Origin of the sequence: Pseudomonas sp. Irchel s3h14, assembly GCF_900187425.1 — a bacterium.
Lineage (GTDB): Bacteria > Pseudomonadota > Gammaproteobacteria > Pseudomonadales > Pseudomonadaceae > Aquipseudomonas.
In genome coordinates this window covers 221,905-277,963 of sequence record NZ_FYDJ01000005.1, presented here as the reverse complement: position 1 = coordinate 277,963, position 56,059 = coordinate 221,905, and the positions used below count along the sequence as shown (strand labels likewise).

Sequence of the window (56,059 nt, the reverse complement as noted above, 5' to 3'; positions counted from 1 at the left end):
AGTCGAAGACGTGATCTGGGGCTGCGTAAACCAGACCCTGGAGCAGGGTTGGAACATCGCCCGCATGGCGTCCCTGATGACTCAGATCCCGCACACCGCTGCCGGCCAGACCGTCAGCCGTCTGTGTGGTTCGTCGATGAGCGCTCTGCACACTGCTGCGCAAGCGATCATGACCGGCAACGGTGACGTGTTCGTGGTTGGCGGCGTCGAGCATATGGGGCACGTGAGCATGATGCACGGTGTCGATCCGAACCCGCACATGTCCCTGTACGCGGCGAAAGCCTCGGGCATGATGGGTTTGACCGCTGAAATGCTGGGTAAAATGCACGGCATCAGTCGCGAACAACAGGACGCTTTCGGCGTGCGCTCCCACCAGCTCGCTCACAAGGCGACCCTGGAAGGCAAGTTCAAAGACGAAATCATCCCGATGCAGGGCTACGACGAGAACGGTTTCCTGAAACTGTTCGACTACGACGAAACCATTCGTCCGGAAACTACCCTGGAAAGCCTGGCGGCTCTGAAGCCAGCGTTCAACCCTAAGGGCGGCACCGTGACAGCCGGTACTTCGTCGCAAATCACCGATGGTGCTTCGTGCATGATCGTGATGTCGGCGCAGCGTGCACAGGACCTGGGCATTCAGCCTATGGCGGTGATTCGTTCGATGGCAGTGGCAGGTGTGGACCCGGCAATCATGGGCTATGGTCCAGTACCGGCCACACAAAAAGCACTGAAACGCGCGGGTCTTGGCATTAACGATATCGACTTCTTCGAGCTCAACGAAGCTTTCGCCGCACAGGCCCTGCCAGTGCTGAAAGATTTGAAAGTACTCGACAAGATGAACGAGAAGGTTAACCTGCACGGCGGTGCGATTGCCCTGGGTCACCCATTTGGTTGCTCCGGTGCGCGTATCTCCGGCACTCTGCTGAACGTGATGAAGCAAAATGGCGGCACCTTCGGGGTAGCTACCATGTGCATTGGTCTCGGCCAAGGCATCTCCACCGTCTTCGAACGCGTTTAAGCGTTTCGTTGAAGGAAGCCGGGGCCAAGTGCCCCGGTTTTTGTTTTTCTGAATTTATTTTTGTTTTTATTTTGAAAAGATTTGAGCGAGGGCCAAACCATGCCGATACAACCTGGGCTCTACCAACATTACAAAGGTCCGCAGTACCGCGTATTCAGTGTTGCGCGGCATTCGGAAACCGAAGAAGAAGTGGTCTTCTACCAAGCCCTGTATGGCGATTACGGCTTTTGGGTGCGTCCCTTGAGCATGTTCCTGGAGTCGGTCGAGGTTGACGGCGAACAGGTGCCACGCTTTGCTTTGGTGCAAGCCGAACCGAGCCTTTTTTCCAAGCCATAAGCTGAGTGCGCGCAATACCCTGCGCTTGACCTCACCTTGTAGCCACTATATATAGCGGTGCCGCGTCAGGCGCCAACCGCCTTTCACTTCTAGAATTCAGGAATTTTCTGATCCATGGGCAAATCGCTGGTCATTGTGGAATCCCCGGCTAAGGCCAAGACCATCAACAAGTATCTGGGTAACCAATACGTGGTGAAGTCGAGTATCGGCCATATCCGAGACCTGCCCACCAGCGGTTCGGCTAGCGCCAGCAAAGAGCCAGCCGCCAAGCGCGGCAAGGCCGCTGCGGGTGAAGGTCCGGTGCTCACGCCAAAAGAGAAGGCGCGCAAGCAGCTGGTCTCGCGCATGGGTGTCGATCCCGATCATGGCTGGAAAGCCAAGTACGAGATCCTCCCGGGCAAGGAAAAGGTCATCGAAGAGCTGCGCCGGCTCGCCAAAGATGCTGACACCATCTATCTCGCAACCGACTTGGATCGCGAGGGGGAAGCCATTGCCTGGCACCTGCGCGAAGCCATCGGTGGTGACGACAGCCGCTACAAGCGCGTGGTGTTCAACGAAATCACCAAGAAGGCGATTCAGGAAGCCTTCTCCAAGCCGGGCGAGCTGGACATCGATCGTGTAAACGCACAACAAGCGCGTCGTTTCCTCGACCGCGTGGTGGGTTACATGGTTTCGCCACTGCTGTGGGCCAAGGTCGCTCGTGGCCTGTCCGCCGGTCGTGTGCAATCGGTTGCCGTGAAGCTGGTCGTCGAGCGTGAGCGTGAAATCCGCGCGTTCAACCCGGAAGAGTACTGGGAAGTTCACGCCGACCTCGGCACCGCCAAGGGCGCAACCGTGCGCTTTGACGTAGCTCGCGAGAAAGGCGAAGCGTTCAAGCCGCTCAACGAAGCTCAGGCCATGGCCGCGCTGGAGAAGCTCAAGGCTTCCAGCTACAGCATCGTCAAGCGTGAAGACAAACCGACCAGCAGCAAGCCGTCGGCACCGTTCATCACCTCCACCCTGCAACAGGCCGCAAGTAACCGCCTGGGCTTCGGTGTGAAGAAAACCATGATGATGGCCCAGCGTCTGTACGAAGCCGGTTACATCACTTACATGCGAACCGACTCCACCAACCTCTCGGCCGATGCCGTGACGATGGCGCGTACTTATATTGAAGGTGAATTCGGCAAGAAATACCTGCCGGAAAACCCGAATGTCTACAGCAGCAAGGAAGGCGCACAAGAGGCTCACGAAGCGATTCGTCCGTCCGATGCCAATACCGAGCCAAGCAAGCTGTCGGGCATGGAGCGTGATGCTGAGCGGCTCTACGAGCTGATCTGGCGCCAGTTCCTCGCTTGCCAGATGCTGCCGGCCCAATACCTGTCGACCACGGTCACCGTCGGTGCCGGTGACTTCGAGTTGCGCGCCAAAGGCCGCATCCTGAAGTTCGACGGTTACACCCGCGTTATGCCGCAAATTGCCAAGCCTGGCGATGACGACGTGCTGCCGGATATGGCTCAGGGCGACGCGATGAAGCTGATCAAGCTTGATCCGACCCAGCACTTCACCAAGCCGCCGGCGCGTTACTCGGAAGCGAGCCTGGTTAAAGAAATGGAAAAACGCGGCATTGGTCGTCCTTCGACCTACGCGGCGATCATTTCGACCATCCAGGACCGCGGCTACGTAGCGCTGCACAACCGTCGTTTCTACTCGGAAAAGATGGGCGACATCGTTACCGAACGTCTGGCCGAGAGCTTCTCCAATCTCATGGACTACGGCTTCACCGCCGGCATGGAAGAGAACCTCGATGACGTGGCCCAGGGTGAACGCGACTGGAAGAACGTACTCGACGAGTTCTACGGCGACTTCAAGAAGAAACTCGAAGTAGCCGAAAGCGCCGAAGGTGGCATGCGCGCCAACCAGCCGGTGATGACTGACATTCCGTGCGTGTTGTGCGGTCGTCCGATGCAGATTCGTACCGCATCGACTGGCGTGTTCCTCGGTTGCTCGGGCTACAGCCTGCCGCCGAAAGAACGCTGCAAGGCCACCGTCAACCTGGTGCCGGGCGACGAAATCGCGGCGGACGACGAGGGTGAATCGGAATCGCTGGTGCTGCGTGGCAAGCACCGCTGCCCGATTTGCAGCACGGCGATGGACGCTTACCTGTTGGATGAGAAGCGCAAGCTGCACATCTGCGGTAACAACCCGGATTGCTCTGGCTACGAAATCGAAGAGGGCACTTATCGCATCAAAGGCTACGAAGGTCCGAGCCTGGAATGCGACAAGTGCGGCAGCGAGATGCAGCTCAAGACCGGCCGTTTCGGCAAGTTCTTCGGTTGCACCAATGCGACGTGCAAGAACACCCGCAAACTGCTGAAAAGCGGTGATGCAGCACCGCCGAAGATGGATCCGGTGAAGATGCCTGAGCTGAAATGCGAAAAGGTCAACGACACCTATATTCTGCGCGACGGTGCTTCCGGCCTGTTCCTGGCGGCCAGTCAATTCCCGAAAAACCGCGAGACGCGTGCTCCGCTGGTCATGGAAATCGTGCCGCACAAGGATGAGATCGATCCGAAGTACCACTTCCTCTGCGAAGCGCCGAAGAAAGATCCGGACGGCCTGCCTGCTGTGATCCGTTACAGCCGTAAAACCAAAGAGCAGTACGTACAGACTGAAGTCGAGGGTAAGCCGACTGGCTGGAAAGCGTACTACGACGGCGGCAAGTGGACGGTTGAAGACAAGCGCCCGGCGAAGACCGCCAAGGCTTAACAGGTGCTGTACTGAAAAGGCCGCATGACAACCCTCGGGTTTTCATGCGGCCTTTTTGTTTTGTGCTTGCGGGAAGCGGAGCTGATCCACGACACTGTCTGACCTGCGTGAAGCAATTATTTCGTTGTGGAGGCTGCCGTCATGGCCCACGAACTCTATACCCGTACCAACCAGAAGATTTACTTCGCCGGCCTGTCGCTGGAAGCGCTCGCCAGAGCCGAAGAGGGGCGGGCGATGAACTCCCTGGCGCTGATTCAAGCCGGGCGCGAGTCAGCCTTGTTTCACCTGTACGGTGCGTTGCTGGGGCTGTGCCATGAAATCGCCGGTTTCTATCGCTTGCCTCAGGCCAATGCGCCTCGGGCCGAGTTGCTGCTGACTCGCGAAGTGCTTGAAGCCATCGCGATTCCGGAAATGGCCGAGATGGTCGAGTTGGCCAATAATTCGGAAACCTGGCTGGCCAAACTGCTTGCGGCCCACGCTGCGCTGTTTCAGCCGCCACGGGCGCCGCACAAGCCTAAGGGTGACGTGACGCAGCCGCTGATCCTGGCCGTTAACCTGGATGAAGAAGCTCCACAAGAGCTGAGCCGGGAAGAGCTGGAGAGCTGGCGTCAGAACCTCAAGGGGCTGGCGATTCGGTTTCGCGAAGGCCTGAACGAGTGCTGAAGGATTGAGCTGAATAATGGATGGCCCGGAGGGTTGTCCGTTCAGGGATGAGAACTGTCGGACCTTTCTCTTTGTAATGGCATCTGGTCAAGATCCCGAGCGAAGCCTGGCCGATGCCTATATAATCCCCGCCTTTCGTGGAGAACAGACCTTTATGCCAACGTCCTTTCTAGAAATTGTCGAGTTACCAGACGGCCGTATTGAGCTGCGCAGGGCTGAGGACGAGGGTTCTCTGGTTACTTTGGATTTCTCCGAGGATGCCAAAGCATTCCTGCAGGGCCAGCACGTGGAAGTCGCCAAGGCGATGTTGAGCGTCGGCGTTCAGATGGCCGGACGTTTGGTTGAAGGCGATTTCAATTCGGACGAGGGGTCTCGGGTTCTTCATTGATCCCGCCTGTCGGTTTTTTGCTGATATCGCTACAGGTTGGCTTCTCTATCCTTGGAGAAGCCCCGCGTTGTTCAACGCGCGCTTTGTTTGTCAGTTAACCCAATCGAATATTCAGGCTTTGTGCGTCCCCGATCCGGGCGGCGCTGATCAACTGTTGCCGTGAAGTTGTGCTCAATGGGTTGAGCCAGCTGACCACTGTGTGGCTGCGGCCCAGGCGCAAGGCCTCGCAGGTCAACTGCTGAGCGCTCTGAGTGCCGCGCGGTTGCAGCAGCAGGATGCGTTCGCGGTTAAGGCCGGCGTCCCGCAACCAGGCCTGGGTCAGGCTGGCGGGTGGAGCGATCAGCGTCAGCCAGCGCGCGTCCTGGTCCTGACTCAGTTCCCTGAGAATCGGCGCAAGAAGGTTCAGGCAGTTCCCGGCTGCACCACGCAGCGACAGCTCACTAAAGACTTCGGGCTCGGCGCTCCAGGGGGACTCGACCACGTCTTTCAGGATCGGCGCCAATGGCTGCACCATGAAAGCCTCGAACAACGGCAGTTGGGCTTGCTGTGATGTGTGTGGGAACTGCATAAAGCCTCCTTTAGCGGCGAATGACGCCGACACTCAAGCCTTCGATCACCAGTTCCTGATCTTTCAGGTTTACTTCGATAGGGGCGAATTCAGGGTTTTCGGCAATCAACCAGACCTTGCTGCCATCGCGCTTGAAGCGCTTGACGGTCACTTCGTCGCCGATCCGCGCTACTACGATCTGGCCGTTGCGGGCTTCGCGGGTGGTGTGCACTGCCAGCAGGTCACCGTCGAAAATACCCACATCCTTCATGCTCATGCCATGGACCCGCAGTAGATAGTCGGCGCGAGGATGGAAGAATGACGGGTTGATATTGCAGGACTCTTCGATGTGCTGCTGGGCGAGGATCGGAGCACCGGCAGCCACTCGGCCAATGATCGGCAGGGTGGATTCGTCGGCCTTGGCTTCGAAGCCGGGAATGCGAATGCCACGGGAAGCACCGGGCGTCATCTCGATCGCGCCCTTGCGGGCCAGCGCCTTGAGGTGTTCTTCCGCCGCATTGGGCGACTTGAAACCCAGTTCCTGAGCGATTTCCGCGCGGGTGGGCGGGTAGCCGTTGTCTTCGAGGCAGCGTTTGATGAAGGCCAGAATCTCTGCTTGGCGTGGCGTCAGCTTTAGCATATTGATCGCTCTGTCTTTTTATACAGTGACTGGGATTATATACAGTGAAACTGTCTTGGCAATGCCCCTTTTTTTGCCGGCCGCCAGACGGTCGATAAGCCTGCTGATTCACGCTTGCGAGTTGTATGGTTAAATAGATGACTGACCATTCCCAAAACGAACCGTCAGGCTTGACAAGGCCTGGGCTGAAACGTATGTTTCAAACAAGTGTTTGTCAGGCGGAGTAGCCATGGCCCAGTCGGAAACCGTTGAACGCATTCTTGATGCTGCCGAGCAATTGTTCGCGGAAAAAGGTTTTGCTGAAACCTCATTGCGTCTGATCACCAGCAAGGCTGGTGTCAATCTGGCGGCGGTGAACTATCACTTCGGTTCGAAGAAGGCGCTGATCCAGGCAGTTTTCTCGCGCTTTCTTGGGCCGTTCTGCTTAAGCCTTGATAAAGAGCTGGAGCGGCGTCAGGCCAAGCCGGAAAACAAACCGACGCTCGAAGAGCTGCTGGAAATCCTCGTCGAGCAAGCCCTGGTGGTGCAACCACGCAGCGGCAACGACCTGTCGATTTTCATGCGTTTGCTGGGTCTGGCTTTCAGTCAGAGCCAAGGGCACTTGCGACGTTATCTGGAAGACATGTACGGCAAGGTGTTCCGCCGCTACATGATGTTGGTCAACGAAGCTGCACCGCGTATTCCGCCGATTGAGCTGTTCTGGCGTGTGCACTTCATGCTCGGCGCCGCCGCGTTCAGCATGTCCGGTATCAAGGCTCTGCGCGCAATTGCCGAGACCGACTTCGGCGTCAACACCTCCATTGAGCAAGTCATGCGTCTGATGGTGCCGTTCCTGGCAGCGGGCATGCGCGCCGAAACCGGCGTGACCGATACGGCCATGGCCACTGCGCAGTTGCGTCCGCGCAGCAAATCAACCCCGGTTGCCGCCAAGGTTTAACCGCGCACGGGTGGGCGCGGCAGCTGACATCCGCTAAGCTAGCCGCCCATGCCGACTCTCGTTCTGAACCCGCTCCCCATTTGTATCGCCGACCTGCCGGGCATTGCCCATGGCGGCGATTACGTGCGAGCCGGGTTTATCGTTATCAAGGAATCTCTATGACTGCTGGCCTGCAAGGCTCGTTGATGGTGGACGTCGCCGGTACCTGGCTGACGGCTGAAGATCGCCAATTGTTGCGCCAACCCGAAGTGGGCGGCCTGATCATTTTCGCCCGCAATATCGAACACCCCCGCCAGGTGCGCGAGTTGAGCGCGTCAATCCGCGCCATTCGCCCCGATCTGCTGCTGGCAGTCGACCAGGAGGGCGGCCGGGTTCAGCGTTTGCGTCAGGGCTTCGTGCGACTGCCAGCCATGCGCGCCATCGCTGACAACCCGAATGCCGAGTACCTCGCCGAACAGTGCGGCTGGATCATGGCGACTGAAGTGCTGGCCGTCGGCCTCGATCTGAGTTTCGCTCCGGTGCTGGACCTCGACTTCCAGCGCAGCGCCGTGGTCGGCACCCGTTCATTTGAAGGTGATCCCGAGCGTGCAGCGTTGCTGGCGGGAGCCTTTATTCGCGGCATGAACAGCGCCGGCATGGCCGCCACCGGCAAGCACTTTCCCGGTCACGGCTGGGCCGAGGCCGATTCCCACGTTGCGATCCCTGTTGATGAGCGCAGCCTCGACGAAATCCGCGCCAATGACTTGGTGCCGTTCACCCGACTGAGCAAGCAATTGGCTGCGGTCATGCCGGCCCACGTTATCTATCCGCAAGTCGATGCCCAACCCGCCGGCTTCTCCCGTCGCTGGTTGCAGGACATCCTGCGTGGCGAGCTGCAATTCGACGGCGTGATCTTCAGCGATGACCTGTCCATGGCCGGCGCCCACGTGGTCGGCGATGCTGCCAGCCGTATCGAAGCGGCGCTGACTGCCGGTTGCGACATGGGCCTGGTGTGCAACGATCGCGCGGCCGCTGAATTGGCCCTGAGCGCCGCCCAGCGTCTGAAGGTCAAGCCGTCCGAGCGCATCGCGCGGATGCGCGGCCAGTCGTACGCCAGCACTGAATACCGTCAAGACCCGCGCTGGCTGGCAGCCGTGGGCGCGCTCAAAGAAGCTCAACTGATTGATTGAGGACTTTTCGTTATGGCGGTTTACGCGATTATCGGTGGAACCGGCCTGACTCAACTCGAAGGCCTGAGCATTCGTCAGTCGCTGGCGGTGGACACGCCGTACGGCGCGCCTTCGGCTGAAGTGCAGATCGGCGAGTACGCCGGCAAGGAAGTGCTGTTTCTTGCGCGCCACGGTCATCCTCACCGTTTTCCGCCGCATCAGGTGAACTACCGCGCCAACCTCTGGGCGCTGAAACAGGCTGGTGCCGAAGCGATTCTCGCGGTCAACGCCGTGGGTGGGATTCATTCCGCGATGGGGACCGGGCATTTCTGCGTGCCGCATCAGCTGATCGACTACACCAGCGGGCGCGAACACACCTATTTCGCCGATGATCTGCAGCAGGTCACACACATCGACTTCAGCTACCCGTACAGCGAGCCACTGCGTCAGCAGTTGATCGCGGCACTGGCGGCCGAAGGTGTTGGCTACAGCAGTCATGGCGTGTATGCCTGCACTCAAGGGCCGCGACTGGAAACCGTCGCTGAAATCGCCAGACTGGAGCGCGACGGATGCGACATCGTCGGCATGACCGGAATGCCGGAAGCGGCATTGGCTCGTGAGCTGGAACTGGATTACGCCTGTCTGGCGCTGGTAGTAAACCCGGCAGCGGGCAAGTCGACGGCAGTGATCACCATGGCCGAGATCGAGAAAGCGTTGCATGACGGGATGGGCAAGGTGAAGTCGACGTTGGCTCGGGTGCTTAAAGGCTGAGTCTTGATACCTGCGAACTACAATCACTTTCAGAAGCGTTGATTTTATGCCGGCAATTATTGAGCAACTTCATGAGCTGTCGTGGGCGGAAGAGTTCAGTCATCGCACTCTGGATAAGGCTCGCAGATACGCTGTAGAAAACCGGGTACAAATCCGCGAAATCGAGGACGCTCTCGTTCTCGCCATCTGCAAAGGTTCCCAAGGGAATATCTACGAACAAGCCATTGAACTCATTGAAGACCCGAATGGTGATTTTGAGCTGGTTTGCTCTTGTTCGTGTCCAGTGGTGATCAATTGCAAACACTGCGCAACCGTGCTTTTTAACCTGCAAGAACTCCCCGTGGACTCGTTCAAAAGCACTGCCTCAGTCCAAATGAATCGCGAATTGGAGCGCTGGCTCAATGATATTCCTCGCGACGTTCCGGATCGCGAAGGAGCTGCGCAGAGCACCGGCACGTGCTGGGTCTACAAACTCAAAGCAACGTCCACTACAGGCAAGTGGTTGCTGGAAATTTACAAGGCTCGTCAGCTCAAGGATGGCCGCCTGCAGGACATCAAATCGGTGTACTCGCCGTCAGACGCACTGATGCGAGAGCCTGGCTATCTGTCCGAGCTTGATCTGCGAATCGCAAGATTGCTGGTCGCCGTCCACTCCCAGCATTCGTTTTACAGCGGCTATCCCCTGCAAGGCAGCAGTGGTGCCGAAGTTCTTCAATTGGCATTGAAAACCTCGCGCCTGTACCTCGACTTCGAACAATTGCAGCCGGTGATAGCTGGAAAGAGCAGGGCTGCGCAGTTTGACTGGACCGAGCAAGCCAGCGGCAGCTTCCGTCCTCAGTGGTGTAGTGAGGAAGCGCCTGAAGAAACAATTCTTGCGCTGGAGCCTTTGTACTACCTGGATCGCGAACGGATGGAGGTTGGGCTACTGCTAAGCGAGCTGGACGAAAAGCTGGCCTGCCATCTGTCATTGGTCCCTGACATTCCCGCACGTCAGGCGATGCAGTTCAGCCATCGGATGAGTGCTGTGACTCGAGTCGTGCCTCCACCGCATGCCCTGACCGAGCGGGTCGTCGATGACGTCGAACCCCAAGCCCACCTGACTCTTGCGAGCTATTTGCAGAGAAATAAACGCTGGCAGTACGAGCCCGAGCATCGCGCAGCATTGGCATTTACCTACAACGGCCACATGGCGGCGGACAAAAAATCCTCAGAAGTACTGATACTGTCCGGCACCGAAACCCAGCGCATTCAACGCAAACCCGTGGCTGAAAAAGTCTTGCGCCAAGCCTTGCAAAAACATGGCTTCAAAAAGGCCACCCGTAAAAGTGATGCGCTACCCGATAGTGCAGGCGAAATGTTCGATTTGCCGGATGACTCGGCTTGGCTGACTTTTGTGCAATCCGGGGTCCCGGCGCTCAGAGAGGCAAATTGGCAGGTCCGTATCAACGAGGGCTTTCATTTCAATTTGCAGCCTATAGATGAATGGTATGCCGATGTCGAGGAATCTCCGGGACGCGAGTGGTTCGATCTGCAGTTGGGTATCGTGGTCAATGGGGAGCGCCACAGTTTACTGCCCATCCTGCTGCAATTGTTGCGCAGACAGCCGCAACTGTTGAACCCGGCAGAGCTGGCCATGCGTGACGATGACGATCACGTGCTGATCGATCTCAACAGTGGGCAGTTGGGTGCCAGGCCAGGCATAAAAGTTGCGTTGTCCCTGGGGCGGATCAAGCCATTAATGGCAACGCTCGGCGAGTTGTATTTGGGCGTGAGCAGCAGTGCCTCGTTACGCTTGAGTGCCCCTGATGCCGCGCGATTGAGTGAGTTGGAGGGGTTGCCGCTGGTCTGGCAGGGCGGCGAGCGTTTGCGCAGTTTCGCGAAACGCTTGCGTGAGTCGACTCATAGGAACGTTGCTGTTCCGGAAGGCCTCAACGCCACATTGCGGCCTTATCAGCATGAAGGTCTGAACTGGATGCAGACCCTTCGTGAGCTTGAGGTCGGCGGTATCCTTGGCGACGACATGGGCCTGGGCAAGACCTTGCAAACACTGGCTCATTTACTAGTGGAGAAGCAGGCAGGTCGGCTCGATCTTCCGGCACTCGCGGTGATGCCGACCAGCCTCATTCCCAACTGGCTCGACGAAGCGGCACGCTTCACCCCGCAGCTGAAAGTCTTGGCGCTGCATGGCGCCACTCGGCAAAAGGACTTCATCAACCTTGCCGAATACGATTTGGTGCTGACCACATATGCGTTATTTCCGCGTGATCTTGAGGTTTTGCAACCACAGGTCTGGAGCGTGCTGATTCTCGATGAAGCGCAGAACATCAAAAATCCGCTCAGCAAAGCCGCTCAGGCTGCCCGTGGTCTGGAGGCCCGGCAGCGTTTATGCCTGTCCGGCACGCCGTTGGAAAATCATCTCGGCGAGCTATGGTCACTGTTTCACTTCCTGTTGCCCGGCTGGCTTGGCGACAGTAAAGCCTTCAATCGCGACTACCGCACCCCGATCGAGAAACACGGCAATAGCGAACGGATGCAGCACCTGACAGCCCGGATAAAGCCCTTTCTGCTACGCCGCAAGAAAGAACAGGTCGCCACCGAGTTGCCGCAAAAAACCGAGATCGTGCATTGGATCGAACTCAGCGATGGGCAGCGTGATGTTTATGAAACCGTGCGCGTGGCGATGGACAAGAAGGTGCGTGACGAAATTGCCCGCAGCGGCGTTGCGCGTAGCCAGATCATCATCCTCGACGCTTTGCTGAAGTTGCGTCAGGTGTGCTGCGATCTGCGGCTGGTCAAAATGTCCCTGACGGCGAAAGCTCTGCGTGCGGGCAGCGGCAAGTTGATCGGCTTGATGGAGATGCTGGAGGAGTTGCTCAGTGAAGGACGCAAGATTTTGCTGTTTTCGCAGTTCACTTCGATGCTTGCATTGATTGAGGAAGAATTGCTGCATCGTGGTGTTGGCTATGCGTTATTGACTGGCGAAACGACTGATCGGCGCACGCCAGTCAAAGACTTCCAGAGCGGCAAGGTGCCGTTGTTCCTGATCAGTCTGAAGGCGGGTGGTACGGGGCTTAATCTGACCGCGGCCGACACGGTGATTCACTTCGATCCGTGGTGGAACCCTGCTGTTGAAAATCAGGCCACCGATCGTGCTTACAGGATCGGTCAGGACAAACCGGTGTTCGTTTACAAGATGATTGCCCGGGGCACGGTGGAGGAGAAAATACAGGCACTGCAACAGGAGAAGGCGGCGTTGGCCGGGGCTGTGCTTGAAGGTGGGACGACTGGGGGGTGGAAGCTTGAGCAGAGCGACATTGAAGCGCTGTTTTCGCCGTTGCCTGATCCCAGGTCCTGATATCCGGTCTTTTCAGGAAATCCGAGGTGACTCCATCGCGGGCAAGCCTTGCTCCTACAGGTTTAAGGTTGACCAACAATATTGCGATCGACTCAAATCTCGTAGGAGCAAGGCTTGCCCGCGATGACGATTTAATAATCGCCGCTATTTTTCAAACTTGTCCGGCAACGGCGCAAACAACGCTTCAATATCATCACTCTGCAACTTCCAGTCCCCGGTCTTGCGTCCATCCAGCACACCAGCCGCCAAGTCGGATTTTTCCTTCTGCAGATGCTGAATCTTCTCTTCCACCGTGCCCCGGGCAATCATCTTGTAGACGAACACCGGTTTCTCCTGGCCAATGCGATACGCCCGGTCAGTCGCCTGATTTTCCGTCGCCGGGTTCCACCACGGATCGTAGTGAATCACCGTGTCGGCTTCGGTCAGGTTCAGGCCGACGCCACCCGCCTTCAGGCTGATCAGAAAGATCTGACGCTTGCCGCTCTGGAAGTCTTTGACCGGGGCGCGCCGGTCGCGGGTCTGTCCGGTCAGTAGCGCATAATCGACTCCGCGTTTTTTCAGCTCATCTTCAATCAACGACAGCATCGAAGTGAACTGCGAGAACAGCAGAATCCGCCGACCTTCATCGAACAATTCCTCAAGCATTTCCATCAGGCTGTCGAGCTTGCCCGACGTGCTGCCGCGAGTGGGCAGGGTGGCATCGTTGACCAGCCGAAGATCGCAGCAGACTTGGCGCAGTTTCAGCAGCGCCTCAAGAATGATGATCTGGCTGCGCGCCACGCCCTTGCGGGTGATCTCGTCGCGGACTTTCTTGTCCATCGCCAGGCGCATGGTTTCGTACACGTCGCGCTGGGCTTCGTTGAGCTCGACCCAATGGATGATTTCGGTTTTCGGCGGCAACTCGGTCGCCACTTGTTCCTTGGTTCGACGCAGCAGGAACGGTTTTATCCGGCCGTTGAGGTGCTGAAGTCGTACTTCGCTGGCGCGCTTTTCGATCGGCACGCGGTAATCGCGGTTGAAGCTTTTCACGTCACCCAGCCAGCCGGGCAGCAGGAAGTGAAACAGCGACCACAGTTCACCCAAGTGGTTTTCCAGCGGCGTGCCGCTCAGGCACAGACGCTGACGGGCATTCAACTCGCGGGCAGCATGGGCGGCCTTGCTGTTGGGATTCTTGATGTATTGCGCCTCATCCAGAACCAGTACGTGCAGTGGCTGCGCGGCCAAGCGTTCGACGTCCTTGGGCAGCAACGCATAGGTGGTCAGGATCAGGTCGTAATCGGCCAGCGTGTCGAAATGCTTTTTGCGACTGGCGCCGTACAGTGCCAGCACTTTGAGTTGCGGCGTGAAGTGCGCCGCTTCATCCAGCCAGTTGGGGATCAGGCTGGTGGGCATCACCACCATGCACGGCCGATCGAGGCGTCCGGCGTTCTTCTCGCAGAGAATGTGCGCCAGGGTCTGTAGGGTTTTGCCCAGACCCATGTCGTCCGCGAGAATCCCGCCGACTTCCAGTTGTCGCAACGACTGCATCCAGCTCAGGCCTTCCAGCTGATAGGGGCGCAAGGTCGCGTTCAAGCCTTCCGGTGCGGTCGCGGTGAAGTCCTTGATGTCCCGCAGCCGTTGGGCAAAGGTGCGAATTTGCTCGCCGCCCTCCCAAAGCAACGGCAGGTCTTCCAGCGGATTCAGGCGCGTGGCATCGGCCTTGCTCAAGCGCAGCGTCGTTTCGCCGGGGCCTTGCAGGTAGAACTCGCCGAGGGTCGCCAGCACCGGTTTCAATCGGCCGAAGGGCAGGGCGACTTGCAGCGGGCCGTACTCAGAGTTCGGGCGATTGGGAATGTTCACCAGGATCAACTCGTCGTCGCGACGTCGGGCGAGGCGTTCCGGATTGAGGATCTCGGTGTGAGAGCGCATCAGGTTGAGCAGGATCGGTAGCAGACTCAGTCGCTCGCCGTTGACGATGATTCCCAGTTCCAGATCGAACCAGTCGCGCTCCGGTGCCTGTTCAACGGTGGCGTACCAATCGTCCACGGTAGTCAGGTCGAAACCGAAGTCTTCGTCGATCTGCAACTCCCAGCCCTGAGTGCGCAGCTTCGGCAGTTCATTGAGGGTGAAGGTCAGCCAGGCGCTGTCGTTGACCATCTCGAACAGTTCGCCCGCACTTTCCGGCAAGGCCTTGCTTTGCCGGGTGGCAACTTTGAAACCGAGGATTCGCAGCTGTTCCCTGTAGGTCTGTTCGACTTCCGGGTGGCGTTTTATCCTTAATGTTTGCGTCTCCTGACGAATCAGGATGTCAGCGTTCTTCTGCCCGGAAACGTATTCATCCAGATAGCTGAAAGACAGCGCCGCGCGATGCTGAATATAACGCTGCATCTTGCCGTTGCGCGGTTCGAAGGCGCTGAACTCGATGCTTGCCAGCCACAGGCGCGGCACCGGTTGCACGTTATCCACCAGCACTTGTGGCGGCGCCTTCGGGCTGCGGTTTTCCAGTACGGCTTGAAGTTTCTCGAGTAGTTCGGCGTCTTGCGCGGCAGCGGGATAAGCCAGGGTTTCCTGCACTTTCAGCAGCACTGCCGCGCAGTGCTTGCAGTTGCTGTGGACCGGGCAGGTGCAAGTGGCATCGATCATCAGCAACGTGGCTTTGGCTGACTCGCGCAAGCGAATGGTCTGACGGTAAACGTTACCGCCAGAGCCCTCGCAAGCGGCAATGATCGTGGCGTCGCCGGCCTCGACGATCCTGACGCGGTTCTCCAAAGCGTAGCGGCGGCCACGCTCCAGGCTCTGTTCCTTGAATCGGCTGACCCAGGAAGGTGCCAGGGGTTTGCTCAGGGGCGGGGGCATAAGGACTTCAATCAGTCCGGAATTTCATCGGGGACTGGCCGAGGCGCAGGGGAAGTCAGCGAGGTGATCTTGATCAGCAGGCCGAGATGGCCGTTGTCGAGGAAGTTCAGCTGGCCGTTCTTGGTGTGGCTTTCCTGTTTCATGCGTTCGCTGGCGGTGACCATGCCGTTGGCGTCGATCTGGTTGACCCAGAAGTCGGCGTCGACGTCGGTGAAGCGTCCCAGTTTCATGCTCAGCGTGCCCTCGATCGGGAACTGGCCGAACTGTTCTTTGCCCTCGCTGATCGCAACTTTGCTGGCCTCTTCGCCAAGGTTCTGTTGCCAGGCCTTGTGCAGCAATACCGTGTATTGATTGCTGGCGGTGAGTTTTTCCACTTCAGCATTGAGGCTCGGTGTACGCAGGCTGTCGGGGTTGATGGATTGAGCTCCGGCAGCCCAGTCTTCGGGTGCGGCGCGGCTGACGATCGCCGGCACCGCGTTTTGGCGGACCAGAATCATTTCTATCTGATACAGGTCATCGGCAAACGTCGTTGGCGCAACCAGGGTCATCAACAGGATCAGTGAGCGAAACAGGCGCATGCGGCGTCCTTCAAGCAGTTTTTGGAATGAGGTGCTCAAACAGCGCCTCTACAGTATTAAAGCGCTCTTCCGGGCGCTCCATTGGCACCTGGAATTTAAACATCGTGGCGCCTTCGAATTTGTAGCGTTTGGGCTGGCTCTGGATCAGTTTGATCAGCGTCAGCGGGTCAACCGGGGTTTGCGTCGCGAACTCGATTCGGCCACCTTGCGGGCCGCCGTCGACTTTCTTGATGCCCAGTAGCTCGGCCTGCAATTTCAGCGCGGTAATGCGCATCAGGTTCTTGGTCGGTTCCGGCAACAGGCCGAAACGATCGATCATCTCCACCTGCAAGTCCTTGAGGCCTTCCTCGTCGGTGGCCGAGGCGATGCGTTTGTAGAGAATCAGTCGGGCGTGTACGTCTGGCAGATAGTCCTCGGGAATCAACGCCGGTACTCGCAGATTGACTTCCGGACCACCGCCGAGCGGCTGGTCGAGGTTTGGTTGTTCGCCCTTGCGGATCGACTTCACCGCGCGCTCGAGCATCTCCATGTACAGCGTGAAACCGACTGCCTGAATCTGCCCGCTCTGCCCGTCGCCGAGCAATTCGCCGGCGCCACGGATTTCCAGGTCGTTGGTGGCGAGCACGAAGCCCGCGCCGAGGTCCTGGGTATTGGCGATCGCTTCGAGCCGCTTTTCCGCGTCGGGAGTGATCTGTTGGCGCGGCGGTGTCAGCAGGTAAGCATACGCCTGGTGGTGACTGCGACCGACCCGGCCGCGCAACTGGTGCAACTGCGCCAGGCCGAACTTGTCGGCACGCTCGATGATGATGGTGTTGGCGCTCGGCACGTCAATGCCGGTCTCGATGATGGTCGAGGCGATCAGCACGTTGAAGCGCTTGTGGTAGAAGTCGCTCATCACTTGTTCGAGATCGCGTTCACGCATCTGCCCGTGGCCGATGCCGATCCGTGCTTCCGGCACCAGTTCGGCGAGGTCGGCGGCGCATTTCTCGATGGTCTTCACGTCGTTGTGCAGGTAATAGACCTGACCGCCACGCAACAGCTCACGAAGCAAGGCCTCTTTGACCGTGCTCTTGTTCTGCTCCATGACGAACGTCCGTACCGACAGGCGACGGGCCGGCGGCGTGGCGATGATCGACAGGTCACGCATGCCCGACACCGCCATGTTCAACGTTCGCGGAATCGGCGTGGCGGTCAGGGTGAGGATGTCGACTTCACTGCGCAGGGCCTTGAGCTGTTCCTTCTGACGGACACCGAAACGGTGCTCTTCGTCGATGATCACGAGCCCCAGGTTTTTGATTTTCACGTCGTCCTGCAGCAGTTTGTGCGTGCCGATGACGATGTCGATCTTGCCTTCGGCCAGGTCCGCGACCGCAGCGTTTACTTCCTTGGTCGATTTGAAGCGACTCATCACTTCCACGCTCACCGGCCAGTCGGCGAAGCGGTCGCGGAAGCTGTTGTAGTGTTGCTGGGCGAGCAGGGTGGTCGGCACCAGAATCGCCACTTGACGACCGCCATGCACCGCGATGAACGCTGCACGCATCGCCACTTCGGTCTTGCCGAAACCGACGTCGCCGCAGACCAGACGGTCCATCGGTTTCGGCGCGAGCATGTCGGTGCGCACGGCTTCGATGGTGGTTTGCTGGTCCGGGGTTTCTTCGAACGGGAAGCCGGCGCTGAAGGTCGCGTAATCGGCTTTCGGGTCGGCGAACGCATAACCTTCGCGAGCGGCGCGACGGGCATAAATGTCGAGCAGCTCGGCGGCCACGTCGCGCACCTGTTCGGCGGCTTTGCGTTTGGCTTTCTGCCAGGTCTCGGAGCCGAGACGGTGCAGCGGGGCCAGGGCATCGTCGCTGCCGGTGTATCGGGCGATCAGGTGCAGGTTGGCAACCGGCACGTAAAGCTTGGCGTTTTCGGCGTATTCGAGGGTCAGGAATTCGGCGGCCTGACTATCGATTTCCAGAATCGTCAGCCCGAGATAGCGACCGACGCCGTGATCAATGTGCACCACCGGCGCACCTTCGCGCAGCTCGGTGAGGTTCTTGATGACGGCATCGTTGTTGGCATCAGCGCGTTTCTCGCGGCGACGGCGCTGCATCACGCGCTGACCGAACAACGGGCTTTCGGCGACCAGGGCCAGGGCCGGGTCGTCAAGCACCAGACCTTCGTCGAGCGGCGCAATGGTGATCGCCAGGCGCTCCTTGCTCGCGACAAAGTCCGGCCAGCTGTCGACGGTTTTCGGTCGCAGCTTCAAGCGTTCCAGCAACTCCAGCAACACTTCTCGACGGCCCGCGGACTCGGCGGTAAACAGCACGCGACCGGGAAACTCGTCGAGGAAACCCGCCAGCGCCGCCAACGGTTGGGTGGCCTTGGCTTCGATGGCCAGGTTCGGCAGCTCCCGAGCGGGGAAGCGCTCGCGACCGACGCCGGTTTCCACGTCCTGTTGACTGGCGACCACGCGCGGCCAGTTTTTCAGGCGAGCGAAGCAATCTTCCACCGGCAGGAACAACTCGGCCGGCGGCAATAAAGGACGGGCCGGATCGACGCGACGTTCTTCATAGCGATTGCGCACGTCGTTCCAGAAGTTTTCCGCCGCCTGCTCGATGCCGGGCAGGGAAAACACTTGCGTGTCCTGCGGCAGGTAATCGAACAGCGTGGAGGTTTCGTCGAAGAACAGCGGCAGGTAGTACTCGATACCGGCCGGGGTAATCCCGCTGCTCAAGTCCTGGAAGATCGGGCAGCGACGGAAGTCGACATCGAAACGCTCGCGGAAGCGCGCCTTGAAGCGGGTGACCGCATCCTTTTGCAGCGGAAACTCTCTCGCTGGCAGGAGGCGTACCGTTTCTACCTTGTCGATGGAGCGCTGGTTTTCCGGATCGAAGGTACGAAGGGTCTCGATTTCGTCGTCGAACAGGTCAATTCGGAAAGGCAGTTTGCTGCCCATCGGGAACAGGTCGATCAACGAGCCGCGCACGGTGAATTCGCCATGCTCGTAGACGGTATCGACGTAGCGATAGCCGCTGGCCTCAAGCCGGGTGCGCATTTGCTCGACATCGAGCTTCTGGCCGATGTCCAGCACCAGGCTGCTGCCGAGCAGGAATTTGGTCGGTGCCAGGCGATGCAGGGCCGTCGTGATCGGCACGACCAAAACGCCATGACTCAGCTCCGGCAATCGATACAACGCGGAGATTCGCTGGGAAATAATGTCCTGGTGCGGCGAAAACAGATCGTAGGGCAGGGTTTCCCAGTCCGGGAAATGCAGCACCGGCAAATCCGGGGCGAAGAAACTCAGCTCCTGTTCCAGCCGTTCGGCACTTTGGCTGTCGGCGGTCAGTAGCAGGGTAAAGCGCTTGGCAGCGCTGGCGGCCTCGGCAATGGCCAGGCTCAGGGCGGCACCGGGCAGGTTGCCCCAGTGCTGTTTACCTGCCGCGGCAGGGAGAAGCGGTAGACGCAGAACGGGCACGGAAGGTTGAGCTCCAAGCGTTGCGACAAAGTCGGTAATTGTAGCGGTCCCGGGTGCCGCCTGTCAGTTGCAGATGTGTCTATTACGCAGGTTGGGCGAAATGTAGTGGTAAAGACAAAATCGGCCCGTTTTTTAGTAAAAAAGACTGAATATGTAGTGGCAAAACGACTGAGTGTTACGGAGGGTTACAGACAAGACAGCGTTATCTCCCAAAAAATGACTGCGCTGCAGGCCACGGTTTTATTGGGCTTGAGCCGTGCGTCATTTTTTTGAAGCGGATTTTGTTACTGACCGTGCGACAGGCGCGCATTGCTACGGGAGGCACTCGGCGGCATAATGTAGCCCCTTTTTTCTGCCCCTACATGTGGAAGGTTCCCGTGACTCAGAAGCCCGACCAGTGTCTTGGTGAATGGATCGACCGTGAAGCACTCGCAGAAGCGATGATTCCGCTTATCGGTCAGCTCTACCGCAATAACAACGTGGTGAGCTCGATCTATGGCCGCAGTCTGATCAACCAGTCTGTCATCGCGATTCTCAAAGCTCACCGCTTTGCTCGCCATCGCCAGTCCGATGACAGCGAATTGTCCGTCCACGAAACATTCCCGCTGCTCAAGGCAATGAGCGAGCTCAAGCTCGGCGCTGCTTCGGTAGACCTGGGCAAGCTAGCAGTCAAATTCAAGGCTGAAGGCAATGGCCGTACCGCCGAAGCGTTCGTCCGTGACGAACTGGTCGATGTGGTCGGCAAGCAGAATGGTTCCGGCCGTACCGGCACCGACGTTGTCCTGTATGGCTTCGGTCGTATCGGTCGTCTGCTGGCGCGCATCCTGATCGAGAAAACCGGTGGTGGCGACGGCCTGCGTCTGCGCGCCATCGTTGTCCGCAAGGGCGCCGAGAACGATCTGGTCAAACGTGCCAGCCTGCTGCGTCGCGACTCGGTGCACGGTTCGTTCAATGGCACCATCACCATTGATGAAGCCAACAACACCATCACCGCCAACGGCAACCTGATCCAGGTTATCTACGCGAAGAACCCGACTGAAGTGGACTACACCCAGTACGGCATCAAAAATGCGCTGCTGGTGGACAACACCGGTGTATGGCGTGACGCCGACGGCTTGGGCCAGCACCTGGCCTGCCCGGGTATCGACCGCGTTGTTCTGACCGCGCCTGGCAAAGGCAAGCTGAAGAACATCGTTCACGGTATCAACCACGGTGAAATCACCGCTGATGACAAGATCGTGTCCGCCGCTTCCTGCACCACCAACGCCATCGTGCCGGTGCTGAAAGCTGTGAATGACAAGTTCGGCATCATCAACGGTCACGTCGAAACCGTTCACTCGTACACCAACGACCAGAACCTGATCGACAACTTCCACAAAGGCGATCGCCGTGGCCGTAGCGCCGCGTTGAACATGGTGATCACCGAGACCGGTGCTGCCACCGCTGCTGCCAAGGCTTTGCCTGAACTGGCCGGCAAGCTGACCGGTAACGCGATCCGCGTTCCGACGCCAAACGTGTCGATGGCCATTCTCAACCTGAACCTTGAGAAAGCCGCCACCCGTGAAGAGATGAACGAGTACCTGCGCTACATGGCGCTGCACTCCGATCTGCATAAGCAAATCGACTACGTCAATTCGCAGGAAGTGGTTTCCACCGACTTTGTTGGTTCGCGCCACGCAGGCGTTGTGGACGCTGAAGCGACCATCGTTCAGGACAACCGCGTTGTTCTGTACGTCTGGTACGACAACGAGTTCGGTTACAGCTGCCAGGTAGTCCGCGTGATGGAAGACATGGCCGGTGTAAACCCGCCTGCATTCCCGCGCTAAGCGTTAGCTGCACATGAGAACGCCCCGACTTTGGTCGGGGCGTTTTTGTTTGGTGCGGTTTGGTCAGTTGCAGGTGTGTTGTCGGTGTTGGCCTCTTCGCGAGCAAGCCCGCTCCCACATTTGATCGAGTTGTCCCGGCGGACGCGGTCAAATGTGGGAGCGGGCTTGCTCGCGAAGGCGATGGATCAGGCGCCGCCGACTACTGCCGCTTGCGCAGTCCGCAACTCATGACGATTGCCCCGGAACAACACCAGCGTCGCAATCAACCCCAGCACCGCCGCACCACTGAGCCATATCCCTGGCGCAGCCTTGTTATCCAGCACATGAATCAAGTACGTACAGGCCGCCGGCGTAAACCCGCCGAAGGTCGCGGTTGCCAGGCTGTAGGCCAAAGAGAATCCAGTCGTACGAACTTCCACCGGCATTATCTCGGTCAGCGCCACGACCATGGCGCCGTTATAGGAGCCATACAGGAACGACAGCCACAACTCGACGATCAGCAAGTGGCTGAAGCTCGGGTTTGCTACCAGCCACGACAGGGCGGGGTAGGCGGTGAGGATCGCCAGAATCGTCGCCGCCAACAGCAAGGGTTTGCGTCCGATCCTGTCGGACACAGCACCCATGACCGGCAGCCAGAAGAAGTTCGACAGACCAATGCACACCGTCACCAGCAGCGCGTCCAGGTCCGACAAATGCAGTTCGGCTTTGCCGAAGGTCGGGGTGTAAGCGGTGATCAGGTAGAACGACACCGTGGTCATCACCACCAACGCCATGCCGGCGAGGACGATGCCGAAGTTCTGACCAATCGAGCGGACGATGTCTTGCAGGGTAGGGCGGTGCTTACGCGCCTGGAATTCCGGGGTTTCTTCCAGCGAGCGTCGAATCACGAAGATCACCGGCACGATCATGCACCCGATCAGAAACGGCACGCGCCAGCCCCAGTCGCCCATTTGTTCCGGGCTGAGCCAGTGGTTCAAACCCACACCGAGCAGGCCGGCGAATACCACCGCCGCTTGCTGACTGGCGGACTGCCAACTGACAAAGAAGCCTTTGCGGCCCGGGGTGGAAATCTCGGCGAGGTAGACCGACACACCACCCAGTTCCACGCCGGCCGAGAAACCTTGCAGCAGGCGACCGAACAGCACGATCAGCGGCGCCGCTACACCCAGCGTGGCGTAACCCGGCACGCAGGCAATCAGGACCGTGCCGGCGGCCATCATCGCGAGGGTGATGATCAGGCCTTTCCGTCGACCATGGCGATCGATATAGGCACCGAGGAAAATCGCCCCCAATGGGCGCATCAGGAAGCCGGCACCGAAGGTGGCCAGCGATAACATCAGGGAAGCGAAAGCGCTGTCGGCGGGGAAGAAGGTTTTAGCAATGGCCGTGGCGTAAAAGCCGTAGACCATAAAGTCGAACATCTCGAGAAAGTTACCGCTGACAACGCGAAAAATCGCTTTGCCTTTGCTCGTATTGGAAGACATTTGTAGGTACTCACGCTGGTAAATCTTGTTTGAAACTGACGGGCACAGGCAGCCCTCGCTCCCATGCACTCTGAGGCCCATAATGGCGGGCGCGGTTTTGAGGGGGGATGAAGAATTGTTAACTGGACGGTGGAGTGGACTTCTGGTGCTGGCTGGCATTTTGTCCGGTTGTGGCAACGGCGACAGCCTGGAACGCTTCGACGGCCCGACCATGGGCAGTCGTTATTCCATTCAATACGTAAGACATTCCTCCACGCTCGGGCCGAAAGCGGTGCAGGTCGAAGTAGAAAATATCCTCGCCGAAGTGGATCGACAATTCTCGACCTATCGCAGCGACTCGGACACCGTACGCTTCAATGCACTGCCGGCCGGTCGCTGTCAGGTCATGCCTGGCCCTGTGCTCGAATTGATCCGTGTGGGCGAGCAATTGTCATCCCAAAGCGACGGCTCCTTCGACTTGACGGTGGAGCCGCTGCTCAACCTGTGGGGATTCGGGCCCCAGTCCCGGGAAGAAAAAGTGCCGACCGCCGACGCCTTGGCCCTGACGCGACAGCGCGTTGGATATGGTCACTTACGCATCGACGGCGATCAGTTGTGTAAAGATGCCGCGGTGGAAGTCGATTTCAACAGTCTCGCCGCTGGCTATGCTGTCGACCGGATCGCCGGGAGGCTCGAGGCCTTGGGCATCGACAGTTACCTCGCCGAAGCCACCGGCGAACTCAAGGCCGCCGGCAAGAAACTCGACGGTTCACCGTGGCGCATCGCCCTGGAAGAACCCCGTAACGATCAGCAAGTGGCCGAGCGCATTATCGCTGTCGACGGCTACGGTGTTTCCACTTCCGGCGATTACCGCAACTATTTCGAGCAGGACGGTCGGCGTTATTCCCACACCTTCGATGCCCGCACCGGGGCACCGGTCCTACACACCCTGGCGTCAGTCACAGTAATTCATCCTTCAGCGTTGATGGCCGATGGACTATCGACGCTGTTGCTGATTCTGGGTCCTGAAAGGGGTTGGGACTATGCCGAAACGCATGACATCGGTGCATTCTTTGTGATTCGTGCCGATACAGGATTCGTCACACGAACCACGCAGGCTTTTGAACGCCTGAGTGGCGGAAAAACCGAGTGATCACGGCGATTCAAGCAGCAAAGACTGGCGTTGTAGTGCAGGCAAAACTAGCCTACGACGCGACCAAGGGTTAATGTGCGCGGCGTTGACGCTTATATAGACTGTGTCCGGGTTCTACACTGGCCCCAAATTGTTCCTTCACGCCGCAGATCGGCGTGATTTAGCCGCAGGTGCCGAGGGCGCCGCGGCCTGTTCTGAGGAGTATGCATGGCTGTCTACAACTACGACGTGGTGGTGTTGGGTTCCGGCCCGGCGGGAGAAGGCGCGGCAATGAACGCCGCCAAAGCAGGGCGCAAGGTGGCGATGGTTGATAGCCGTCGCCAGGTCGGCGGCAACTGCACCCACCTGGGCACCATCCCGTCCAAGGCACTGCGTCACTCGGTCCGGCAGATCATGCAGTTCAACACCAACCCGATGTTCCGGGCCATTGGTGAGCCACGCTGGTTCTCGTTCCCGGACGTGTTGAAAAGCGCTGAAAAAGTCATCTCCAAACAAGTCGCATCGCGCACTGGCTACTACGCCCGTAACCGCGTCGACGTGTTCTTCGGCACCGGCAGCTTCGCTGACGAGCAAACCATTGAAGTGGTCTGCGCCAACGGCGTGGTCGAAAAACTGGTGGCCAAGCACATCATCATCGCCACCGGCTCGCGCCCTTATCGTCCGGCGGACATCGATTTCCACCACCCGCGTATCTACGATAGTGACACCATCCTCAGCCTAGGCCACACCCCGCGCAAACTCATCGTTTACGGCGCTGGCGTGATTGGTTGTGAGTACGCTTCGATCTTCAGCGGTCTGGGTGTATTGGTTGAACTGGTGGATAACCGCGGTCAGTTGCTGAGCTTCCTCGACTCGGAAATTTCCCAGGCCCTGAGCTACCACTTCAGCAACAACAACATCACGGTTCGCCACAACGAAGACTACGACCGCGTCGAAGGCGTGGACAACGGCGTGATCCTGCACCTCAAGTCCGGCAAGAAGATCAAGGCCGACGCCTTGCTCTGGTGCAACGGTCGTACCGGCAACACCGATCAGTTGGGCCTGGAAAACGTCGGCGTGAAGGTCAACAGCCGTGGCCAGATCGAAGTCGACGAGGCCTACCGTACCTGCAAGCCGAATATCTACGGCGCCGGTGACGTGATTGGTTGGCCGAGCCTGGCCAGTGCTGCTCACGACCAGGGTCGTTCGGCCGCTGGCAGCATCGTTGACAACAATAGCTGGCGCTTCGTCAACGACGTGCCGACCGGCATCTACACCATTCCGGAGATCAGCTCGATCGGCAAGAACGAGCAGGAGCTGACTCAGGCCAAGGTGCCGTACGAAGTGGGCAAGGCGTTCTTCAAGGGCATGGCGCGTGCACAGATCGCCGGTGAGCCTCAGGGCATGCTGAAGATTCTGTTCCACCGCGAAACCCTGGAAGTGCTGGGCGTTCACTGCTTCGGTTATCAGGCGTCGGAGATCGTTCACATCGGTCAGGCGATCATGAACCAGCCGGGCGAACTGAACACGCTGAAGTACTTCGTCAACACGACGTTCAACTACCCGACCATGGCCGAAGCCTATCGGGTAGCGGCGTACGATGGCCTCAACCGGCTTTTTTGAGCGGCTCCGGCCGGTGGCCTGAGCCGGCCGGGGAGACCGATTTCAGCAATTCTCGAGCGTGGCGCTGGCCAAACCGGGAAAGTCTGTAATCAGGCTGTCAACGCCGAAGTCGGCGAGTCTGCGCATTAGCGCGGGCTCGTTGACTGTCCATACCGACACATGCAGCCCCTGACGCTGCGCCTTCTGCAGGCGTTCCGGCGTACACAGGGTCCAGTTCAGCGCCAGAATCTCACAGCCATAGCTTTGCGCGACCTTCAACGGGTCGAGCCAGGCGTATTCGGCCACCAATCCGCGGGACACATCCGGCACGAAGTCCAGGGCAGCTTTCAATACTTCCCGCGAACTCGAGGTGATCGTGACCTTGTCGAGCAAGCCGAAACGCTGAGCCATTTCGCGAATCGCCAGCACGGTAGTCGCAGCGCGGGTGCGTGAAGCGCTTTTGACTTCCAGTTGCCAGTGCTCGAAATCGCATTTCTCGAACAGTTCTTCCAGTGTTGGAATCGGGCACGGTTTGATCCAGCCCGGTCCGCTAGTGCGCGCGTCGTAGGTCACCAACTCGGCCGCCGTGTGTTCGACGACTTTGCCGCGACGGTCGGTGGTGCGCTTGAGCGTCGGGTCGTGGATGACCATCAACTCGCCGTCCATGGACAGGTGCAAGTCCAGTTCGCAGCGGCGCACGCCGTGCTTGAGGCATTGCTGAAAACTGGTCAGCGTATTTTCCGGTGCTTCGCCCTTGGCGCCGCGATGGCCGTAGATGAGAGTCACGGTTCTTCCTTAAATTAAATGCCTGATTCGTTTTGTTCGCGGGCCAGGCGTCGATCCTGGGCCTGCTTCTGCAAAATGTAGCGGGCCAGCAATTGGCGCTGGGCATCGGTCGGGTACTCGAACTCGGTGCCGACGTCGTAGCCGTCGCCTTTGCGATCGCAATGGGTGACCCGGGCTCGTAACAGGAGTCCGAGGGCTTGCGGCATCAGCACCAGTTTGACCGACAGGTGTGCGTCCTCGGCAATGGGCGTCGGATGCTGAAATTCGATTCCGCCTTCGGAAATGATCACCGGCTGCGGCTCGCCGATCTGCCCGAGTACGGTGATTGCGATCACCTGGCTGAGCAAATCGATGCGTTTATTCTGGGATTTCAGGAACGCCGCGAGATTCCGGTCGCGCTCACTGATCTGGCGCAGCAGGTGCTGTGACTCGAATTCGCTCAGGTGCAGTTCGCTGAGCAAGTTGAACAGAGGGGAAGCATCCTGCAACACTTCCTGGCCTGCGGCTTCGGGAGCGGACAGGGGCCGAATTTCCAGTGCGATCGTGTCCTCGATACGGTAGTATTCGCGGCGATCTTCTTCATCTAATGTCGACATGGCGAACCCATGGTAGCGGCGGTGGTCTGAGTGTAAAGCTGGTTATCGACCCCCGCCACAAGGACGTTCCTTTTCCCTCCGAACAAGCCCCGACATGTTCAGACCTCTCTTCGTATTTATTGGCACGCGTTATACCCGTGCAAAGCGTCGCAATCATTTTGTGTCATTCATTTCCCTGACCTCGATGATCGGACTCGCCCTTGGCGTGGTCGTGATGATCGTGGTGCTGTCGGTCATGAATGGCTTCGATCATGAGATGCGCACCCGCGTGCTGGGCATGGTGCCCCACGCGACCATCGAGTCCGGTGAACCGATCAACGACTGGCAAAGCCTGGCCGCCAAGGTCAAGCAGAACCCGCAGGTGACGGCCGTGGCGCCGTTTACCCAGATGCAGGGGTTGCTGACCAACAACGGCAAGGTGTCCAAAGTCCTGCTCAATGCCATCGACCCTGCGCTGGAACGGCAGGTCTCGATCATTGATAACTTCATGCAGCAGGGCAAACTCGATGACCTGGCGCCGGGCAGTTTCGGCATCGTCATTGGTGACAAGGCCGCGGCCAAGTTGGGTGCGGCGATCGGTGACAAGCTGACGTTTGTGGCGCCGGAAGTCACCGTGACCCCGGCCGGGATGTTCCCGCGCATGAAACGCTTTACCGTGGTCGGCATCTTCCATGTCGGCGCCGGTGAGCTGGACGGTTATCTGGGCATCACCAATCTGCAGGATCTGGCCAAGCTGCATCGCTGGAAACCGGATCAGGTCCAGGGCATCCGCCTGAAGTTCGACGACCTGTTCCAGGCGCCACGCGTGGCGTGGAGCATCGCCCAGCAACTTGGCGAAGACCATTTCTATGCCCGCGACTGGACACGTACCCACGGCAATCTGTATCAGGCGATCCGCATGGAAAAAGCCATGATTGGTTTGCTGTTGCTGCTGATCGTCGCTGTTGCCGCGTTCAATATCATTTCCACGCTGGTGATGGTGGTGAACGACAAGAAGGGCGACATCGCGATTCTGCGCACCCTTGGCGCCACGCCGGGTTCGATCATGGCGATCTTCATGGTGCAGGGCACCGTCATTGGTGTGGTCGGGACGCTGATCGGCGCCGTGGTCGGGATCTTCGCCGCGCTGAACGTCAGCGCCGCGATCTCGGCCCTCGAAGGTCTGATCGGGCACAAATTCCTCAACGCCGACGTGTACTTCATCGATTACCTGCCGTCGCAAGTGCAGAGCCAGGATGTGTTGATGGTCTGCGCCGCCGCGTTGGTCCTGAGTTTCCTCGCCACCCTGTATCCAGCCTGGCGTGCCGCGCGCACCCAGCCTGCGGAGGCGCTACGTTATGAGTGAGTTGGGCATGAGTGATAAAGCAATCTTGAGCTGCCGCGACCTGGGCAAATCCTACGAGGAAGGCCCGGAGTCGGTAGAGGTTCTGGCTGGCCTGCAACTGGAGCTGCATCCGGGTGAGCGCGTGGCGATTGTCGGCACGTCGGGCTCGGGCAAAAGTACCTTGCTCAACCTGCTGGGCGGCCTTGATACACCAACCAAGGGCAGCGTCTGGCTGGCCGGCGAAGAGCTGTCGGCGCTGAACGAAAAGGCTCGCGGTTTGCTGCGCAATCGGTCGCTGGGTTTCGTTTACCAGTTCCACCACTTGCTGCCGGAGTTCACCGCGCTGGAAAACGTCTGCATGCCGCTGCTGATCGGTAAGACGGCTATTCCGGAAGCGCGTCAGCGGGCGACGGCATTGCTGGAGCGGGTAGGGCTGGGCCATCGCCTGGAACACAAACCGGCCGAATTGTCCGGTGGTGAACGTCAGCGCGTGGCCATCGCCCGCGCCCTGGTGAACAAACCAGGCCTGGTGATGCTCGACGAGCCGACCGGCAACCTCGACTCCCACACCGCCCAGGGCATTCAGGATTTGATGCTGGAGCTCAGCACCTCGATGCGCACGGCGTTCCTGGTGGTGACTCACGACATGAACCTGGCCCGCCAGATGGATCGCGTCCTGCATCTGCAGGAAGGTTACCTGACGCCCATCTGATTGACCGAAACCCGACGTACTGAACAGTACGTCGGGTCTTTTATTTTTATACGGTGCCCAGCGAATGTTCAGACCGTTATCGATCTTTATCGGCGCGCGCTATACCCGCGCCAAGCGCCGCAATCGCTTTGTTTCCTTCATCTCGATGACCTCGATGATCGGCCTCGCCCTGGGCGTGCTGGCGATGATCGTGGTGCTGTCGGTCATGAACGGCTTCCAGCGCGAAATGAGCTCGCGCATCCTCGGCATGGTGCCTCACGCGACTATCGTCGGCGTCAATCCGATCGATGATTGGCAGCCCGTCGCCGCTGCGGCCATGAAGAATCCTGAAGTGACAGCCGCCGTGCCGTTCACCGAGATGGAAGGCATGCTGTCCTACAAGGGGACGATGCAGCCGATCCAGGTCAGTGGCGTTGATCCGGCGCTGGAAGGCAAGGTGTCGATCGTTGCCCAGCACATTGTTCAGGGCCGTCTCGATGCCTTGAAGCCGGGTGAGTTTGGTGTGGTGATCGGCGAGATCACGGCACGTCGCTTCCGCTTGAACGTCGGCGACAAGATCACTCTGATCGTGCCGGAAGTCAGCACTGCGCCGGGCGGCATCACCCCGCGCATGCAGCGGTTGAACGTGGTCGGCGTGTTCAAGGTCGGTGCCGAGCTGGACGGTTCCATGGCGCTGATCCACGTGGCCGATGCCGCGCAGATGCAGCACTGGGCGCCGAATCAGGTACAGAGCGTGCGCCTGGCGGTAAAGGATTTGTACGCTGCGCCGAAGGTTTCCAGCGATATTGCTGGCGGGCTGGGCACCGCTTACAAGGCTGACGACTGGACTCACACACAGGGCAGTCTGTTCAGTGCGATGAAGATGGAAAAAACCATGATCGGTCTGCTGTTGTTGATGATCGTCGCCGTGGCGGCGTTCAACATCATCGCAACCCTGATCATGGTGGTGAACGACAAAGGTGCGGACATCGCGATCCTGCGCACCATCGGCGCCACGCCGCGGCAGATCATGGCGATCTTCATGGTGCAGGGCACCGTGATCGGGGTTGTCGGTACGTTGATTGGTGGTGTGCTTGGCGTGATTGCGGCGCTGAACGTCAGTGAACTGGTGGGCTGGATGGAGCGGGTCAGCGGGCAGCACATCTTCAGTTCAGACGTGTACTTCGTCAGCAACTTGCCGTCCGAACTGCAGGGGGCGGATGTGGTGCTGATTTGCTCCGCCGGGTTCATTCTGAGCTTCCTCGCCACCGTTTACCCGGCATGGCGTGCGGCGAAAGTCGAGCCGGCTACCGCGTTGCGGTATTCGTAAGCCACCCATGATCGTTCCCACGCTCTGCGTGGGAATGCCTCAACGGACGCTCCGCGTTCGGCTTTGGATGGGACGCAGAGCGTCCCGGGCTGCATTCCCACGCAGAGCGTGGGAACGATCAAGTTCGCGGCAACTCAATCACAAACCTGGTCCACCCGTTATCCGATTCGCAACGAATCTGCCCGCCATGGGCGCGGATGATTGACTGAGTGATCGCCAACCCCAGTCCCGCATGTTCACTGCTGCCTTCCTGGCGCGCCGGATCAGCCCGGTAGAAGCGATCAAATAAACGCGGCAGCAACGCCCCGTCAATTCCATCGCCGCTGTTCTCGACGGTCAGGCTCAACCCCTTAGGCTGATCAACAATCCGCACCCGAACCTCGCCTTCGACCGGTGTAAACCGCAGCGCATTGTCCAGCAAATTGGACAGCGCCCGACGCAACATGCTGCGATCGCCCTCCAGGCGCGCACTGCCTTCACGACTCAACCTGACCTGAGCGTCCTCCGCCAACGGCGCAAAAAATTCCAGCAACAGATCCGCTTCTTCCGCCAGCTCCAGCGGTTCGCGCTTGGGCATCAACAACCCGTGGTCAGCCTTGGCCAGGTACAACATGTCGTTGACCAGTTGCGCCATCCATTGCAGCTCTTCGAGATTGCTATGCAGTGCTTCGCGATAATCCTCGATGGGACGTGGGCGGGTGAGGGTGACCTGGGTGTGAGTCAGCAGGTTCGACAATGGCGTGCGCAATTCATGGGCGATGTCGGCGGAGAAGGCCGAGAGCCGCTGAAAAGAGTCGTCGAGGCGTCCGAGCATGGCGTTGAAGTTGTGGGCCATTTCCGCGAGTTCTGGCGGCATGTTTTCTTCGGGCAAGCGTGCATTGAGCGACTGCGCTGAAACGCCGCTGGCAACCGCACTCATGCGCCGTAACGGCCGCAACCCACTGCGTGCGGCCCAGGCGCCGAGCAGGGCGGTGGCCAGCGCCGACAAACCGACTGTCAGCCAGATCAGGTGCTGCATGCGTTGCAGAAAGTGCTGGTGATGGGTGATGTCCAGCAGCAAGGTCAACTGCGGCGAGTCAGGTTTGTCGAGGTACAACGGAGCGTTGAGGACGCGGTAGTCGGTCCCTTCGCTGCTCACCGTGGACAAACCCGGTTGGGTCGGCAATGCCTGGGGCAGGTGCGTCGAGCTGTCATACCAGTGCTTGCCGTCGCTGCCAGTGATCCGCAGCGACAGATCAGCCTGTCGGCTCAATTCATCGGCCAGTTTGACTTCGCTTTCACTCGACTGAATGTCATGAAGTGCCCTACGCAACCCAATCAACTTGCCGTCCAGCAATTGCTGATCGAGTTCAACGAAATGCGCTTCACTGGCCCGGCTGAACAACACCCCGGCAAACAGCGACACCACGGCGGTGCACGCCGCAAACAGCAGCGCCAGGCGACTGCTTAACGAAAGTCGGCGCATCAGGCGGGGCGCTCTTCAAGGACGTAACCCATGCCGCGCACGGTGTGAATCAACTTGTTGGGGAATTCATCGTCGATCTTCAGGCGCAAACGACGGATCGCCACTTCGATGACGTTGGTGTCACTGTCGAAATTCATGTCCCAGACCTGGGACGCGATCAACGACTTGGGTAGGACTTCGCCTTGCCTGCGCAGGAGCATTTCCAGCAGGGCGAATTCCTTGGCCGTCAGGTCGATGCGCTGACCGCTGCGTTCGACCCGGCGGCGGATCAGGTCCAGACGCAAGTCCGCCAGTTGCAGGCTGGTTTCCTGAGGTGTGGCGTTGCCACGGCGCAACAGGCTGCGGACCCGGGCCAGCAGTTCGGAGAAGGCGAACGGTTTGACCAGGTAATCGTCGGCGCCCAGTTCGAGGCCGTGGACCCTGTCCTCCACCGCGTCGCGCGCTGTCAGAAACAGTACCGGCGTGTCGAGGCCGGCACCGCGCACCGCTTGCAGAATCTGCCAGCCATCGCGACCGGGCAGCATCACATCAAGGATCAACAGCGCGTAATCGCCGGTCAACGCCAGTTGCTGGCCGGTGCTGCCGTCCGCCACCAGTTCAGTATTGAAACCGGCTTCGGTCAGGCCTTGGCGCAAGTAGTGGCCGGTTTTCGGTTGGTCTTCGACGATCAGCAGTTTCATGGGCGACTCGAGGTAAATGGAACGAACGCTTTATACCGTGGGCGGCGTTAATACAGGTCAACCTGACAAAGTTGTAATCCGGCTGTCAGGTTACGGGCAGTCGCAGCAGTTTAGAGTTTTCCACAGGCTGAACCTTATCTTGTTGGAGTACGACTATGTTTTTGCGCAAATCAATGGTGCGCGTTGCGTGTTTGCTGGCGTTGAGCTCGCCGGCGTGGGCTTCTCCGGCGCATACCTACGACTTCGGCCAGCCGGCCCCCGCGGCCAAGGCGACTCGCAGCGTTGAATTCGTCATGGGCGACATGTCGTTTACGCCGAAGGCGATTGATATCAAGGCCGGTGAGACGGTTCGTTTTGTGTTGGTGAATAAAGGTCAGTTGTTGCACGAATTCAACCTCGGTGACGCGGCAATGCATGCCAAACATCAGCAGGAAATGATGAAGATGCAGCAGAGCGGCATGCTGATGCCTACAGGTATGAAGGAAATGGACCACGGCGCCATGGCCGGTATGGGGCATGGAATGAAACACGACGACCCCAACAGCGTGCTCGTCGAGCCGGGCAAAACCGCCGAGCTGACCTGGACCTTCACCAAGGCCACCAACCTGGAATTTGCCTGCAACATCCCCGGTCATTACCAGGCCGGCATGGTCGGCAAGATGACTGTCAGTCAGTAAGCACTCAAAGGCGGGAGCAAAGGCTGGTAGAATCCGCTGATTCTTCAGTCAGGTTTCCGCCATGCATCCCGCAGCCGAACACTCGCCGCTGGGCAAATCCAGCGAATACATCGCCACTTACACGCCGTCTCTGCTGTTCCCGATCCCGCGCACCGCGAAATGGGCCGAGCTGGGCCTGACGGCTGAAACCCTGCCGTACAAGGGCGTGGATTTCTGGAACTGCTTCGAGCTGTCGTGGCTGTTGCCGTCCGGCAAGCCAGTGGTGGCGATTGGCGAATTCACTATCCCGGCGGATTCGCCGAATATCATCGAATCGAAGTCGTTCAAGCTGTACCTCAACTCCCTGAACCAGACTCCATTTGCCGACACCGCGAGCCTTGAATCGACATTGGCGAAAGACCTGTCGGCCGCTGCCGGTAAACCGGTCGGCGTGCGGATTCGTAGCCTGAAGGACGTCGAAGCCGAAGGCGTCGTGGCGTTGCCGGGCGTGTGTATTGATGATCTGGACATCAGCGTCAGCAACTATGAGCATCCGCGTCCGGAACTGCTGCGTTGCGATGAATCGCGCATCGTGGAGGAGAGCGTGCACAGCCATTTGCTCAAATCCAACTGCCCGGTCACCAGTCAGCCGGACTGGGGTAGCGTAGCGGTGGAATACCGTGGCGCGGCGCTGGATCACGCGAGTTTGCTGGAATACATCGTGAGCTTCCGTCAGCACTCGGACTTTCATGAACAGTGCGTGGAGCGGATCTTTCTCGACCTGCAACGGTTGTTGAAACCGGAGAAATTGACGGTGTATGCGCGGTATGTGCGGCGCGGTGGCTTGGACATCAACCCGTATCGCAGCACCGAAACCGTTCAACTGCCAAACCACCGTCTGGTCCGTCAATGAAGATCTAATGTGGGAGCGGCGGTGCGGCGATCCGACTTGCTCGCGAAGAAGTCAGCACATTCAACATAAATGGTGACTGACACTCCGCATTCGCGAGCAAGCCCGCTCCCACAAGGGATTGCATTGCAAGTCGCAGACAATAAAAAGCCCCGCTATCACTAGCGGGGCTTTTTTGCATCTGGGGGTCAGATCCCCATATTCGCCAGGGCTTGCACGATGTTGCGCAAGGTGCCGGCAAGGGTCGGGTGTTCGATTTCGAAGCGTTCAACGGCCAGGTTCACATTGTCGGCGAGGCTGGAGTCCTGGGTTTTGGTTTCGAGCTCCAGTTCCAGTTCGATCTGTTGCATCAGCGCGCGCAGGTCTTCGCGCTCGGCTTCGGTCAGCGGTGGATTCTGTTCCAATTGCTCGCGCAGAGTATTGAGCTGTTGTTGCAGTTCGCGGGCAGGCATGGCGTTCTTCCTTTTATCGATAGGCACTGGCATAGACCGCAGCAGCACGCCAAAGGTCTATGGCTTGACCTTTAGATTAATCCACTCGCGCGCAACCTGCATGATCTCGATCAGGGCTTTTCGCCCTTGAGCCGGCGCAGGCTGATGTCGGCCAGGCAGGTGTCGAGTTCACCGAGGTGATCGATCACCGAATGCACACCCAGGCCGAACAGTTGCACCGTTGCCTTGCCGCGTTTGAATTCCCGTTCCTGCTGAGTCAGCGCCTGCCATTCGTTGGGCGCCAGGCCGCAGAGTGAGCCGCAGGACGCCAGCCCAATCGTCCACAATCCGGCATTGAGCCCCGCTTGCAGCAATCGCGGTTCGCCGCTGACCAGCACGCAACCCTCCAGCCGTTCGACATTCAACGTCATCAAGGCTTGCCAGCAGGCATGCGGTGCCGGCCATGGATTGTTTGTTTCGGGGTGTTGCGAGGGTTTGATCCATGAAGGCAAGGCAGCCGCCAGGGAATGGCTGAGGGCAGGGGGGAGTTCATCGAGCCAGGCACAGGGAATCTGCTGATGCTGCAAGCTGCGCAGGCTATCCAGCGCGCCGGGCGTGGCCTCGGCGTGTATGGCAGAGGGGATGCCGTGTGCGCGTGTGCGGGCACCGAAATCCACCAGGCAACCACTGAGGCCGAACAGGACAGCGGTCAGGCTGGGCGCAATGTGGGGCAAGGTTTCGGCGTGCGGCATATCAACGTCCCTGAAATAGCCTCAAGGCTAGGGGGCGACGGTGACAGTTGAGTGACACTGATGTGAATCGCTCACAATCATCACGAATGATCCGTAGGCTGCCTCGCACGGTGCTGCCTTAAGCGGCTTTTCCGTCTTATACTAGCCCGCTTAACGCTTGGGCCAAGCGCCCGCGCCAGTACAATCCAAGGAGTTTTTCTATGCGCTGGAGCAATCATCTAGCTCAGTTTTGTGTGTTTGCCAGTGTATTGCTGGTTCCGTTCGTTGCCCAGGCAGCCTCGGAAGACGACCCTTGGGAAAGCATCAACCGCCCGATCTACAAGTTCAACGATGTGCTCGACACCTATGCGCTAAAGCCTTTGGCCCAGGGCTATCAGTTCGTGACGCCGCAATTCCTTGAAGACGGCATCCACAACATGTTCCGCAACGTCGGTGATGTCACCAACCTTGCCAACGATATCTTGCAGGCCAAACCGGCCGCCGCTGGCGTCGACACCGCACGCTTGATCTTCAACACCACCTTCGGCCTGCTGGGCTTCTTCGATGTGGGCACCAAGATGGGCCTGCAACGCAATGACGAAGACTTCGGCCAGACCCTCGGCTACTGGGGCGTAGGCAGCGGCCCGTACGTGATGCTGCCGCTTCTGGGCCCAAGCACCTTGCGTGACGCGCCGTCCAAGTATGTCGACGGCTACACCGGCCCGTACCCGTACATCCACGACGTGCCTGTGCGTAACTCGATCTTCGGCCTGAACATCATCGACACCCGCGCCAATCTGCTGTCGAGTGAGAAGCTGATCACCGGCGACAAGTACATCTTCATCCGCAATGCGTACTTGCAGAACCGCGAATTCAAAGTCAAAGACGGCCAGGTCGAAGACGATTTTTGATCTCGACCGGTAAAACGAAGAAGGCGGCCAGTGGGCCGCCTTCTTTCGTTTGGGCTTTCGTGGCTGGTTTGACTCATGAGTTCTAACCTTCCATTACGTTACGGTTTTGCCTGTTCTTATAACTCCCGGTGATTTGAAATCGAAAGTCGTCAAGCGACCATCGGCGTGAGCTTGAAACGCCCCGCGGATGGGAGTACCGTCTGCGCCTTAGAAGGGCACCTCTGGTGTACCTGTGTGTAGGGCAAACGCTCGAAAACAGTGCAGTAGAGAGGCTAGAAAGCGAATCCAGTAGTGAGAGCCGGGACAAAGCCCCTGCCTGCTACGCCAACCTAATTCTGGCGCCGTTTGCCCACATGCCAAAAACCAGTGCCACGCTGCTGATAATCGATGATGACGAAGTAGTGCGCGCGAGCCTCGCGGCCTACTTGGAAGACAGTGGTTTCAGTGTCCTGCAGGCCAGCAATGGCCAGCAGGGTCTTCAGGTATTCGAGCAAGACAAGCCCGACTTGGTCATCTGCGATCTGCGCATGCCACAGATGGGCGGACTCGAACTCATTCGCCAGGTCACCGAGCTGTCGCCACAAACCCCTGTGATCGTGGTTTCGGGCGCGGGCGTGATGAACGACGCGGTCGAAGCCCTGCGCTTGGGTGCGGCGGATTACCTGATCAAGCCTCTCGAAGATCTGGCTGTGCTCGAGCACTCTGTGCGCCGGGCCCTGGATCGTGCGCGCCTGCTGCTGGAAAACCAGCGCTACCGCGAGAAGCTGGAAAAGGCCAATCGCGAGCTCGCCGCCAGCCTGAACCTGCTCCAGGAAGACCAGAACGCCGGTCGCCAGGTGCAGATGAACATGCTGCCGGTCAGCCCCTGGACCATCGACGAGTTCCAGTTTGCTCACCAGATCATCCCGTCGCTGTACCTGTCGGGTGATTTCGTCGACTACTTTCGGGTCGACGAGCGTCGGGTAGCCTTCTACCTGGCGGACGTTTCCGGTCATGGCGCCTCTTCAGCCTTCGTTACCGTGCTGCTGAAGTTCATGACCACGCGCTTGCTGTTCGAATCCAAGCGCAGCGGTACATTGCCGGAATTCAAGCCTTCAGAGGTCCTTGGTCATATCAACCGAGGCCTGATCAGTTGTAAGCTGGGTAAACACGTCACAATGGTCGGTGGAGTCATCGACGAGGAGACAGGTTTGTTGACCTATAGCATCGGCGGTCATTTGCCGTTGCCTGTGTTGTACACGCCAGACAGTGTTCGTTATCTGGAAGGGCGTGGTCTGCCGGTGGGCCTCTTCAATGAAGCCACCTACGAAGACCACGTACTGGAGCTGCCACCGACGTTCAGCCTGACGCTGATGTCCGATGGCATTCTGGACCTTTTGCCAGAACCTACACTCAAAGAAAAAGAAGCGGCTTTGCCCCAGCGGGTCAAGGCAGCGGGCGGCAGCCTGGATGGTCTGCGGCAGGTTTTTGGATTGGCCACGCTAGGGGAGATGCCGGATGATATCGCCCTGTTGGTGTTGAGCAGGAATCTTTAATGAGTACCGGTAGAATCCAGTTCGCCGAGCAGGATGGCACCTTCGTCCTGAAGTTCGTCGGTGAAGTTCGCCTGACCCTGTGTTCGGCGTTGGATGCGACTATTGAGCGGATCTTCACGGCGTTGAACTTCAACGCAATCGTGATCGACCTGACCGAAACCCGCAGCATCGACAGCACCACCCTTGGCCTTTTGGCCAAGCTGTCGATCCTGTCGCGGCAAAAGGTCGGCTTGCTGCCGACCGTCGTCACCACCCACGAAGACATCACCCGTCTGCTGCAGTCCATGGGCTTCGAGCAAGTGTTCAACATCGTTGACCGCCCGATCCCGTGCCCTGAGTGCCTGACCGACCTGCCAGACCAGGATCAGTCCGAAGAAGTGGTGCGGATCAAAGTGCTCGAAGCACACAAGATCCTCATGGGCCTCAACGACTCAAATCGTGAAGCATTCCATGACCTGGTGAACGCGCTCGAGCGTCACTGATCTTCTAATGGGTGTGGATCGGTCTGGCCCCATCGCGGGCCAGCCCGGCTCTCACACTGATTCAACACACATCCCTCGTAGGAGCTGAGCTTGCTCGCGATGGCGTCCTGACGGCCGCCAAATCACCCTGTGCGAAGCCAACTCAGTCCCTGCCACCCACGCATAAAAAAGGGCGAACCTGTGAGGGTTCGCCCTTTTTGCGTTTGCTCGTACTGGATCAGAGCTTGGCTTGCAGCAATGCTTCGAGTTTTTCCTGGTCGCGAGCGAACTGACGAATACCCTCAGCCAGTTTCTCGGTCGCCATCGCGTCCTCGTTGGACAACCAACGGAACTGTGCTTCATTCAAGCTCAAACGAGCTTCACCGGCCTGACCCGGCGCCAATTTGCGTTCCAGCTTGCCAGTGTCCGCCGCCAGCTTATCAATCAGATCCGGGCTGATGGTCAGGCGGTCGCAACCGGCCAGCTGCTCGATCTGATTCAGGTTACGGAAGCTAGCGCCCATGACCACGGTCTTGTAGTCATTGGCCTTGTAGTAGTTGTAGATACGCGTCACCGACTGCACGCCCGGATCATCCGCGCCGGTGTAGTCGTTGCCGTTGGCCTTTTTGTACCAGTCGTAGATGCGACCCACGAACGGCGAAATCAGGAACACCCCGGCGTCAGCACAAGCCGCTGCCTGAGCGAACGAGAACAGCAACGTCAGGTTGGTCTGAATGCCTTCTTTTTCCAGAATTTCGGCAGCGCGGATGCCTTCCCAGGTGGAAGCGATCTTGATCAGTACGCGGTCACGGCCAATGCCGGCCTTGTCGTACAGCTCGATCAGACGGTGCGCACGCTTCAATACGGCGTCGGTGTCGAACGACAGGCGCGCATCCACTTCGGTGGAAATGCGGCCAGGAATCACTTTCAGAATTTCTTGCCCTACCGCAACGCCAAAACGGTCGCTGGCCAGGCCCACATCGCCCTTGCAGTCGCTGACGCAAGCGTTCAGCAACTCGGCATAACCGGGAATGGCCGCCGCTTTCAGCAGCAGGGAAGGGTTGGTGGTAGCGTCCACGGGTTTAACGCGAGCGATAGCTTCGAAGTCGCCGGTGTCGGCAACTACGGTGGTCATTTGTTTGAGTTGTTCCAGCTTGGAAGTCATGGGCGTGCTCTGTCCTATGGGTCTAATGACATTACCCGAGCGCTGACAGCCACTCAAGGGTGTGTGTACGTATCGAGGGCCCCAGCGGCAACAACCTGAAAACGGCTGTTTGAATGGCGGGGCGCGGTATCGGTAAATACGATGCCAAATCAGACCACAGGTTCAACCTGGGTGACCGTTAGCGCCCAGAAGGTCCACAGTCATGACTTTAGTTAGCCAATACGTCTCGGAAAACGTCAGGGCGAATAGCGGCGATATGAAGGAGCGATCGTGCAGCCCCAGAAGGGGACCGTCGTCCTTGTTCCCACTCCTGCAGAGTGCGTACGGAAACGCCCAGCAGCTCCGCAAACTTCGGTTGCGATAGACCGGTTTTGCTTCGGGCCTCTGCAGCCTCGGTTACTTCAACTTTGTGAACGTCGCCGTGTAGGCCGGCTTTGACTTCAAGAATTGACGCCAACAGTTCTTCGCCAATATTGCGTTTGGCATCCCGTTCCATCAGTTCTTTTTCAGTTAGGGGCATGATTCAGCTCCTTTGCGATTTTGCGCAGTATATGCGCGGGGATGTTCTCTGTGGCGCCTTTGCCGTAGATCAGCAATGTGACCAAGGCGCCGCTGGCAAGTTGCGCGATGTAGATAATTCTAACCGCGCCACTTTTACCGCGACCATCCATGCTCCAGCGCACTTTTCGGCATCCCTCCGAGCCGGGGATCACTGCACCTGCGTCCGGATTGTTCGCCAGATAGGACATGAACGCACCACGTTCTTCTTCAGTCCAGTAATCCGGCCAGAGTTTTGTAAAAAGCTTGGATTCAATGATTGTCAGCATGGTTGTGATCATACGTCTTTGACGTAGTTGCTGACAATTGGAGGCTAATTGCCTTTTATTAGATCCGGCGACGGGTTCGGGCTCACAACTCTTATCGTCTTGGACCGCTTGCAGATAAGACCTTTGAGCGCATGAACCGAGCCCGTCTTGGCCAAAAATTCAACGCTGCCGTCTCGCAACGTTACAAATTCGACGTGATCACCTGCGGCCAACCCGAGCGAGGTGCGAACCTGCACCGGAATGGTAATTCGTCCTTGCGTCGTTAGCCTCGCAGTTGCCATCAATGCCACCTCCATTAACGTAGCTAGGGATTTTCCGGTTACCGCCCCTCCAACAACTCCGCCGCCTGATCCAGCAACACCAAAGGCTCTTTAGCCTTATGAATATCCACCGACAACAACTGCCGAAACTTGCGCGCCCCCGGAAACCCGGTGCCCAGCCCCAGCACATGCCGAGTGATGTGGTGCATCGAGCCGCCCGCATCAATATGCGCCGCTATATAAGGCCGCAACTGCGCCAGCGCCTCGGCCCGGCTGATCACTGGCGCCGTGCTGCCGAACAGTTGCTGATCCACCTCAGCCATCACATAAGGGTTGTGATAGGCCTCACGACCCAACATCACGCCATCGAACGTCTGCAAATGTTCGTGACAGGCGTCCAGCGTCTTGATCCCGCCGTTGAGAATAATCTCCAGCTCCGGAAAATCCGTCTTCAACCGCGCCGCCACGTCATAACGCAGAGGCGGAATGTCGCGGTTCTCCTTCGGCGACAACCCCTCCAGAATCGCAATCCGCGCATGCACCGTAAAACTCGTGCACCCGGCATCCCGAACCGTGCCGACGAAATCACACAACTCCTCGTAACTGTCCCGCCCATTAATCCCGATCCGATGCTTCACCGTCACCGGAATCGACACCGCATCGCGCATCGCCTTCACACAATCCGCCACCAACTGCGGATGCCCCATCAGGCACGCACCGATCATATTGTTCTGCACCCGATCACTCGGGCAGCCGACATTCAGATTCACCTCGTCATAACCGTGCTCCTGCGCCATGCGCGCGCACATCGCCAGGTCCAGCGGGACACTGCCACCGAGTTGCAGGGCGAGCGGGTGTTCGGCTTCGTTGTGACGCAGGAAGCGGTCGTGATCGCCGTTGAGGAGTGCGCCGGTGGTGACCATTTCTGTGTAGAGGAGGGCGTGCTTGGAGAGTAGGCGTAGGAAAAAACGGCAATGCCTATCAGTCCAATCCATCATGGGTGCAACGCTGAACCGCCGAGACAGCGCAGGGCTTGTGTTTACTGGGCTGTAGTGGGTGTTTTGTGCCATTTTGCTCAACATGTTTTTAGCGTGTTTTGGGGCGTTTTCGGGCGTTTTTTGATTCTCGGTGGTACGATGTACCACTTCAAAACTGACGCGTACCACTTTTTTATATGGCGACTATCAGGGCAAGAAAACTGGCGGATGGGACTGTGAGCTACACGGCTCAGATCCGCATCAAGCGCGACGGAGTGCAAGTCTACCAAGAGAGCCAAACCTTCGCCCGGAAACAGGCGGCACAGGCTTGGGTGCGCCGACGCGAGGCAGACCTCGATCAACCAGGTGCGATTGAGCGAGCGAACCGCAAAGGTATTACTGTCCAGGACATGATCAAGCAGTATCTGGATGAAATGGAGAAAGTCCGACCCCTGGGTAAAACGAAAGAAGCTACCCTCAATGCCATTGCCGCGTCGGACTTTGGCCAGACCGTTGATTCCGACATCAATAGCCAAAGGCTAGTGGACTTCGCACTCTGGCGAATGAGCAAAGAGGGCGGTGGTGTCCAGCCGCAGACTGCCGGTAATGATCTCGCGCATCTCGGCGCTGTCCTTTCGATTGCACGGCCGGCCTGGGGTTATGAGGTCGATGCCCATGCGATGGCGGACGCTCGGAAAGTGCTGAGAAAGCTGGGATACAACATGAAGAGCCGTGAGCGGGGGCGGCGACCTACATTAGGCGAGCTAGATAATTTGCTTGAGTATTTTACTGGCGTCCTGCAGCGTCGCCCCAGCTCTATCAATATGCTCAAAGTGACTGGTTTCGCCCTATTCTCAACACGGCGACAAGATGAAATCTGTCGCATTTTATGGGCAGACGTTGATGAGGCTGGTCAGCGTGTGATGGTGCGGGACATGAAAAATCCAGGGCAGAAGATCGGCAACGACGTTTGGTGTTATATCCCAGATGAGGCATGGCGAATTCTAAAGAGTATGCCAAAGTCTCAAGCTGAAATTTTCCCCTTTAACTCGGCGACCATTTCTTCGATCTGGGCAAAAGCCTGTAAGTTTTTAGAAATCAACGATCTACACTTTCACGATCTTCGGCACGAAGGCGTCAGCCGGTTGTTTGAGATGGATTGGGATATACCGAGAGTGGCCAGCGTTTCAGGTCATCGCGATTGGAATTCCATGAGGCGCTATACACATTTAAGAGGGCGTGGAGACCCATATATCGAATGGCAATGGCTGAAAAGAATGGTTGGGTGAGTGGTAGTGCTTAGGCTTACATGATTATTTCAAGGATTGATCGGGTGGTTTATGACTATTGATATGGGTTTTTGGGTTCGAGATTTTAGAGGGTTTAAATCGGCGGGCGCTGGGTTTGATGTGGTAAAGCCTGTTAACGTAATTGTGGGTAAAAATAATATAGGAAAGTCTAGTCTGGTAGCTGCTGTAGAGCATATGTTTAGGGAGAATGCGATACAGTATGAAATTGCAGAAAGTGTAGAATTTGGTGGTGAGCTAACAGAAGCAGAGCTACGGTCAAACTTTAGAGGTGAGCATGCAGGCGGGGATCTGCCAGGGAATCATTGGTGGGATCATGGGGCACGCTTTATAGATAAACGTATTGTTTGGCGGGAATACAATAATCAAGTCGAGGTGCTTCAGGTTCTCGATCTTTCGGATCGCCTTATGGATTCTGAAAAAGTTCGCTTAGGTACGTTGCTTTCTACTTTTAAGCGCAGGAAGTATCGTCATGTGCGACTTGATGCTGATAGGGATCTTATAAAAGAGGGTTACTCGAGTGCGCTTTCGTTACAGAGTAATGGGGCGGGTGCAACCAATATTATACAGAACTATATAAATAGTTCAGGTCTTGATAGGGGGTTAGTACAGGTAAGGTTGCTTACGGCTCTCAATGATATTTTTACACCGGATATAGTGTTTTCGGAAATTGTAGTGCAGTTTCATTCGGATAATAATGTTTGGGAGATTTATCTAGGGGAAGATGGCAAAGGCCTTGTTCCGCTTTCGGCGTCAGGAAGCGGGTTGAAGACGGTTATTCTAACGTTGCTTAATCTTCTCGTTCGTCCAGATTTTGACGATAAAAAAATAGACAATTATATTTTTTCATTTGAAGAGTTGGAGAATAATTTACATCCGACATTGCAGAGGAATTTATTTTCGTTTTTGCTTGCGTATGCGCAGTCAACAGGGTGTCATATATTTCTAACTACGCACTCTCAGGTTGCTATAGACCTTTTTCACGGTGAGGCAGATGCGCAGATTCTTCATGTAAAAAAACAAGAAGGAGAAGTGCTGGGTGTCATATTGGATGATTTGAATCGCGGCTATTCTGTTTTAGATGATTTGGGCGCAAAGGCCAGTGATATACTGCAGGCTAATGGGATAATTTGGGTGGAAGGTCCTTCCGACAGAGTTTATTTAAATAAGTTTATCGATCTGTGGGGGGAGGGCGCGTACAAGGAGGGTCACCATTATCAATTTATCTACTATGGAGGTAGCGTTCTTGCACATATTGATGCTGGCACACCCGATACAGACATACAGGAGGCGGTAAGCGCAATTAAGATAAATAGAAATTTTATTTTTGCATGTGATAGTGATAGGAAAAGCAAGAATGGGAAACTGAAAAATAGAGTGACTGAACTTCTTGATGCTGTTGCTGGGGGGCGTGGATATGTATGGGTTACACGGTGCCGTGAAATAGAGAACTATATCCCGAAAGAGTGTTTTGAATTGGAGTATGGAAAGTTTGGTCTTCCGCAAATCAGTGAGTACGAATATGTGCAAGACTATTTGAGGAATAATCATCTTTCTCAAGCCGGTTCATTTACGGATAAACATCATAAAGCAGTAAAATTTAGTGAGAATTTTTCTAAGGATAATTTATCATTTCGACCTGAATTGGCAGTGGAAATGACTGCAATCATTGAGCGCTTGATGATGTGGAATAGTTAAGGCCTGATTGTAATCGCTCTGGTTAAACACATGAAATAGATAGCGCCTTAGAAAAATTTCTAGGCGCCTGCGCATGGTTTTGGTTTTTGGTCAGCTAGCTCGGCGAAACCCATTGAGCTGATTGTATTCCTTCACTGCTGCATCGCGCTGTAGATCAAGGTAGGCAGCGAGATCGGTAATATGGATTCCTTTCGCACTCTTCTGACTCGTTTCTAATCTAGTTATGGGAATCTTGATCTGGCCTGCTAGAACTTTGCGTTGGAACATTTCTGGTGTTAGATGCGTAAAATAGTCTTTGCAAATCTGATCCAGAGGGATGATTGCCCGGCCACTGTATTGAGCCATTAGGATGAAGGCTGTGTTCATGCTGCGACCTCTTGCGCTGCGGGCTCCAGAAGTGCGGCCATGGTCAATGCTTCACCGCGCAGGGTACGTGCGTCGCGTTCGAGTTTTTTTCCGGTGCGGAAGGCGCTGAAGGTCTCGGCGGCGATCCGGAGCTGTTCGGCGATGTCCAGCAGGATCTGATGGTGTTCTTCGCCGAGTGCTTTGCTGTCCTTGAGCTTTTTGCAATGTTGGGCAAGGTGCTGGTGATCGGCTCGAATGAATTGAAGGGATGCTTCTAGTTCGCGGATGGTTTTGGCACTGTCGGCGCGCTGGCTGTTGGTGCCTTCGTCGTTTCCTTGGATGCGACCATCAGCCAGACCACCTCGATAGCCTGTCCAGTAGAGAAGGGCGGCCGCGATGATGATGGTGATCAATGCGCAGATTTGAATTGCTGTCATGTGCTGTGTACCTCAGTAGAGCCCGCCGCCGGGATGCTTGGTGAGAGGCCGGCGGCGGGGTGTTGCAGTGGTGGTTAACCCAGGTTGAAACTGCCGATGGTCAAGTTAGCGCCGCCCCCGACTTCCTTTTGCACGACGTCCTTAAACTCTTGCGCCAAGTCTTCGCGCAATTGTTCCTCGCCAATCCAGCGCAGGCGTAGCAGGGGCTTGTCACCGCCGGTGAGAACGGCTACACGCAGGCGGATGATCTGGACCTTCAGCCCTTCATATGGCTCGACGGTGAACAGGAATTCAGCAGGCAACCCTTCCGAGGACTTGGCCTCAATCTGGTCCATCGCTGAACGAGATGCGCTCAGGTCGCCGACGATGTGTTCGCTCTTGCGTGCTTGCTCGATGCTGATGGAGCGGATAGCGCTCGCGGCTTTGCGCAAATCGATGTGACTGTCATCGGCTGCGAGGGCTTGGAGATTCGATGCCCAATCTTCGATCCAGTCGCTCAGGTCTTTCTGCGCGAACTGAATGGAGGCTGCCCGCTCCAGCGCCCGAAAGGCAGCAGTTTTTCTCAAGTTGAGGGTAGCGGTGAAGTCGCCGTGCCCCGGTACCTTGGTGTCGCCCAGGTTGAAAATCACGGTGCACGCCATTGCTTCGGCGTCGACAAAACCAGACGCAACGATCTCGACGCTTTGCGTCATCACGTAATTGCCGAAGTCCAGCAACGAGTGAGTGGTGAGCGCGCCGCGGAAACGGCTGCGAGCGGCTTGGAATTTCTCGATGCTGTGGATCTTCTGGTCGGACGGCAACACCAGCGCCGGGGTGAACGTGCTCAGCGGCTTGGCATAGGCCAGAACGGCGGTGTCCTGAATCAACTGAATTGCTTTGGCTTCCATTGGATTTATTTCCTTTTGGTGAGAGGTATGGAGTAGAGCGCTTTAGGACTTCGCGTGAATCGGCGCGTCGTCTCGGTTGAACAGCTGGCCAGCGCGGGGAGCTTCGGCGAACAAGGTCAGGCACCCGCCCTCGTTGACGTGCATCGGCGTGTCGAGAGTGGTGTCTTCGCTTCGGCTGCCGCGTTTGGTCGGCACCTTGTAGGCGAGCTTGTGGTTGACTGTGACCTGGTGGCTGTTGGCAATCTGCTTTAGGGTGAAGGTCAGCGTGACGGAGCCAACCTTGCCGTTATCCACCACGCCCGACGCCACTTCGGAAAGGGCGTGACCGATTTGGTTGGCGAAGACGCCTGCATTGAGTTCGCCGATGAATTCGGCCGTGTCTGTTGGTTTCATGTGCTGTGCCTCATTGAGTGCTGGTTGTTTGCCCCTGGCCGGCAGGGGCCACCGATGAATCAGGCGGCCTCTCTCTTCGCTTGCGAGTCAAGGTAGTCGGCTAGGTCGTGCAGGTAGACTCCCGGTCGGCCCTGTCGACCTCCCAAGCGAGTAACCTTTAGCGCAATCTGGCCTGCATTTATCTTCCGTAGTAGGTAGCGGTCACTTGAGATGTGAGAGAAGTAACGTTCTCGGACTGCGGCCAAGGCGGGGCACGGTGTTGCAAACTCTTCGCGCAGATGGTCAAGGGTGTCGCTCACGCCATTTCCTCCCCGAACCCCTCCGTAGGGGGCAGCAACTTGAGGCGGATCAGTTCGGCGAGACCTTCTTTGCTTTTGCCCTTTGCCGCGGCGCAGACATTCCCCGCTTTGTCCGCGACAACAGCGCCGTATGGGTATTCTGGACATTTGGTGGGGGTGACATAGGCAATCTGCCCTTCGCCGATCACGGCATCCACGCAGCGAAAGACTTCTGCCAGTTCCGCGCTCACTGGTGGGAGTCCCTCCAGTAACGCGACAGCCTCAGTCGACGCGCCAATCAAGGTGGCGCGGCTGATGACGGTTGGGTAATTGAGGTGCATTGGGACCAGCTTCAAGGCGCCAATGGCTGATGTAATAGCGTTCTGAGTCATGCTACGGCGTCCTTGTGCTTGGTGGTGATCTCAATGCCGAGTTGCTTTGCCAGCCAGGCAATGCCCGCTTCCTTGACCATCACGACAGCGTAATGACTGAAGGTGTTGATGTTCGGATTCCAGCGGCTTCGGGAGTCGACAAACAAATAACCCTGGTCGCGGTGCTGGCTCGCCAGTTCGCCGGCTTGGGTCAAGATGCCGAGTTCACGTAGTTGCTTACGGAAGGTTCGAGGTTTAAGGCCGAGCAAGGCTGCCGTTGCGTCCAGGGTGCGATTCATGACGGCCGACCTCAGGCTGCGGCGCTGTTTGCGCGTGCGCACAGCGCCCCGAAGATCTCGTCCAGTTGTCCGGTAAAGTCTTCTATAGCGCCGTCGTTGTGCAGGACCAGATCGTTGTCCTGAATGCCGATACCGGTTTCGCTGATATGCGGATTGACCTCGACGGCGTCTGCTCGGAGCAGGTGGACCACTATCCCGCCCCGCTTGCGCACGAAGTCAGCTTCATTCTCGAAACGCAGGTCGCTGATCACGAATCCGCGGGCGTTGTCGTTGGTCTGGCCCAGAAACTCAAGGTTTTGTTCGGCCAACAACAGCCAGAGTTCCGGGTGCACCTGGTGGCGGCCCCAATCGGTGCCCAGGGCTTGCATGAGCTCACGAGGCGAGCGGCCAAGCCAGTCGATCGTCAGCTCTTTGCGTTCGTCGTCGAAGTCGCACGGGCTCAGATTGAAGATGTGCATCAGGCCATCGCGAAGCGGGTCAGCAAATGCGTAAGCCACGAGACCATGGGTATTAGCCAAGTGATTGGCGGCGGTGGTCTTGCCTGTTCTGGCGCGGCCAGCGAGACCGATAAGAAGTTGGCTCATGCGGCGTCACCTCCCCAAGGCCCGAAGTCGTCAGAGGGGACGGGGCGAGTAGGGCTGGCAACCATAGGGCGGCTGTTGAGATTGGTGATGACCAATAGGCCAGTGTTCTGCTGGATAGCTTGAACAGCTGTTGGGCTGGTGCAGGCTGCAGGGTGTAGATACACCGGGCAGCGGGTGGTGCTGTGCTGTGTCGTTTGCATGGCTCGTACTCTTTGGTGAGAGGTGTACGAGGCAAACGATACAAATTCGTATCGATACAGTCAATACTAATATGTATTGATTTTTTGGTCTGATTACAAAAAAGCCCGCTTAGATGCGGGCTTGGATGCTGAGAGATGTATTAGAAAATTTCTAGTTTCGAGAAGACAACGCCACAGATCGTCGCATTGTCATCAAGCTCAATTATCGGGTCTGGCCACGCTGGGTTCAGAGGTTTTAGGAATCGGCGACTCCCTTCCATTACCAACTGTTTGAATGTTGCCTCTTGGCTATCCGTCAGCTTGGCAATAACAAGCGAACCGTTCTCGGCATCTTTGGCCGGGTCAACAAAGATGATATCGCCGTCTCGAAAAGAGCGCCGTTCGTGTTGGTTGAACATGGAAAGGCCACGAACTCTAAGGGCGTAGCTCTGGGAGCTGTGTGAGGCTGCACATGGCAGCCAGATCTCCGCATCATCAAGGGTGCGGACATCTGATATCTCGCACCAAGCGCCAGCTTGCACCCATGAAATCAGTGGTACATGTCCTTTGATGGCCGGGCCGGGCTCAATGTTTGTATCGGGAAGGGTGGGATCTGGTTCCTTTTGGCTGCCTCCCTTCCATAGCCAGGTACTGCTGACTTTTAGAGCTTTAGCAATTTTTTCAACATTCTCTTGGCGAGGGCTGGCTACGGCGTTTGTAGCGATCCTATGAATTGTGGGCTGGGGAACGCCAGAGCGTCGACCGAGTTCACCCTCGGATAGGTTCAGTTCAGCCATGCGTTGAGTGATGCGGTCACCAATCACTTTTTTGCCCTTGATTCATAAACGTATCGACGATTGTATTGAATGAATCAATACGTTTGTGTATTGTTGCGGCCAATGCGAAGGCGCATCGGTGAACAAGATGACTATCCAAGAAATGCTCGCGGAGTTACTGGAGGCTGGTTTATCCCAGCGGGTGATTGCGGAGCGCGTGGGAACAACGCAGCCGACTATTAATCGTGCTGCTAAAGGTGCTGATGTTCGATATGTAACTGGAAAGGCGATTGAGCGCTTATACGATGAAGTAAAAGAAGCTGGAAGCGGGGTGCCTAAAGCTTGAGAAGTGCTGTGCTGGGGCCTCTCACCATAAGAATCTCCCCAGCCCAGCGTGGCGATACGCAGCACATAACATTCCGCCACATGAAGCACCGGCCTGGCATCTCCCGCCAAGGAACTCCAGACCGGTAGCAACGAGCTGCACAAGGTACATGCAAGTCGCTGCATAGCGCGTCGGCCCAGGACCTCTCACCATAAGAATCCCCTGGGCCGACTGGAACGATGAACCGTGCTGCACAGCACGATTCGCACAGCACATCGGTCGTGGTCGTAGAATAGAGCGTGTTTGACTCTACGGCCACACCGTAAACAGGGGATTTACGGTTATGAGTCGCACAGATCTTTTGCCGGACGCTGGTCCGGTCCTATCTCTGCGTCATGCGCTTTACCGCGCCGGGCGTGATTATCGGGGCGGCATCACAGCCCTGGCTTTCGACATGGTCATGGATAACGACGCGCTTCAGAAGAAACTGAAACTCGACGAAGAGCGCCGCTGGCTGACGCCGGACGAGCTGGAAGAAGTTGTCCGGCTGACGGCCAATCCATTGCTGTTGGATGCGCTGATGCGTCCTGCCGGGGTGGTTTGGTACAAGCCAGTGCCGGTACCCGCAACCTCGGAAGCGCTCAAAGCGGTTGGTAATGTTTTGGGTGAGACCGCAGAGTTCGTATCGAGCATGCATGAAGCTGCCAAGGACAACGTCTGGGAGCTTCATGAGGTCCTCGCGCTGGAGAAGCACGGAGCTGATGTGATCCGTGCGGTACTAGGCATCATGGCTGGTGCCCGGGAAGCGATGGAGGGTCAGGACAATGGCTGACGATATCGATCGCGCCAACGACCAGGCGCAATACCTGCTTGATGTAGCACTTCACCGCAGTCGCCGTGTGCCTTCGACTCGTGTCAGCGCTCAATTTTGCGAGGACTGTGACGATCCTATCCCGTTGCTTCGACAGCAGAAGATTGAAGGTTGCGAAACCTGCGTCCCCTGTCAGGAGTTGCGGGAGGCTCGGCGATGAGTGAACTGGCAAAGGGAACAGCCATCGCCACATGGGCAAAGCGTTACATCAATACCTTCGACCTTGCCTTGGTATCCATCGAGCCAGGTGAAAAGGCGCCAAAGGGCATGGGTTGGAACAAGCCCGGCGGTTACATCACTGATGCCGCCACGGCTGAAGCATTCTGGCAGCGAAACCCCAACCATAACCTCGGTGTCGTGCTTGGGCCGAGTCGCGTCTGTTCGTTGGACGTCGACGATGTTCAGTGGACGCGCCATGTGTTGTATGAGCTGCTGGGTGTCGATCTGGATGCTATGTCGGTGGTTTATCCGACCATTGTCGGTAACCCGCTGCGCTTTCGGGTGTTGTTCAAGTTGCCGGACGGCGTTGAGCTGACCCGGCACTCTCTTTCTTGGCCGAATGAAAATGACCCTGACGGTTCGATTTTCAAAGGCCTGATGGACAAAGCCAAGGCCGCGAAAGAGCAGGGCGATGTTGTTGGGGAAGCCGCAGCACGCGCGGAGGCCGATCCATTCAAGCGCTTCACGGTGTTTGAATTGCGTGCCGGCCTGGTGCAGGACGTATTCCCGCCTTCGATTCATCCGGGTACCGGTAAGCCTTACACCTGGAAAACCCCGCCTAACGCGACAGACGGTTTGCCGACGCTGACCACCGACCTGCTGGCCATCTGGCAAAACTGGGACATCTTCAAGCGCGACGCTGAAGCGGCGTGCCCGTGGGCAATTAAACCAACAGCGGCGCCGGCAAAAGTCGTCAAGCGTCCAGCGACTGGGGTTGGTAAGTCTCCATCGGTGATCGATGAGTTCAATCGCTGCCATGACGTTGAAGAGCTATTGCGGACCCACGGCTACATCAAGCGTGGCGGTAAGTGGCTGTACCCTCAGAGCAGCACCGGCCTGCCGGGTGTGACAATCAGTGACGGCAAAGTCTATTCGCACCACGGCGCAGATCCGCTCGCCAACGGACATCAGAATGATGCCTTCGAGGTTTTCTGTTTGCTCGAGCACGGCGGTGACCAGTCGAAGGCGGTGAAGGACGCTGCGCGTATGTTGGGTATGCAGCGTACTTCGCGACCTGATCCGAGTGATCTTCCCCCGACCCCATCCGCTGACTCGAGCGTGCCGAGCCCTATTGATGCCGACGTGCCTAGCGAGGCTGCTCCTGCATCTGACGGGGGGGCGGGGGAGGCATTGACGCTTGACCATTTGCTTCGTCGTTTCGCGTTGGTCGAGGGCACCACACACGTGTGGGACTGCGATCAGTCGCGAGTGATGAAAAAGTCCGCGTTCGAAGCGCGGGTTGGCAAGCCGTTGGCCAAAGCCTGGCTGGATGACATGGGCAAGCGGTTGATCTCTGATGATCACGTCCGCGACATCGAACAGACCCGGCGTATGGCGGGTAAAAAGGGTGGTGCCTTAGGCATGCCACCGACCGATCGCTATGTGTACATCGATGGCACCAAGGACGTGTGGGACCGGGAGAAGAAACGACGCATTGCCGAAGGCGCAGTGAAGATGGCGTTGGGTGACACCTATCCGCTGTGGTTGAACAGCAGCGAGCGGCGCACGGTGGACGTCGAACATATTGTGTTTGACCCGACCATGACCAAGGATCCGGCGGTGTACATCAATACCTTTGATGGCCTACCACTGGAACCGGTGCGGGATGACGAAGCCTGCGCCAACCTGCGTTGGCTGATTTCGTTCTTGTGCAACCACGACGAAGCGGCTGCCAGTTGGCTCATTCGCTGGCTGGCATATCCGCTGCAGCACTTGGGGGCCAAGATGGACACCGCCGTACTGATGCACTCGATCATGGAGGGCTCGGGTAAGAGTCTTCTGTTTGCTGATGCGCTCGGCATGCTTTACGGCCAATACGCCGCGACGGTCGGTCAGACCCAGCTGGAGAGCAACTTCAATGCCTGGCAAAGCCGTAAATTGTGGTCAGTGTTCGAAGAGGTGGTCAGCCGCGATCAGCGGTACAACCAGGTAGGCAAGATCAAGCACTTGATCACCGGCAAAACGGTCCGGATGGAATCGAAGTTCATCAATGGCTGGGAAGAAGCCAACCACATGAACGCGGTGTTTCTGAGCAACGAGATTCTCCCGTGGCCCATCAGCGAGAGTGATCGGCGAATGCTGGTGATGTGGCCCATGGAAACCTTGCCAGTCGAGCGGCAAAAGGCGATCGGACGAGAGCTGGAGCAGGGTGGTGTTGCTGCACTGTACGGCTGGTTGTTGTCGATCGATCTGGGCGACTTCAACCAACGGACGCGACCGCCATCGACGGACGCTCGTGAGCGCTTAGTGGCCTTGAGTCGGGCTGGTTGGCAGACATTCCTGCACCTGTGGAAATACAGCGAGCTGGGCCACGGTCTCTGGGGGCCGTGTCTGTCCACCGATCTCTATTCGCTGTTCCTTGAGTGGTGCCAGCGCAATAAAGAACACGTGATGAGTCAGACGAAGTTCTCGCTGTTCATCAACTCAGAGGTGGATAAAACCCGGGCCATTCCCTGGACCGATGGCAACAACCGCCGCTTTGGCGCGTTCTTCTTTCCTGTTGATCCGGATGCTTCCCCACCCCCATCACTGAAGGCGGCCGAGCTGGGCAAGCAGGTGGAACACTGGCGGGCCAAGGCGAAGTTGGCGGGCTGGCATGTAGACAGCTGGGACCACATCAAGGCGGTTGCCGCATGACTATCCCTAAAAGTGTGTTGGGTGTGTCGGGTGTGTGTCGGGTTGGTTTTGGAGACCCCACACAATTTCAGGCCTTGAATTACATGGGTTTGCGGATGTTGTGCGGGGTGTGTTGGGTTTCGTATCGCGCACGCGCATGCATGACGTTATTTGAATCGAGAGCAAGGGTAAGAATTTTTTCTTATGCGAGAACCGATAAACCCAACAAACCCAACACACTCAACTCAACATTGTTAAAGATATTGATTTTAAAGGGATTTAGTTGTGTTGGGTTTGTGTTGGGTTGTGGTTTTTCTGTGTTGGGTTCGGTTTTTCGGGGGGAGGGGCGATGATTGAGGAAATTGAAGCGTTGATGGTGCACTGGGGCGAACAGCAGCACCGGCTCGGCCTGGGTGGGGGGATGGGCAGTCAGATGGGGGCGATTATGGAGTGGGGTGGTTGCGCGCCACGCGGTACACCAGGTTCGCGAGAGTTGATGGGGGCCACCACCGGCATGGACTACATCGGCAATGAGATCGGCGCGGCGGTTGCTGAGTTGATGCGGGATAAGGTTCGCGGCCAGGGACTGGCTAAATTGGCTGAACTTCGGTACCTGCATGTTCCGGCGAGTCCTGTCAGAGAGCAGATGCGAATTCTGGGTATCGCCGAAGGGGCTGACCGGACTTATCGCAACTGGGTAGAACGTCTTCATTTACGCGTGCTTTCGATTCTAACGGCGCGGGCCGGCACTACCCGGGGCTATGTCCGGGAGGGTGGGGCAGTTGAGAAGAACCTCACGCGAGCGTCCCCGCTGCGTCACGCTGTGTAGTCCGGTTCTACCGTTCGTCTGGGTGTTTTGTCGAAGTGTGGTCGAAGTGCGGTCGAACTGCGGTCGAACTCGGCCCAACCGTTAAACACTGCTTTTCGGTTTTTCCGAAGGCAGGTACAAAGTCGCCATGATCTGCGATTTGCGCCTGAGTCGCTCCCCGAGCACGTGCTGTGCACCCTGCCCCGGCCCTTACCGGGACATTGAAAACCCTGCCGACCTGGCGGGGTTTTCTTTTTCCAGCGCTCAGCTATTTCTTTTGAGGCACACCATGACTACTGAACAACAAGCATTGGCTGAGATGCCGATCTGGCTCGTGATCGTCCTGGCTCTGGTCGGCGGCGTGAGCGGGGAAATGTGGCGAGCCGACAAGGACGGCGCGCGGGGCTGGGCATTGTTGCGGCGCCTCGCGCTGCGGTCCGGTGCCTGCATTGTCTGCGGGGTGTCGGCGATGATGCTGATGATCGGCGCGGGCATGACGATCTGGACGGCCGGCAGCTTGGGTTGCCTGACCGCGATGGCCGGCGCTGATGTCGCCATCGGGTTGTATGAACGCTGGGCCGCCAAGCGGCTGGGCGTCTCCGATGTGCCACCTGCCAGTGGCGAACAGGGGTGAGGAACCGCGGCGGGCCGCCGAAAACCGCCGGGGACCCTGGGGTTATTCGGGGGGTACGGGGTCGGAAACCCGCGGGAAAGTGTTAGCGGACAGTTCACCAGCTTAGTGAACTGGGGTGAACAGGTGAACCCACCGTATTCATTAGGTGAACAGGACATTCCATCATGACTGTAATCAGCAAAACGGAGTTTGCGGCACGGCGAGGCTGGGCTAAATCGTATGTTTCCAAGTTGGCCAATCAGGATCGGTTGGTGCTGACTGAGGATGGCAAGGTGGAGCTGGAAGCCACCGAAGCCCTGCTGGCCGAGTCTGCCGACCCAAGCAAAGCTGCCGTCGCCGACCGGCACGAACGGCTTCGCCTTCAGCGGGAAGCTCAAATCGCCGCCGAAGAACCTGCGGTGCCGCAAGTCGGGCAGGCGGCGGACTTTCAAAAGTCTCGCGCTCTGCGGGAGCACTACCTGGCCCTGCAAGAGCAAGCCAACTTTCACAAACAGCAAGGTTCTCTGGTCGAGCGTGTCGCAGTAGAAACCGGTGCCTATAACGCAGGCCGCCTGTTGCGGGACCAACTGCTGGGCATGACCCCGCAACTTGCACCGGAACTGGCCGTCATGACGGATCCCTGGCAAATCGAAAAGCACCTGACGGCGGCTATCCGTCGCTCGCTTGAGGATGCAGAACGCTTGTCCTCGGCGGATCTTGAACACGCCCTGACCCCGAGCTAAGCCCATGCCCACGGAAATCCCTAACGGTGCAGAGGTGTACCGGGAGGCGTATTTCCGTGGGCTGCACCCTGACCCGGATGTCTGGGTCGATGAGTGGGCCGACGAATACATGCGCATCCCGCGTGACACTGGTGCCGCCGAACCCGGCCAGTACCGCACGTCACGCACGCCCTATGCTCGCGAGCCCATGCGCTGCCTGTCGCCGGCTCACCCTTGCAAGCGCGTGGTCACCATGGTGGCCTCGCAGCTGATGAAAACCCAGATCGCCTTGAACTGGATCGGCGGTCTGATTCACATGGCGCCGTCGAACATCCTGACCCTGTTGCCGAGCCTTGGCCTGGCTAAGCGGGTGTCCTCGCGGATTGGCAAGACGATCAAGGCCACACCGGTATTGCGGGAGCGTGTCGCCTCCAGCCGTTCACGGGATTCACGCAACACCATGGACACCAAGGAGTTTGAGGGCGGTTCGTTGTACGTCACCACCGCCGGCTCTGCAGCTAACCTTTCGGAGCTGTCAGCTCGCTACGTGTACGGCGACGAAATCGACCGCTGGGAGGTGGATATCGGCGAGGAGGGCGACCCCATCGAACTGGCGGAAACCCGAGGTAGTACCTTCGGCCGTAACGCGAAGTTCTACTTCTCCAGCTCACCGACAATCAAAGGGGCTTCGCGGATCTCCGACCTGTTCGAGGGCAGCGACCAGCGTTATTACTACGTGCCATGTCCGACCTGTGGGCACATGCAGATCCTGGAGTGGGAGCGACTGCATTATTCGAAGGACTACAGCGTGGTGCACTACGAGTGCGCTGGGCCTGAGTGTGACGTGTTGATCGAGGAGTACAACAAGGGCGAAATGCTTGCCAAAGGCGAGTGGCGCGCCCATGCCGAAGGCGACGGGGAGACGGTGGGATTTCACCTTAATGCGCTGTATTCGCCGCTGGGATGGATGGACTGGAAGTCGCTGGCCAAACAATTCGAGAAGGCGAAAAAGGCCCAGGCCAAAGGTGATCTAGAGCCTATGCAGGTGTTCTATAACACCCGGTTGGCGAAGGTTTGGGACAGCGCACAAGAGCAAACCAAAGCGGACGTGCTTAGACAGCGAGCGCGGCTGGAAGACTTTACCCTCG

56 protein-coding genes (2 of these 56 running past the window's edge) are annotated in these 56,059 nt (G+C 57.8%); 30 read left to right on the top strand and 26 right to left on the bottom strand.

Going from position 1 to position 56,059, the window contains the following annotated elements; genetic code table 11:
* The 5 genes from fadA to CKW16_RS12910 form a co-directional block, all read left to right on the top strand.
* Nucleotides 1-1,018, top strand: the 3' portion of a protein-coding gene (gene fadA / locus CKW16_RS12930; protein ID WP_076030378.1) for an acetyl-CoA C-acyltransferase FadA. It extends 158 nt beyond the left edge of the window; only the last 1,018 of its 1,176 coding nucleotides appear in the window; its start codon lies off the left edge, out of view; it ends in the stop codon at nt 1,016-1,018.
* Between the two features lie 99 nt (nt 1,019-1,117).
* Nucleotides 1,118-1,354, top strand: a complete 237-nt coding sequence (locus tag CKW16_RS12925; RefSeq protein ID WP_007953059.1) for a DUF1653 domain-containing protein — start codon at nt 1,118-1,120, stop codon at nt 1,352-1,354.
* A 114-nt stretch (nt 1,355-1,468) separates the two neighbouring features.
* Nucleotides 1,469-4,102, top strand: coding sequence for a type I DNA topoisomerase (gene topA / locus CKW16_RS12920; protein WP_095128751.1), 2,634 nt, complete (start codon nt 1,469-1,471; stop codon nt 4,100-4,102).
* A gap of 141 nt (nt 4,103-4,243) precedes the next feature.
* Nucleotides 4,244-4,765: a DUF6586 family protein gene (locus tag CKW16_RS12915; protein WP_095128750.1), complete on the top strand. Its 522-nt coding sequence runs from the start codon at nt 4,244-4,246 to the stop codon at nt 4,763-4,765.
* A gap of 154 nt (nt 4,766-4,919) precedes the next feature.
* Nucleotides 4,920-5,153 (top strand): hypothetical protein, encoded by a 234-nt coding sequence (locus tag CKW16_RS12910; protein ID WP_095128835.1) that lies wholly within the window; start codon nt 4,920-4,922, stop codon nt 5,151-5,153.
* Between the two features lie 94 nt (nt 5,154-5,247).
* Here CKW16_RS12910 and sulA read toward each other — a convergent pair whose 3' ends face one another.
* Both sulA and lexA read right to left on the bottom strand, forming a co-directional pair.
* Nucleotides 5,248-5,721, bottom strand: coding sequence for an SOS-induced cell division inhibitor SulA (gene sulA / locus CKW16_RS12905; RefSeq protein ID WP_008151409.1), 474 nt, complete (start codon nt 5,719-5,721; stop codon nt 5,248-5,250).
* Between the two features lie 10 nt (nt 5,722-5,731).
* Nucleotides 5,732-6,340, bottom strand: coding sequence for a transcriptional repressor LexA (gene lexA, locus CKW16_RS12900; RefSeq protein ID WP_007933171.1), 609 nt, complete (start codon nt 6,338-6,340; stop codon nt 5,732-5,734).
* 229 nt (nt 6,341-6,569) lie between these two features.
* On the opposite strand from lexA, the gene CKW16_RS12895 reads away from it, so the two are divergent.
* The 4 genes from CKW16_RS12895 (at nt 6,570) to CKW16_RS12880 (ending at nt 12,551) form a co-directional block, all read left to right on the top strand.
* A complete protein-coding gene (locus CKW16_RS12895) occupies nt 6,570-7,277 on the top strand; it encodes a TetR/AcrR family transcriptional regulator (protein ID WP_007933170.1) in 708 nt (235 codons plus the stop codon).
* A 158-nt stretch (nt 7,278-7,435) separates the two neighbouring features.
* Nucleotides 7,436-8,446, top strand: a complete 1,011-nt coding sequence (nagZ, locus tag CKW16_RS12890) for a beta-N-acetylhexosaminidase (RefSeq protein WP_095128749.1) — start codon at nt 7,436-7,438, stop codon at nt 8,444-8,446.
* Nucleotides 8,447-8,458: 12 nt separating this feature from the next.
* Nucleotides 8,459-9,196, top strand: a complete 738-nt coding sequence (locus tag CKW16_RS12885; RefSeq protein ID WP_095128748.1) for an S-methyl-5'-thioinosine phosphorylase — start codon at nt 8,459-8,461, stop codon at nt 9,194-9,196.
* Nucleotides 9,197-9,242: 46 nt separating this feature from the next.
* Nucleotides 9,243-12,551, top strand: a complete 3,309-nt coding sequence (locus CKW16_RS12880; RefSeq protein ID WP_095128747.1) for a DEAD/DEAH box helicase — start codon at nt 9,243-9,245, stop codon at nt 12,549-12,551.
* 144 nt (nt 12,552-12,695) lie between these two features.
* Here CKW16_RS12880 and CKW16_RS12875 read toward each other — a convergent pair whose 3' ends face one another.
* The 3 genes from CKW16_RS12875 to mfd are packed head-to-tail and all read right to left on the bottom strand — an operon-like array spanning nt 12,696 to nt 19,424.
* Complete coding sequence (locus CKW16_RS12875; protein WP_095128746.1) at nt 12,696-15,386, bottom strand: DEAD/DEAH box helicase; 2,691 nt, start codon at nt 15,384-15,386, stop codon at nt 12,696-12,698.
* Nucleotides 15,387-15,397: 11 nt separating this feature from the next.
* Entirely contained in the window at nt 15,398-15,964 is a 567-nt protein-coding gene (locus tag CKW16_RS12870; RefSeq protein WP_095128745.1) for a CsiV family protein, read from the bottom strand.
* Nucleotides 15,965-15,974: 10 nt separating this feature from the next.
* Entirely contained in the window at nt 15,975-19,424 is a 3,450-nt protein-coding gene (mfd, locus tag CKW16_RS12865) for a transcription-repair coupling factor (RefSeq protein ID WP_095128744.1), read from the bottom strand.
* Between the two features lie 362 nt (nt 19,425-19,786).
* Here mfd and CKW16_RS12860 point away from each other — a divergent pair, with 362 nt between their 5' ends.
* Nucleotides 19,787-21,250: a glyceraldehyde-3-phosphate dehydrogenase gene (locus CKW16_RS12860; RefSeq protein WP_095128743.1), complete on the top strand. Its 1,464-nt coding sequence runs from the start codon at nt 19,787-19,789 to the stop codon at nt 21,248-21,250.
* Between the two features lie 185 nt (nt 21,251-21,435).
* On the opposite strand, the gene CKW16_RS12855 is transcribed toward CKW16_RS12860, so the two are convergent.
* Nucleotides 21,436-22,734: an MFS transporter gene (locus tag CKW16_RS12855; RefSeq protein ID WP_095128742.1), complete on the bottom strand. Its 1,299-nt coding sequence runs from the start codon at nt 22,732-22,734 to the stop codon at nt 21,436-21,438.
* A gap of 82 nt (nt 22,735-22,816) precedes the next feature.
* Here CKW16_RS12855 and CKW16_RS12850 point away from each other — a divergent pair, with 82 nt between their 5' ends.
* Together CKW16_RS12850 and sthA are read left to right on the top strand one after the other, a co-directional pair.
* A complete protein-coding gene (locus CKW16_RS12850; RefSeq protein WP_371918022.1) occupies nt 22,817-23,866 on the top strand; it encodes an FAD:protein FMN transferase in 1,050 nt (349 codons plus the stop codon).
* A gap of 207 nt (nt 23,867-24,073) precedes the next feature.
* Nucleotides 24,074-25,468, top strand: a complete 1,395-nt coding sequence (gene sthA / locus CKW16_RS12845; RefSeq protein WP_046055269.1) for a Si-specific NAD(P)(+) transhydrogenase — start codon at nt 24,074-24,076, stop codon at nt 25,466-25,468.
* 42 nt (nt 25,469-25,510) lie between these two features.
* Here sthA and CKW16_RS12840 read toward each other — a convergent pair whose 3' ends face one another.
* The gene (locus CKW16_RS12840) at nt 25,511-26,233 is read right to left on the bottom strand and encodes a glycerophosphodiester phosphodiesterase family protein (protein WP_095128741.1); all 723 of its coding nucleotides are present in this window, start codon (nt 26,231-26,233) and stop codon (nt 25,511-25,513) included.
* Nucleotides 26,234-26,247: 14 nt separating this feature from the next.
* A complete protein-coding gene (locus CKW16_RS12835; protein ID WP_095128740.1) occupies nt 26,248-26,829 on the bottom strand; it encodes a PilZ domain-containing protein in 582 nt (193 codons plus the stop codon).
* A 94-nt stretch (nt 26,830-26,923) separates the two neighbouring features.
* Between CKW16_RS12835 and CKW16_RS12830 the strand changes: the two genes are divergently transcribed.
* The 3 genes from CKW16_RS12830 (at nt 26,924) to CKW16_RS12820 (ending at nt 30,174) form a co-directional block, all read left to right on the top strand.
* Nucleotides 26,924-28,174: a lipoprotein-releasing ABC transporter permease subunit gene (locus tag CKW16_RS12830; RefSeq protein WP_095128739.1), complete on the top strand. Its 1,251-nt coding sequence runs from the start codon at nt 26,924-26,926 to the stop codon at nt 28,172-28,174.
* A gap of 7 nt (nt 28,175-28,181) precedes the next feature.
* The gene (gene lolD / locus CKW16_RS12825; protein WP_176471549.1) at nt 28,182-28,865 is read left to right on the top strand and encodes a lipoprotein-releasing ABC transporter ATP-binding protein LolD; all 684 of its coding nucleotides are present in this window, start codon (nt 28,182-28,184) and stop codon (nt 28,863-28,865) included.
* A 64-nt stretch (nt 28,866-28,929) separates the two neighbouring features.
* Entirely contained in the window at nt 28,930-30,174 is a 1,245-nt protein-coding gene (locus tag CKW16_RS12820) for a lipoprotein-releasing ABC transporter permease subunit (protein ID WP_095128737.1), read from the top strand.
* A gap of 118 nt (nt 30,175-30,292) precedes the next feature.
* Here the strand turns inward: CKW16_RS12820 and CKW16_RS12815 are convergent, their stop codons facing one another.
* Both CKW16_RS12815 and CKW16_RS12810 read right to left on the bottom strand, forming a co-directional pair.
* Nucleotides 30,293-31,639, bottom strand: coding sequence for a heavy metal sensor histidine kinase (locus CKW16_RS12815; RefSeq protein WP_095128736.1), 1,347 nt, complete (start codon nt 31,637-31,639; stop codon nt 30,293-30,295).
* Nucleotides 31,639-32,319, bottom strand: a complete 681-nt coding sequence (locus CKW16_RS12810) for a heavy metal response regulator transcription factor (protein WP_008151374.1) — start codon at nt 32,317-32,319, stop codon at nt 31,639-31,641. Before CKW16_RS12810 ends, CKW16_RS12815 begins: the two co-directional genes overlap by 1 nt.
* A gap of 155 nt (nt 32,320-32,474) precedes the next feature.
* Between CKW16_RS12810 and CKW16_RS12805 the strand changes: the two genes are divergently transcribed.
* Entirely contained in the window at nt 32,475-32,996 is a 522-nt protein-coding gene (locus CKW16_RS12805; RefSeq protein WP_095128735.1) for a plastocyanin/azurin family copper-binding protein, read from the top strand.
* A 61-nt stretch (nt 32,997-33,057) separates the two neighbouring features.
* The gene (gene queF, locus CKW16_RS12800; RefSeq protein WP_095128734.1) at nt 33,058-33,888 is read left to right on the top strand and encodes an NADPH-dependent 7-cyano-7-deazaguanine reductase QueF; all 831 of its coding nucleotides are present in this window, start codon (nt 33,058-33,060) and stop codon (nt 33,886-33,888) included.
* Nucleotides 33,889-34,073: 185 nt separating this feature from the next.
* Here queF and CKW16_RS12795 read toward each other — a convergent pair whose 3' ends face one another.
* Complete coding sequence (locus CKW16_RS12795) at nt 34,074-34,337, bottom strand: DUF4404 family protein (RefSeq protein WP_095128733.1); 264 nt, start codon at nt 34,335-34,337, stop codon at nt 34,074-34,076.
* Between the two features lie 110 nt (nt 34,338-34,447).
* Nucleotides 34,448-35,068: a phosphatase gene (locus tag CKW16_RS12790; protein ID WP_095128732.1), complete on the bottom strand. Its 621-nt coding sequence runs from the start codon at nt 35,066-35,068 to the stop codon at nt 34,448-34,450.
* 200 nt (nt 35,069-35,268) lie between these two features.
* On the opposite strand from CKW16_RS12790, the gene CKW16_RS12785 reads away from it, so the two are divergent.
* The 3 genes from CKW16_RS12785 (at nt 35,269) to rssC (ending at nt 37,975) form a co-directional block, all read left to right on the top strand.
* Nucleotides 35,269-35,958 carry a VacJ family lipoprotein gene (locus tag CKW16_RS12785; RefSeq protein WP_095128731.1) on the top strand — a complete coding sequence of 230 codons (690 nt, stop codon included), beginning with the start codon at nt 35,269-35,271 and terminating at the stop codon, nt 35,956-35,958.
* Nucleotides 35,959-36,311: 353 nt separating this feature from the next.
* A complete protein-coding gene (gene rssB / locus CKW16_RS12780; protein ID WP_010456296.1) occupies nt 36,312-37,493 on the top strand; it encodes a two-component system response regulator RssB in 1,182 nt (393 codons plus the stop codon).
* The gene (rssC, locus tag CKW16_RS12775; RefSeq protein ID WP_007935262.1) at nt 37,493-37,975 is read left to right on the top strand and encodes an anti-sigma factor antagonist RssC; all 483 of its coding nucleotides are present in this window, start codon (nt 37,493-37,495) and stop codon (nt 37,973-37,975) included. Before rssB ends, rssC begins: the two co-directional genes overlap by 1 nt.
* A 217-nt stretch (nt 37,976-38,192) precedes the next feature.
* On the opposite strand, the gene tal is transcribed toward rssC, so the two are convergent.
* The 5 genes from tal to dusA form a co-directional block, all read right to left on the bottom strand.
* Nucleotides 38,193-39,119 (bottom strand): transaldolase, encoded by a 927-nt coding sequence (gene tal, locus CKW16_RS12770; protein ID WP_095128730.1) that lies wholly within the window; start codon nt 39,117-39,119, stop codon nt 38,193-38,195.
* 208 nt (nt 39,120-39,327) lie between these two features.
* Nucleotides 39,328-39,639: a DNA-binding transcriptional regulator gene (locus tag CKW16_RS12765; RefSeq protein ID WP_033061895.1), complete on the bottom strand. Its 312-nt coding sequence runs from the start codon at nt 39,637-39,639 to the stop codon at nt 39,328-39,330.
* Nucleotides 39,626-39,946, bottom strand: a complete 321-nt coding sequence (locus CKW16_RS12760) for a transcriptional regulator (RefSeq protein ID WP_176471548.1) — start codon at nt 39,944-39,946, stop codon at nt 39,626-39,628. Before CKW16_RS12760 ends, CKW16_RS12765 begins: the two co-directional genes overlap by 14 nt.
* A 44-nt stretch (nt 39,947-39,990) precedes the next feature.
* Nucleotides 39,991-40,227, bottom strand: a complete 237-nt coding sequence (locus CKW16_RS12755) for an AbrB/MazE/SpoVT family DNA-binding domain-containing protein (RefSeq protein ID WP_095128729.1) — start codon at nt 40,225-40,227, stop codon at nt 39,991-39,993.
* A 38-nt stretch (nt 40,228-40,265) separates the two neighbouring features.
* A complete protein-coding gene (gene dusA / locus CKW16_RS12750) occupies nt 40,266-41,276 on the bottom strand; it encodes a tRNA dihydrouridine(20/20a) synthase DusA (RefSeq protein WP_095128832.1) in 1,011 nt (336 codons plus the stop codon).
* Nucleotides 41,277-41,380: 104 nt separating this feature from the next.
* Here dusA and CKW16_RS12745 point away from each other — a divergent pair, with 104 nt between their 5' ends.
* Complete coding sequence (locus CKW16_RS12745; protein WP_095128728.1) at nt 41,381-42,472, top strand: tyrosine-type recombinase/integrase; 1,092 nt, start codon at nt 41,381-41,383, stop codon at nt 42,470-42,472.
* 51 nt (nt 42,473-42,523) lie between these two features.
* Nucleotides 42,524-44,188, top strand: a complete 1,665-nt coding sequence (locus tag CKW16_RS12740; RefSeq protein ID WP_095128727.1) for an ATP-dependent endonuclease — start codon at nt 42,524-42,526, stop codon at nt 44,186-44,188.
* 90 nt (nt 44,189-44,278) lie between these two features.
* On the opposite strand, the gene CKW16_RS12735 is transcribed toward CKW16_RS12740, so the two are convergent.
* From CKW16_RS12735 to CKW16_RS12690, 9 genes are all read right to left on the bottom strand, one after another.
* The gene (locus tag CKW16_RS12735; protein ID WP_095128726.1) at nt 44,279-44,554 is read right to left on the bottom strand and encodes a pyocin activator PrtN family protein; all 276 of its coding nucleotides are present in this window, start codon (nt 44,552-44,554) and stop codon (nt 44,279-44,281) included.
* Nucleotides 44,551-44,970: a hypothetical protein gene (locus CKW16_RS12730; protein ID WP_095128725.1), complete on the bottom strand. Its 420-nt coding sequence runs from the start codon at nt 44,968-44,970 to the stop codon at nt 44,551-44,553. Before CKW16_RS12730 ends, CKW16_RS12735 begins: the two co-directional genes overlap by 4 nt.
* 74 nt (nt 44,971-45,044) lie before the next feature.
* Entirely contained in the window at nt 45,045-45,857 is an 813-nt protein-coding gene (locus CKW16_RS12725) for a DUF2303 family protein (protein ID WP_095128724.1), read from the bottom strand.
* Between the two features lie 42 nt (nt 45,858-45,899).
* The gene (locus tag CKW16_RS12720; protein WP_095128723.1) at nt 45,900-46,250 is read right to left on the bottom strand and encodes a hypothetical protein; all 351 of its coding nucleotides are present in this window, start codon (nt 46,248-46,250) and stop codon (nt 45,900-45,902) included.
* Between the two features lie 59 nt (nt 46,251-46,309).
* A complete protein-coding gene (locus tag CKW16_RS12715) occupies nt 46,310-46,549 on the bottom strand; it encodes a pyocin activator PrtN family protein (protein ID WP_095128722.1) in 240 nt (79 codons plus the stop codon).
* Entirely contained in the window at nt 46,546-46,920 is a 375-nt protein-coding gene (locus CKW16_RS12710; protein WP_095128721.1) for a hypothetical protein, read from the bottom strand. The genes CKW16_RS12715 and CKW16_RS12710 overlap by 4 nt, the downstream gene beginning before the upstream one ends.
* Complete coding sequence (locus tag CKW16_RS12705) at nt 46,917-47,198, bottom strand: hypothetical protein (RefSeq protein WP_095128720.1); 282 nt, start codon at nt 47,196-47,198, stop codon at nt 46,917-46,919. Before CKW16_RS12705 ends, CKW16_RS12710 begins: the two co-directional genes overlap by 4 nt.
* 11 nt (nt 47,199-47,209) lie before the next feature.
* Nucleotides 47,210-47,782 carry a deoxynucleotide monophosphate kinase gene (locus CKW16_RS12700; protein ID WP_095128719.1) on the bottom strand — a complete coding sequence of 191 codons (573 nt, stop codon included), beginning with the start codon at nt 47,780-47,782 and terminating at the stop codon, nt 47,210-47,212.
* A 340-nt stretch (nt 47,783-48,122) separates the two neighbouring features.
* Nucleotides 48,123-48,785 (bottom strand): LexA family transcriptional regulator, encoded by a 663-nt coding sequence (locus tag CKW16_RS12690; RefSeq protein WP_095128717.1) that lies wholly within the window; start codon nt 48,783-48,785, stop codon nt 48,123-48,125.
* A gap of 100 nt (nt 48,786-48,885) precedes the next feature.
* Here CKW16_RS12690 and CKW16_RS12685 point away from each other — a divergent pair, with 100 nt between their 5' ends.
* From CKW16_RS12685 to CKW16_RS12650, 8 genes are all read left to right on the top strand, one after another.
* On the top strand, nt 48,886-49,083 hold the full coding sequence (locus CKW16_RS12685; RefSeq protein WP_095128831.1) for a helix-turn-helix domain-containing protein: 198 nt from the start codon (nt 48,886-48,888) through the stop codon (nt 49,081-49,083).
* 322 nt (nt 49,084-49,405) lie between these two features.
* A complete protein-coding gene (locus tag CKW16_RS12680; protein ID WP_095128716.1) occupies nt 49,406-49,894 on the top strand; it encodes a phage regulatory CII family protein in 489 nt (162 codons plus the stop codon).
* Nucleotides 49,887-50,093: a TraR/DksA C4-type zinc finger protein gene (locus tag CKW16_RS12675; protein WP_095128715.1), complete on the top strand. Its 207-nt coding sequence runs from the start codon at nt 49,887-49,889 to the stop codon at nt 50,091-50,093. The genes CKW16_RS12680 and CKW16_RS12675 overlap by 8 nt, the downstream gene beginning before the upstream one ends.
* Complete coding sequence (locus CKW16_RS12670; protein ID WP_095128714.1) at nt 50,090-52,789, top strand: bifunctional DNA primase/polymerase; 2,700 nt, start codon at nt 50,090-50,092, stop codon at nt 52,787-52,789. Before CKW16_RS12675 ends, CKW16_RS12670 begins: the two co-directional genes overlap by 4 nt.
* A 328-nt stretch (nt 52,790-53,117) precedes the next feature.
* Nucleotides 53,118-53,597 (top strand): hypothetical protein, encoded by a 480-nt coding sequence (locus tag CKW16_RS12665; RefSeq protein ID WP_095128713.1) that lies wholly within the window; start codon nt 53,118-53,120, stop codon nt 53,595-53,597.
* Between the two features lie 268 nt (nt 53,598-53,865).
* A complete protein-coding gene (locus CKW16_RS12660; RefSeq protein WP_095128712.1) occupies nt 53,866-54,210 on the top strand; it encodes a phage holin family protein in 345 nt (114 codons plus the stop codon).
* Between the two features lie 164 nt (nt 54,211-54,374).
* Entirely contained in the window at nt 54,375-54,932 is a 558-nt protein-coding gene (locus CKW16_RS12655) for a terminase small subunit (protein WP_095128711.1), read from the top strand.
* A 4-nt stretch (nt 54,933-54,936) separates the two neighbouring features.
* Nucleotides 54,937-56,059 carry the 5' portion of a phage terminase large subunit family protein gene (locus tag CKW16_RS12650; protein ID WP_095128710.1) on the top strand. The gene runs 893 nt beyond the window's last position, so only the first 1,123 of its 2,016 coding nucleotides appear in the window; its start codon is at nt 54,937-54,939; the stop codon falls past the right edge of the window.

Coding starts and splice junctions, on each gene's coding strand:
- CKW16_RS12830 (WP_095128739.1), top strand. CDS start 26,924: ATGTTCAGACCTCTCTTCGTATTTATTGGCACGCGTTATACCCGTGCA.
- CKW16_RS12765 (WP_033061895.1), bottom strand. CDS start 39,639: ATGCCCCTAACTGAAAAAGAACTGATGGAACGGGATGCCAAACGCAAT.
- CKW16_RS12855 (WP_095128742.1), bottom strand. CDS start 22,734: ATGTCTTCCAATACGAGCAAAGGCAAAGCGATTTTTCGCGTTGTCAGC.
- CKW16_RS12860 (WP_095128743.1), top strand. CDS start 19,787: ATGTGGAAGGTTCCCGTGACTCAGAAGCCCGACCAGTGTCTTGGTGAA.
- CKW16_RS12785 (WP_095128731.1), top strand. CDS start 35,269: ATGCGCTGGAGCAATCATCTAGCTCAGTTTTGTGTGTTTGCCAGTGTA.
- CKW16_RS12915 (WP_095128750.1), top strand. CDS start 4,244: ATGGCCCACGAACTCTATACCCGTACCAACCAGAAGATTTACTTCGCC.
- CKW16_RS12655 (WP_095128711.1), top strand. CDS start 54,375: ATGACTGTAATCAGCAAAACGGAGTTTGCGGCACGGCGAGGCTGGGCT.
- CKW16_RS12710 (WP_095128721.1), bottom strand. CDS start 46,920: ATGACTCAGAACGCTATTACATCAGCCATTGGCGCCTTGAAGCTGGTC.
- CKW16_RS12875 (WP_095128746.1), bottom strand. CDS start 15,386: ATGCCCCCGCCCCTGAGCAAACCCCTGGCACCTTCCTGGGTCAGCCGA.
- CKW16_RS12685 (WP_095128831.1), top strand. CDS start 48,886: ATGACTATCCAAGAAATGCTCGCGGAGTTACTGGAGGCTGGTTTATCC.
- CKW16_RS12740 (WP_095128727.1), top strand. CDS start 42,524: ATGACTATTGATATGGGTTTTTGGGTTCGAGATTTTAGAGGGTTTAAA.
- CKW16_RS12910 (WP_095128835.1), top strand. CDS start 4,920: ATGCCAACGTCCTTTCTAGAAATTGTCGAGTTACCAGACGGCCGTATT.
- CKW16_RS12805 (WP_095128735.1), top strand. CDS start 32,475: ATGTTTTTGCGCAAATCAATGGTGCGCGTTGCGTGTTTGCTGGCGTTG.
- CKW16_RS12665 (WP_095128713.1), top strand. CDS start 53,118: ATGATTGAGGAAATTGAAGCGTTGATGGTGCACTGGGGCGAACAGCAG.
- CKW16_RS12675 (WP_095128715.1), top strand. CDS start 49,887: ATGGCTGACGATATCGATCGCGCCAACGACCAGGCGCAATACCTGCTT.
- CKW16_RS12790 (WP_095128732.1), bottom strand. CDS start 35,068: ATGCCGCACGCCGAAACCTTGCCCCACATTGCGCCCAGCCTGACCGCT.
- CKW16_RS12660 (WP_095128712.1), top strand. CDS start 53,866: ATGACTACTGAACAACAAGCATTGGCTGAGATGCCGATCTGGCTCGTG.
- CKW16_RS12705 (WP_095128720.1), bottom strand. CDS start 47,198: ATGAATCGCACCCTGGACGCAACGGCAGCCTTGCTCGGCCTTAAACCT.
- CKW16_RS12725 (WP_095128724.1), bottom strand. CDS start 45,857: ATGGAAGCCAAAGCAATTCAGTTGATTCAGGACACCGCCGTTCTGGCC.
- lexA (WP_007933171.1), bottom strand. CDS start 6,340: ATGCTAAAGCTGACGCCACGCCAAGCAGAGATTCTGGCCTTCATCAAA.
- CKW16_RS12815 (WP_095128736.1), bottom strand. CDS start 31,639: ATGCGCCGACTTTCGTTAAGCAGTCGCCTGGCGCTGCTGTTTGCGGCG.
- CKW16_RS12795 (WP_095128733.1), bottom strand. CDS start 34,337: ATGCCTGCCCGCGAACTGCAACAACAGCTCAATACTCTGCGCGAGCAA.
- CKW16_RS12680 (WP_095128716.1), top strand. CDS start 49,406: ATGAGTCGCACAGATCTTTTGCCGGACGCTGGTCCGGTCCTATCTCTG.
- sulA (WP_008151409.1), bottom strand. CDS start 5,721: ATGCAGTTCCCACACACATCACAGCAAGCCCAACTGCCGTTGTTCGAG.
- lolD (WP_176471549.1), top strand. CDS start 28,182: ATGAGTGATAAAGCAATCTTGAGCTGCCGCGACCTGGGCAAATCCTAC.
- CKW16_RS12720 (WP_095128723.1), bottom strand. CDS start 46,250: ATGAAACCAACAGACACGGCCGAATTCATCGGCGAACTCAATGCAGGC.
- CKW16_RS12835 (WP_095128740.1), bottom strand. CDS start 26,829: ATGTCGACATTAGATGAAGAAGATCGCCGCGAATACTACCGTATCGAG.
- CKW16_RS12735 (WP_095128726.1), bottom strand. CDS start 44,554: ATGAACACAGCCTTCATCCTAATGGCTCAATACAGTGGCCGGGCAATC.
- CKW16_RS12760 (WP_176471548.1), bottom strand. CDS start 39,946: ATGCTGACAATCATTGAATCCAAGCTTTTTACAAAACTCTGGCCGGAT.
- queF (WP_095128734.1), top strand. CDS start 33,058: ATGCATCCCGCAGCCGAACACTCGCCGCTGGGCAAATCCAGCGAATAC.
- CKW16_RS12895 (WP_007933170.1), top strand. CDS start 6,570: ATGGCCCAGTCGGAAACCGTTGAACGCATTCTTGATGCTGCCGAGCAA.
- CKW16_RS12880 (WP_095128747.1), top strand. CDS start 9,243: ATGCCGGCAATTATTGAGCAACTTCATGAGCTGTCGTGGGCGGAAGAG.
- CKW16_RS12730 (WP_095128725.1), bottom strand. CDS start 44,970: ATGACAGCAATTCAAATCTGCGCATTGATCACCATCATCATCGCGGCC.
- topA (WP_095128751.1), top strand. CDS start 1,469: ATGGGCAAATCGCTGGTCATTGTGGAATCCCCGGCTAAGGCCAAGACC.
- CKW16_RS12925 (WP_007953059.1), top strand. CDS start 1,118: ATGCCGATACAACCTGGGCTCTACCAACATTACAAAGGTCCGCAGTAC.
- rssC (WP_007935262.1), top strand. CDS start 37,493: ATGAGTACCGGTAGAATCCAGTTCGCCGAGCAGGATGGCACCTTCGTC.
- CKW16_RS12755 (WP_095128729.1), bottom strand. CDS start 40,227: ATGGCAACTGCGAGGCTAACGACGCAAGGACGAATTACCATTCCGGTG.
- CKW16_RS12670 (WP_095128714.1), top strand. CDS start 50,090: ATGAGTGAACTGGCAAAGGGAACAGCCATCGCCACATGGGCAAAGCGT.
- sthA (WP_046055269.1), top strand. CDS start 24,074: ATGGCTGTCTACAACTACGACGTGGTGGTGTTGGGTTCCGGCCCGGCG.
- CKW16_RS12870 (WP_095128745.1), bottom strand. CDS start 15,964: ATGCGCCTGTTTCGCTCACTGATCCTGTTGATGACCCTGGTTGCGCCA.
- CKW16_RS12745 (WP_095128728.1), top strand. CDS start 41,381: ATGGCGACTATCAGGGCAAGAAAACTGGCGGATGGGACTGTGAGCTAC.
- CKW16_RS12885 (WP_095128748.1), top strand. CDS start 8,459: ATGGCGGTTTACGCGATTATCGGTGGAACCGGCCTGACTCAACTCGAA.
- rssB (WP_010456296.1), top strand. CDS start 36,312: ATGCCAAAAACCAGTGCCACGCTGCTGATAATCGATGATGACGAAGTA.
- tal (WP_095128730.1), bottom strand. CDS start 39,119: ATGACTTCCAAGCTGGAACAACTCAAACAAATGACCACCGTAGTTGCC.
- dusA (WP_095128832.1), bottom strand. CDS start 41,276: ATGGCACAAAACACCCACTACAGCCCAGTAAACACAAGCCCTGCGCTG.
- nagZ (WP_095128749.1), top strand. CDS start 7,436: ATGACTGCTGGCCTGCAAGGCTCGTTGATGGTGGACGTCGCCGGTACC.
- CKW16_RS12700 (WP_095128719.1), bottom strand. CDS start 47,782: ATGAGCCAACTTCTTATCGGTCTCGCTGGCCGCGCCAGAACAGGCAAG.
- CKW16_RS12810 (WP_008151374.1), bottom strand. CDS start 32,319: ATGAAACTGCTGATCGTCGAAGACCAACCGAAAACCGGCCACTACTTG.
- CKW16_RS12850 (WP_371918022.1), top strand. CDS start 22,817: ATGGCGGGCGCGGTTTTGAGGGGGGATGAAGAATTGTTAACTGGACGG.
- CKW16_RS12820 (WP_095128737.1), top strand. CDS start 28,930: ATGTTCAGACCGTTATCGATCTTTATCGGCGCGCGCTATACCCGCGCC.